The 44,111-nt window shown below is 71.6% G+C and carries 40 protein-coding genes (1 of these 40 cut by a window edge); 25 read left to right on the forward strand and 15 right to left on the reverse strand.

Going from position 1 to position 44,111, the window contains the following annotated elements; all coding sequences use genetic code 11:
* From AC2D9U_RS19565 to AC2D9U_RS19595, 7 genes are all read left to right on the forward strand, one after another.
* Positions 1-626, forward strand: the 3' portion of a protein-coding gene (locus AC2D9U_RS19565) for a DUF3604 domain-containing protein (protein ID WP_484752017.1). 1,693 nt of this gene lie to the left of the window's left edge; 626 of the gene's 2,319 nt are visible here — the last part of the coding sequence; its start codon lies beyond the left edge, outside the window; its stop codon occupies positions 624-626.
* Between the two features lie 3 nt (positions 627-629).
* Positions 630-1,604 carry a Bug family tripartite tricarboxylate transporter substrate binding protein gene (locus tag AC2D9U_RS19570; RefSeq protein ID WP_484752019.1) on the forward strand — a complete coding sequence of 325 codons (975 nt, stop codon included), beginning with the start codon at positions 630-632 and terminating at the stop codon, positions 1,602-1,604.
* A 72-nt stretch (positions 1,605-1,676) separates the two neighbouring features.
* Positions 1,677-2,264: a TetR/AcrR family transcriptional regulator gene (locus tag AC2D9U_RS19575; protein WP_484752020.1), complete on the forward strand. Its 588-nt coding sequence runs from the start codon at positions 1,677-1,679 to the stop codon at positions 2,262-2,264.
* Positions 2,261-3,298 (forward strand): hypothetical protein, encoded by a 1,038-nt coding sequence (locus AC2D9U_RS19580; RefSeq protein ID WP_484752022.1) that lies wholly within the window; start codon positions 2,261-2,263, stop codon positions 3,296-3,298. The genes AC2D9U_RS19575 and AC2D9U_RS19580 overlap by 4 nt, the downstream gene beginning before the upstream one ends.
* Positions 3,299-3,443: 145 nt before the next feature.
* The gene (devC, locus tag AC2D9U_RS19585) at positions 3,444-4,715 is read left to right on the forward strand and encodes an ABC transporter permease DevC (protein WP_484752023.1); all 1,272 of its coding nucleotides are present in this window, start codon (positions 3,444-3,446) and stop codon (positions 4,713-4,715) included.
* Positions 4,715-5,410, forward strand: a complete 696-nt coding sequence (locus AC2D9U_RS19590) for an ATP-binding cassette domain-containing protein (protein WP_484752025.1) — start codon at positions 4,715-4,717, stop codon at positions 5,408-5,410. Before devC ends, AC2D9U_RS19590 begins: the two co-directional genes overlap by 1 nt.
* A 99-nt stretch (positions 5,411-5,509) precedes the next feature.
* Positions 5,510-6,508, forward strand: coding sequence for an amino acid ABC transporter substrate-binding protein (locus AC2D9U_RS19595; RefSeq protein WP_484752026.1), 999 nt, complete (start codon positions 5,510-5,512; stop codon positions 6,506-6,508).
* Between the two features lie 101 nt (positions 6,509-6,609).
* Here the strand turns inward: AC2D9U_RS19595 and AC2D9U_RS19600 are convergent, their stop codons facing one another.
* Positions 6,610-9,333, reverse strand: coding sequence for a hypothetical protein (locus AC2D9U_RS19600; RefSeq protein ID WP_484752028.1), 2,724 nt, complete (start codon positions 9,331-9,333; stop codon positions 6,610-6,612).
* Between the two features lie 103 nt (positions 9,334-9,436).
* On the opposite strand from AC2D9U_RS19600, the gene AC2D9U_RS19605 reads away from it, so the two are divergent.
* Positions 9,437-10,633: an MFS transporter gene (locus AC2D9U_RS19605; protein WP_484752030.1), complete on the forward strand. Its 1,197-nt coding sequence runs from the start codon at positions 9,437-9,439 to the stop codon at positions 10,631-10,633.
* Positions 10,634-10,655: 22 nt separating this feature from the next.
* Here AC2D9U_RS19605 and AC2D9U_RS19610 read toward each other — a convergent pair whose 3' ends face one another.
* Entirely contained in the window at positions 10,656-11,597 is a 942-nt protein-coding gene (locus tag AC2D9U_RS19610; protein ID WP_484752031.1) for an SMP-30/gluconolactonase/LRE family protein, read from the reverse strand.
* 79 nt (positions 11,598-11,676) lie between these two features.
* On the opposite strand from AC2D9U_RS19610, the gene AC2D9U_RS19615 reads away from it, so the two are divergent.
* Genes AC2D9U_RS19615 through AC2D9U_RS19640 form a run of 6 tightly spaced genes read left to right on the forward strand, consistent with a single transcriptional unit; the run spans position 11,677 to position 17,561 of the window.
* Positions 11,677-12,702, forward strand: coding sequence for an NAD-dependent epimerase/dehydratase family protein (locus AC2D9U_RS19615; protein WP_484752033.1), 1,026 nt, complete (start codon positions 11,677-11,679; stop codon positions 12,700-12,702).
* Entirely contained in the window at positions 12,689-13,336 is a 648-nt protein-coding gene (locus AC2D9U_RS19620) for a TetR family transcriptional regulator (protein WP_484752035.1), read from the forward strand. The genes AC2D9U_RS19615 and AC2D9U_RS19620 overlap by 14 nt, the downstream gene beginning before the upstream one ends.
* A gap of 52 nt (positions 13,337-13,388) precedes the next feature.
* Complete coding sequence (locus tag AC2D9U_RS19625) at positions 13,389-14,441, forward strand: dihydrodipicolinate synthase family protein (protein ID WP_484752037.1); 1,053 nt, start codon at positions 13,389-13,391, stop codon at positions 14,439-14,441.
* An 11-nt stretch (positions 14,442-14,452) separates the two neighbouring features.
* Complete coding sequence (locus AC2D9U_RS19630; protein WP_484752039.1) at positions 14,453-15,607, forward strand: Gfo/Idh/MocA family protein; 1,155 nt, start codon at positions 14,453-14,455, stop codon at positions 15,605-15,607.
* A gap of 2 nt (positions 15,608-15,609) precedes the next feature.
* Entirely contained in the window at positions 15,610-16,755 is a 1,146-nt protein-coding gene (locus tag AC2D9U_RS19635; RefSeq protein WP_484752041.1) for a dihydrodipicolinate synthase family protein, read from the forward strand.
* Positions 16,755-17,561: a sugar phosphate isomerase/epimerase family protein gene (locus tag AC2D9U_RS19640; RefSeq protein ID WP_484752043.1), complete on the forward strand. Its 807-nt coding sequence runs from the start codon at positions 16,755-16,757 to the stop codon at positions 17,559-17,561. The genes AC2D9U_RS19635 and AC2D9U_RS19640 overlap by 1 nt, the downstream gene beginning before the upstream one ends.
* Here the strand turns inward: AC2D9U_RS19640 and AC2D9U_RS19645 are convergent.
* Positions 17,533-18,087, reverse strand: a complete 555-nt coding sequence (locus tag AC2D9U_RS19645; RefSeq protein WP_484752045.1) for a cytochrome b — start codon at positions 18,085-18,087, stop codon at positions 17,533-17,535. The two genes, AC2D9U_RS19640 and AC2D9U_RS19645, sit on opposite strands and share 29 nt — an antisense overlap.
* A gap of 123 nt (positions 18,088-18,210) precedes the next feature.
* Here AC2D9U_RS19645 and AC2D9U_RS19650 point away from each other — a divergent pair, with 123 nt between their 5' ends.
* Complete coding sequence (locus AC2D9U_RS19650) at positions 18,211-19,815, forward strand: ABC transporter substrate-binding protein (RefSeq protein WP_484752047.1); 1,605 nt, start codon at positions 18,211-18,213, stop codon at positions 19,813-19,815.
* Positions 19,816-19,910: 95 nt separating this feature from the next.
* Here AC2D9U_RS19650 and AC2D9U_RS19655 read toward each other — a convergent pair whose 3' ends face one another.
* A complete protein-coding gene (locus AC2D9U_RS19655; protein WP_484752048.1) occupies positions 19,911-21,008 on the reverse strand; it encodes an ABC transporter ATP-binding protein in 1,098 nt (365 codons plus the stop codon).
* Positions 21,009-21,108: 100 nt separating this feature from the next.
* Between AC2D9U_RS19655 and AC2D9U_RS19660 the strand changes: the two genes are divergently transcribed.
* Positions 21,109-22,098: an enoyl-CoA hydratase/isomerase family protein gene (locus tag AC2D9U_RS19660; RefSeq protein WP_484752050.1), complete on the forward strand. Its 990-nt coding sequence runs from the start codon at positions 21,109-21,111 to the stop codon at positions 22,096-22,098.
* Between the two features lie 39 nt (positions 22,099-22,137).
* Entirely contained in the window at positions 22,138-23,208 is a 1,071-nt protein-coding gene (locus AC2D9U_RS19665; protein ID WP_484752051.1) for an MBL fold metallo-hydrolase, read from the forward strand.
* 1 nt (position 23,209) lies between these two features.
* Here AC2D9U_RS19665 and AC2D9U_RS19670 read toward each other — a convergent pair whose 3' ends face one another.
* From AC2D9U_RS19670 to AC2D9U_RS19680, 3 genes are read right to left on the reverse strand one after another with little or no spacing between them, the layout of a single operon-like run.
* Positions 23,210-23,515 (reverse strand): AzlD family protein, encoded by a 306-nt coding sequence (locus tag AC2D9U_RS19670; protein WP_484752053.1) that lies wholly within the window; start codon positions 23,513-23,515, stop codon positions 23,210-23,212.
* On the reverse strand, positions 23,515-24,237 hold the full coding sequence (locus AC2D9U_RS19675; protein WP_484752055.1) for an AzlC family ABC transporter permease: 723 nt from the start codon (positions 24,235-24,237) through the stop codon (positions 23,515-23,517). The genes AC2D9U_RS19670 and AC2D9U_RS19675 overlap by 1 nt, the downstream gene beginning before the upstream one ends.
* Entirely contained in the window at positions 24,234-24,770 is a 537-nt protein-coding gene (locus AC2D9U_RS19680) for a RecX family transcriptional regulator (RefSeq protein WP_484752057.1), read from the reverse strand. The genes AC2D9U_RS19675 and AC2D9U_RS19680 overlap by 4 nt, the downstream gene beginning before the upstream one ends.
* A gap of 268 nt (positions 24,771-25,038) precedes the next feature.
* On the opposite strand from AC2D9U_RS19680, the gene AC2D9U_RS19685 reads away from it, so the two are divergent.
* Genes AC2D9U_RS19685 through AC2D9U_RS19695 form a run of 3 tightly spaced genes read left to right on the forward strand, consistent with a single transcriptional unit; the run spans position 25,039 to position 29,449 of the window.
* The gene (locus tag AC2D9U_RS19685) at positions 25,039-26,241 is read left to right on the forward strand and encodes an acetylornithine transaminase (RefSeq protein WP_484752059.1); all 1,203 of its coding nucleotides are present in this window, start codon (positions 25,039-25,041) and stop codon (positions 26,239-26,241) included.
* A gap of 53 nt (positions 26,242-26,294) precedes the next feature.
* On the forward strand, positions 26,295-27,191 hold the full coding sequence (gene argF, locus AC2D9U_RS19690; protein ID WP_484752061.1) for an ornithine carbamoyltransferase: 897 nt from the start codon (positions 26,295-26,297) through the stop codon (positions 27,189-27,191).
* 11 nt (positions 27,192-27,202) lie between these two features.
* The gene (locus tag AC2D9U_RS19695; protein ID WP_484752062.1) at positions 27,203-29,449 is read left to right on the forward strand and encodes a heavy metal translocating P-type ATPase; all 2,247 of its coding nucleotides are present in this window, start codon (positions 27,203-27,205) and stop codon (positions 29,447-29,449) included.
* Positions 29,450-29,461: 12 nt separating this feature from the next.
* Here AC2D9U_RS19695 and AC2D9U_RS19700 read toward each other — a convergent pair whose 3' ends face one another.
* From AC2D9U_RS19700 to AC2D9U_RS19710, 3 genes are all read right to left on the reverse strand, one after another.
* Positions 29,462-31,186, reverse strand: coding sequence for an ABC transporter ATP-binding protein (locus tag AC2D9U_RS19700; RefSeq protein ID WP_484752064.1), 1,725 nt, complete (start codon positions 31,184-31,186; stop codon positions 29,462-29,464).
* A gap of 112 nt (positions 31,187-31,298) precedes the next feature.
* Entirely contained in the window at positions 31,299-32,642 is a 1,344-nt protein-coding gene (locus AC2D9U_RS19705; RefSeq protein ID WP_484752066.1) for a glutamate--cysteine ligase, read from the reverse strand.
* A 24-nt stretch (positions 32,643-32,666) separates the two neighbouring features.
* The gene (locus AC2D9U_RS19710) at positions 32,667-33,398 is read right to left on the reverse strand and encodes a 16S rRNA (uracil(1498)-N(3))-methyltransferase (protein ID WP_484752068.1); all 732 of its coding nucleotides are present in this window, start codon (positions 33,396-33,398) and stop codon (positions 32,667-32,669) included.
* A gap of 29 nt (positions 33,399-33,427) precedes the next feature.
* On the opposite strand from AC2D9U_RS19710, the gene ubiA reads away from it, so the two are divergent.
* From ubiA to AC2D9U_RS19725, 3 genes are read left to right on the forward strand one after another with little or no spacing between them, the layout of a single operon-like run.
* Positions 33,428-34,327, forward strand: coding sequence for a 4-hydroxybenzoate octaprenyltransferase (ubiA, locus tag AC2D9U_RS19715; RefSeq protein ID WP_484752070.1), 900 nt, complete (start codon positions 33,428-33,430; stop codon positions 34,325-34,327).
* On the forward strand, positions 34,324-34,971 hold the full coding sequence (locus AC2D9U_RS19720) for a class I SAM-dependent methyltransferase (protein WP_484752072.1): 648 nt from the start codon (positions 34,324-34,326) through the stop codon (positions 34,969-34,971). The genes ubiA and AC2D9U_RS19720 overlap by 4 nt, the downstream gene beginning before the upstream one ends.
* A gap of 29 nt (positions 34,972-35,000) precedes the next feature.
* The gene (locus tag AC2D9U_RS19725) at positions 35,001-35,414 is read left to right on the forward strand and encodes a type IV secretion protein Rhs (RefSeq protein WP_484752074.1); all 414 of its coding nucleotides are present in this window, start codon (positions 35,001-35,003) and stop codon (positions 35,412-35,414) included.
* A gap of 52 nt (positions 35,415-35,466) precedes the next feature.
* Here the strand turns inward: AC2D9U_RS19725 and AC2D9U_RS19730 are convergent, their stop codons facing one another.
* From AC2D9U_RS19730 to AC2D9U_RS19750, 5 genes are all read right to left on the reverse strand, one after another.
* Positions 35,467-36,372 (reverse strand): EamA family transporter, encoded by a 906-nt coding sequence (locus tag AC2D9U_RS19730; RefSeq protein WP_484752076.1) that lies wholly within the window; start codon positions 36,370-36,372, stop codon positions 35,467-35,469.
* Between the two features lie 150 nt (positions 36,373-36,522).
* Positions 36,523-37,671 carry a mandelate racemase/muconate lactonizing enzyme family protein gene (locus AC2D9U_RS19735; RefSeq protein WP_484752077.1) on the reverse strand — a complete coding sequence of 383 codons (1,149 nt, stop codon included), beginning with the start codon at positions 37,669-37,671 and terminating at the stop codon, positions 36,523-36,525.
* 5 nt (positions 37,672-37,676) lie between these two features.
* Positions 37,677-38,648 carry a Bug family tripartite tricarboxylate transporter substrate binding protein gene (locus AC2D9U_RS19740; protein ID WP_484752079.1) on the reverse strand — a complete coding sequence of 324 codons (972 nt, stop codon included), beginning with the start codon at positions 38,646-38,648 and terminating at the stop codon, positions 37,677-37,679.
* 29 nt (positions 38,649-38,677) lie between these two features.
* Positions 38,678-40,093, reverse strand: a complete 1,416-nt coding sequence (locus tag AC2D9U_RS19745; RefSeq protein ID WP_484752081.1) for an amidohydrolase family protein — start codon at positions 40,091-40,093, stop codon at positions 38,678-38,680.
* A 169-nt stretch (positions 40,094-40,262) separates the two neighbouring features.
* The gene (locus AC2D9U_RS19750) at positions 40,263-41,837 is read right to left on the reverse strand and encodes an ABC transporter substrate-binding protein (protein WP_484752083.1); all 1,575 of its coding nucleotides are present in this window, start codon (positions 41,835-41,837) and stop codon (positions 40,263-40,265) included.
* Positions 41,838-41,981: 144 nt separating this feature from the next.
* Here AC2D9U_RS19750 and AC2D9U_RS19755 point away from each other — a divergent pair, with 144 nt between their 5' ends.
* Positions 41,982-42,680, forward strand: a complete 699-nt coding sequence (locus AC2D9U_RS19755) for an SIMPL domain-containing protein (protein WP_484752084.1) — start codon at positions 41,982-41,984, stop codon at positions 42,678-42,680.
* A gap of 4 nt (positions 42,681-42,684) precedes the next feature.
* On the forward strand, positions 42,685-43,941 hold the full coding sequence (locus tag AC2D9U_RS19760) for a hypothetical protein (protein ID WP_484752085.1): 1,257 nt from the start codon (positions 42,685-42,687) through the stop codon (positions 43,939-43,941).
* Positions 43,942-44,111 lie beyond the last annotated feature (170 nt).

The raw sequence follows: 44,111 nt of genomic DNA on the forward strand, positions 1-44,111 counted from the left end.
ATGTTGCGGACGCAACGGCGCTCTTCACGCTCGATCTCTCCTCGGCCGCGCCGGTGCAGCGGATCGAGTTGCGCAACCGCACCGAATTGCTGGAGGTATTCCGCCCCTATGCCGCCGCCGAGCTTGGTACGCGCCTCTGCGTGACCTGGGAGGGGTCGGAATATCGCGGCCGCGGGCGGGAGACGCTGTGGAAGGGTCATGTCGGCATCGCGGCCAACCGCTTCGGCGCGACGCGGCCGATCAATCGCTGGAACGTCGACAAGCCCTTCGCCGCCACGCCCGACAGGGTGGCCTTCGAGGCGGTGACCACGGGCGGCTTCGGCGGCTTCGAGACCATGCTGGAAGACCCCACCGCCGGCACGCTGGAGATCGCGACCAACCTGGTCACCGCCAGCATCCCCGTGGCCGAGATCGGGCTTGAGGACAGGATCTTCGAGGCCGGCGGCCTCGGGCGCCGGCTGCGCGTCTTCCGCCTGCCCGATGCCAACCCGCATCGCCGCGTCACGCTCACGCGGCGCATCCCGCTCAAGGCCGGCGAGGACAATGCGCTCTACCTCCGCGCGACGCTGGAAGACGGCGCGGTGGTCTGGTCCAGCCCCATCTACCTGATCCGCAAGGGAGCCTGATTGATGCGCCGCCGACACATCCTCGCTGCCGCCACCGGCGCGGCCCTGCTGCCCGGGTTTGCGCAAGCCCAGGCGCCCTGGCCGAGCCGGCCGATCACCATGATCGCCCCGCTCGCCGCCGGCAGTTCGGTGGACATCGTGGCCCGCGTCGTCGCCGAAGGCTGGTCCACGCGCCTCGGCCAGCCCGTGGTGGTGGAGAACCGCCCGGCGGCGAATGGCACCCTCGCCCTCGGCCAGGTCGCGCGCGCCGCACCCGATGGCTACACCGTGACCATCACCGGCCAGACCGCCATCGGCTTCAACCCCGCGCTCTATCCGAGCCTGCCCTATGACCCGCTGCGCGACTTCGCGCCGGTGACGCGCATCGTCTCGGTCAGCAACGCGCTGGTGGTGCACAAGAACTCGCCCTTCCGCTCGGTGGCGGACATCGTGGCGGCGGGCAAGGCGCAGCCCGGGCGGCTGACCTATTCCTCGGGCGGCGTGGGCTCCACCCACCACGTCTCCTCCGCCATGTTCGCGCAGATGACCGGCTTCCAGGCCGTGCACGTGCCCTATCGCGGCGCGCCGCAGGGCATCCTGGCCGCGCAGACCGGCGAGGTCGATTTCGCCTTCTTCAACATCTCCACCGTGCTGGCGCTGATCCGCTCGGGCGAGTTGCGCGCGCTCGCGGTCAGTTCCGCCGGGCGCTCGCCCTTCTTGCCGGACGTGCCCTCGATGCAGGAGGCGGGCGTGGCGGGCTATGAACTCAGCACCTGGATCGGCGTCTCCACCGTGGCGCGCACGCCCGAGGCGATCGTGCAGCGCATGTATGAGGCCACGGTCGCCATGCTGGCCGACCCGGCGATCCGCAACCGCCTGACCTCGATCGGCTTCGACATCACGCCGCAGACGCCCCCCGCCGAGATGGTGGCGCTGCACCGGGCCGAGTTCGAGAAATGGCCCCCCATCCTGCGGGCCGTCGGCGCCCGGATGGAGTAGCCCGCCGGGGGGCAGTGTACCGGCTGGACGGTTTACGCTTGACATACCGTCCAGCCGGTATAGTTAGCCGGCATGACCGATGGCCCTCCGCATCTCCCGCCGCCCCACCTTCCTGACGCGCGCACGCGCATCCTCGACGCCGCCGCCGCCATCGTGCAGGCGCGCGGCGTGGCCGGCCTGACGCTGGAGGCCGCGGCGCGCGACGCCGGCGTCTCCAAGGGCGGGCTGCTCTACCACTTCGCCTCGAAGGAGGCGCTGCTGGACGCGATGCTGCGCCGCCTGGCCGACTACATGGAGTCCGAGTACCGCGCCTGCGTCCAGGCGCAGCCGGAAGGCCCCGGCCGGGTCGCCCGGGCCAATCTCGACTGGGGCTTCGGCGAGGGCGAACTCGCCTGCAATGAGCGCCACGACATGGCCGGCGCCGTGTTCCGCGCCGCCTTCCACCACGACCCCGCGCTGCTCGACCCGATCCGCGCCGTGATCGCGCGCATGCGCGACGACATCGCCGCCGATGGCCTGCCGCCGGGCGCGGGCGATGCCATCTCCGCCGCCTGCGACGGCATGTTCATGGCGCGCATGTTCCGCCTCTACACCCCGACCGAGGAGCAGCGCCGCGCCATGCGCCGCGCCCTCGAACGCCTGATGGAACCGCCCGCATGAAGGCCCGCACCCTTCTCCTCGGCGCGGGGCTGATCGCGGCCGCCGGCGGCGCCTATTGGCTGCTCGGCACGCCGGAAGCCCCCCCCGTCGCCCCCGCCCCGGCCCGTGCCGCCACCGCCCCGGCCGGGGTCGGCGCACTCGGGCGCGTCGAGCCCGCTTCGCGCATCCGCCGCCTCGCCCCCGGCAGCGGGCAGGAAGGTGCCCGCATCGAACGCCTGCTGGTCACCGAGGGCGCGGTGGTCGAGGCCGGGCAGGTCGTGGCCGAGTTCCACGACGCGGCGCTGAAGGATTCCGCCCTGGCCCAGGCCGAGGCGCAGCGCGACCAGGCGGCCGCGCGCCTGGCCCGCACCCGCGCCGGTGGCCGCGCCAGCGAGATCGCCGCCCAGCGCGCGCGGATCGAGGCGCTGACCAATGCCGAGGCCTCGCTGCGCCGCGAGGCCGAGCGCGCCGAGCGGCTCGAGCGCACCGGCGCCGGGGCGGAGGCCACGGCCGAGCGCGCCCGCTTCGCCGCCAACCGCGCCCGCGCCGAGCGCGCCGAGGCGCTGGCCGTGCTCGACACGCTGCTCAGCCCGCGCGCCGAGGACCTCGCCTTGGCAGAGGCCGAACTCGCCGCCGCCGAGGCCGCCGTCGCCCGTGCGCGCGCCGAGGCCGCCATGGCCCGGCTGCGCGCCCCTATCGCCGGCACGGTGCTGCGCATCCTCGCCCGCGCGGGTGAGCGCGTGGGCAGCGACGGCGTGTTGGAGATCGCCGATCTCAACGCCATGGATGTGGTGGCCGAGGTCTATGAGACCGACCTGCCGCGCCTGCGCCTGGGTGCCACGGCCGAGATCCTGGTGCCGGGCGAGCCGCAGCGCCTGCCCGCCACACTGCGCGAGATCGGCTGGCAGGTGCGGCGCAGCGTGCAGGGCACGACCGATCCCGTCGCCGCCGTCGATGCGCGCACGGTGGAGGTGCGCCTGACGCTCACGCCCGAAGGTGCCGCGAAGCTGGCGCGGCGCTCCAACATGCAGGTCCAGGTGGCGATCCGCCCATGAAGGCCGATTCTGCGGATCGTGGCCGATCCGACCTCAGTCGCCGGCGCGCGCCTCCGCGCGCTTGGCTGCGCGCCACCGGGCGCGGCGGCCATTCGGCCGCTCGCCCGCCTGCGGCGGGCGCAGGTTGCGATGCCTGGGGGAACGCATGACCGAGTTGCGCCGCCTGCTGCCCTGGGCGCCGGAGCTGAACGCGAGCCCCGTGCCCGCGCCGCCCGCCCCAACGCCCGCGCCCGCGCAGCGCCGCGCGCCCGGCTTCGCCGCGGCCACGCTGCTCGCCATCCGCCTCGCCTGGCGGCAATTATGGAGCGAGAAGGCGCGGCTCGCCTCCGCCATCGCGGGCGTGATGTTCGCCTGCGTGCTGGTCTTCATGCAGCTCGGCTTCCGCGCCGCGCTGTTCGACAGCGCCACCGCGCTGATCGGCGCGATGCGCGGTGACCTCTTCCTGATGCACCCGACCACGACGGCGAGCTTCCGCCCGGAACTCATGCCGCGCGTGCGCGCCTATCAGGCGCTGGCCCTGCCGGAGGTCGAGCGCGCCGTGCCGGTCTACATGGCCCAGGCGACCTGGCGAAATCCGGAGGACGGCACGCGCCGCGCCATCCAACTCATCGGCGTGGATACCGAGGCCGGCGTGCTGGATTTCCCGGGCCTCGCCGCGATGCTCGAGGATCTCAAGCGGCCCGACACCATCGCCTTCGACCGCCGCTCCCGCCCCGAATTCGGCGCCATCGCCACGCTGCTCGAGCGCGGGCCCCTGACCGTGGAAGTCGGCCAGCGCGATGTCGAGGTGGTGGGGCTGATCGAGATCGGGCCGAGCTTCGGCGCCGATGGCAACATCGTGCTGTCCGACGTGAATTTCCGCCGCCTGGTGAAGGAACGCCAGGCGAATGCGATCGATCTCGTCGCCATCAAGCTGCGCCCCGGCAGCGATGTGCGCGCCGTGCAGGCGCAGCTGCGCGAGCTGCTGCCGCCCGACGTGATGGTGCTGACCCAGGCCGAGCTCTACGCGCATGAGCGCGGCTATTGGGAGAACGCGACGCCGATCGGCTTCATCTTCGCCTTCGGCAGCCTCATGGGCCTCGTCGTCGGCATGGTGATCGTCTACCAGATCCTGTTCTCGGACATCGCCGGCCATCTCAAGGAATACGCCACGCTGAAGGCGATGGGCTATTCCAACTTCTACCTCTCGCGCGTCGTGCTGGGGGCGGCGCTGATCCTGGCGCTGACGGGGTTCCTCCCCGGCCTCGTCGTCTCGACCTTCCTCTACGACGTGATCGGCGCGGCCACCTTCCTGCCGCTGTCGATGGACGTGGCGCGCGGCACCACGGTGTTCCTGATGATCTTCACCATGTGCGCCCTGGCCGGGCTGCTCGCGATGCGCAAGCTGCGCGATGCGAACCCGGCGGATATGTTCTGATGGACAATCCGGTTGTCCTGCGCGGCATCACCTATGCGTATGGGGAGGGCGAGTTGCGCCGCCCCGTGCTGCGGGAGGTCGATCTCACCGTCGAGCCGGGGGAGATCGTGCTGCTCACCGGCCCCTCCGGCAGCGGCAAGACCACGCTGCTGACGCTGATCGGCGCGCTGCGCGCCATGCAGGAAGGCTCCGCGCGCGTGCTCGGGGCGGAGCTGCTCGGCGCGAGTGAATCCACGCGCGTGCAGCTGCGCCGGCGCATCGGCTTCATCTTCCAGAACCACAACCTGCTGGGCTTCCTCACGGCGCGGCAGAATGTGGCGATGGCGCTGGAGCAGGACGGCACCACCAGCGAATCGCGCCGCCTTGCCCGCGCGGGCGAATTGCTCGCCGCCGTCGGGCTGGCCGACCATCTCGACAAGCTGCCCTCGCAGCTCTCCGGCGGGCAGCGCCAGCGCGTGTCGATCGCGCGCGCGCTGGCGGCGGATCCGGGCCTCGTGCTGGCCGATGAACCCACCGCCGCGCTCGACAAGGTCAGCGGGCATGAGGTGGTGCAACTGCTGCGCGAACTGGCCAAGTCGCGGGGCGTGCCGATCCTGCTGGTCACGCATGACCCGCGCATCCTCGATGTCGCGGACCGCATCGTGGCGATGGAGGATGGACGCATCATCGAGACCGTGGTGACCGCCAGCGGGTAACATTTGACTCGCGCCCCTCCCCGGCGCGAGCATCCTCTTGCTTCATCAGCAGGGGGACTTCAATCAATGTCTTGGGCACGGGGCCTCATGGCCGCGGCGATGGCGTTTGGCGCCACGCTTCTGAACACGCTGCCGGCCACTGCCGGCCCCACGCTGGACGCGGTGCGCGCACGCGGCCAGCTGGTCTGCGGCATCCACACCGGCGTCGCGGGCTTCGCCCTGCCGGACAGCCGCGGCGTCTGGCAGGGCTTCGACGTCGATCTCTGCCGCGGCCTGGCGGTGGCGATCTTCAATGATCCGACCAAGGTGCGCTTCGCGCCGATGTCCTCCTCCACCCGCTTCACCGCGCTGGGCTCGGGCGAGATCGACGTGCTGTTCCGCACCTCGACCCAGACCATGCTGCGCGACACCACGCTCGGCCTGCGCCACGTCACCACCTATTTCTACGACGGCCACGGCTTCATGGCGCGCGCCAATCTCGGCGTGACCAAGGTGGCGGAGCTGCGCGACGCCACCATCTGCCTGATCCAGGGAACGACAAATGAGCAGGTGACGGCGGATTATTTCCGCTCGATCAACGTGCCCTTCCGCCCCGTGCTCTATGAGCGCACCGACCAGGCGAGTGACGCGCTGCAGGCCGGGCGCTGCGACGCCTTCGGCACCGATGCCTCGCAGCTCGCGGGCGTGCGCTCCTCCATGCCGCGCGCCGCGGATTGGGTGATCTTCGACGAGCGTTTCTCGAAGGAACCCTATGGCGCCTACATCCGCCGCGGCGACGAGGAATGGTTCGACCTCGTGCGCTGGTACACCTATGCGGTGATCGAGGCCGAGGAACAGGGCGTGACCCAGGCCAATGCCGAGACGATGCGCCGCACCAGCGTGAACCCGAACACGCGCCGCCTGCTGGGCGTGACCCCGGAGCTGGGCCAGTCGCTGAAGCTCGACCCGCTCTGGGCCTACAATGTCGTGCGCGCGCTGGGCAATTACGGCGAGCTGTATGACCGCCATTTCGGCCCGCGCACCTCGGTGAACCTGCCGCGCGGCCCGAACCGGCTGTGGACCGAGGGCGGGCTGATCTACGCGCTGCCGCTGCGCTGATCCTGTCGCGGGGGATCCGGCCAAAAGGTCGGACCCCACGCTACAACAGGTCGAACCCGGTGAGGGTGGAGGCTGCTCGGCTCTGGGTCTCCCCCCCCCCGCTACACCAGGTCGAACTCGGTCAGGGTGAAGCCCCTGCCCGAATTGAAGGTGGGCACATCGCCATCGCCGATCGCGAGCAGCCGCAGGATGTCCGCGCTGTCGACCGTGGCGTTGTCGTCGCGATCCTCGAAGAAATAGACGCCGAAGGCGGTGTTGTCGGCGCCGCCGATCACCAGGATGATCCGTTCGTCGGCCAGTGGATCGTTGTTGGTCAGCCGCGCGCCGACCGCGTTGCGCACCGCGGTCAGCGAGCCGAAGGCATTGCCGGCGATTTCGTAGGTCGTCGGCAGCACCGCGGCCGAGAAGCCCAGGGAAATGTTCTGGCCATCGTTGATGAAGAAGGTGGTGCCACTGGAGAGGCCGAAGGCCAGCCGATCCACCGCGATCAGCTTGTTCACGAAGCTGGTGCCGAAGACGCGATCCGCCTGCGCGAGTTGGCCGGCGGAAAGCGTGCCGTTGATGTCCACCGTGCCGTCATTGAAGCCGCGCAACACCGCGAGGTCGCGGTCCGACGTGCTGCCGCTGAGTTGGACCGTGTCGCCCCCCGGGCCGCCGATCAGCCGGTCCTCACCGCTGCTGCCGTTCAGCGTATCCGCGCCACCGCCGCCGAACAGCGTGTCGTTGCCGACGCCGCCGCTCAGGCTGAAGCCCTGCGCCACGGCGCGCCCATCCACCACCATCCCGCCCTCGCCTGTCACATCGACGGCGACGCTGGCTTGCCCGCTCTGCGTCACCAGGCTGGAGGGCAGCCGGGCGGCGGAGCCCGCCGCGCCGTCGAGGAGGAGGGTGTCGATCCCGGTCACCTCGGCGAAGGCGGTGCTGGGCAGGGTCTGCCCCACCCCCACCGCGACCTCGAGCACATCGGAGGTGCCGGCGGTGCCGGCCTCCACCGTGTCGAGCCCGGTCAACTCATTCACCCCGAAGACCGCGCGATTCGTACCGCCGCCGAGCCTGATCTCGTCGATGCCGGCGCCGGCATGCACCGTGTCGTTGCCCGCCCCGCCCAGCAGCGTGTCGTCGCCATCGCCGAGTTCCACCAGGATGCGACGCCCCGTGGCCAGGGCGCTGATGTCGATCCGGTCATCGCCATCGCCGCCGCGCAGCGTGGCGCCGGTGACGCCGAGGCCCGCCACCAGCGCATCCGGTACCACCAGGGACTGGCCGCCATCCGCCAACTCCAGGATCTCCACCGCCGAGACCCCGGCCAGGGCAATCGCGGCGACCGGCGCATTGTCCAGGAAGCGCAGCGTGTCGTTGCCCGCGCCGCCATTGAGCAGCGTCAGCACCGAGAGGCCCTCGGCCGCCACCAGCAGCAAGTCGGCGCCCTCGGCCCCATTGAGGCTGTCGGCGCCGGACCCGCCCTCCAGCGTATCCGCACCGCGCCCGCCCGTGAGCACGTCATTGCCGTCGCCGCCCCGCAGCAGGAAGGCGAGCGGGGTGGTCAGGCGCAGCGCACCGGTCACGTCGAGCGTGTCGTTGCCCGCGCCCCCCTCCACCGTCACCGCATTGGCCCCGGCCGTATCGGCGAAGCCGGTCGCGGGCAGGAAGAAATCATTGCCGCTGGCGAGGAAGAGGCGCTCGATGCCGCGCAGCCGGCCGCTCGCCGTCAGCGCGATGGTCAGCCCCTGGCCGGCCGTGTCGAGGAACTGCACCGCATCGGCCGTGCCGGCCGAATCGACGATCAGGTCCGCGCTGGAGAAATCCGCGACCGCAATCCGGTAGAGGTCGTTGCCCGCCCCGCCATCGGCCCGATCAATGCCGGCGCCGAGGTCGAGCGTATCGGCGCCCGCCCCGCCCGAGAGCATGTCATTGCCCGCGCCGCCGATCAGCCAGTCATTGCCCGCGCCGCCGGTCAGCCGGTCATCGCCATCGGCGCCGTCCAGCACATCGGCCCCGTCCAACCCGCGCAGCGTGTCGTTGCCCGCACCGCCCGCGAGCGTGTCCGCAAAGGCGCCGCCGGTCAGCAGGTCCTGCCCGGCCTCGCCCCGGAGATGAGCGGCGAAGCCGGCATTCTGCGCGCTCAGCGTGTCGTCGCCGGCGGTACCCTGCACGGTCAGCGCGGCGCCGTCGATGGCGTAGGCGGCGGTGACGGAGAGGCGCAACGCCGGCCCCAGGGCCGCTGCCTCGATCCGCTCGAAGCCCGAGATGAGGCCGAACATCGCCTGGGTGAAGAAGCCGCTGTCGAGCAGTCGCAGCACATCCTCGCCCGCCCCGCCCTCCAGCCGGTCCCCGGTGCCGAGTTCGGCCAGCGCCGTCTCCACCGTGTCGTCGCCCGCACCGCCGCGCAGCGTGTCCGCACCCAGGCCTGGGCGCAGCAGGTCGGCCCCGCCGCCGCCCTCGAACAGGTCATCGCCTGCGCCGCCTTCCATTTGCATCGCCTGCGCCAGAACGGCACCGCCCAGCACCGTGTCCCCGCCCGCGGCGCCGAGCACCTCGAAGACCGGCAGATCGGCGCTGGCGACCATGGCGTCGTCGAGTTCCACCGAGGCCCCGGCCGGGGCGCTGATCTGCAGCCGCTCGAGCCCCCGCACATTGGCGAAGGCCGCCACGGTGAGAGAGAGGCTGGCGGCGATGCGCAGCGTGTCGATGACGGCGCCGGAGCCCCCCTGCACCGTATCGGTGCCCACCAGCCGGCCCGGCCCGGCGACGGTGAATACATCCGCCACCGCAGGCGCGCCGGAGAACTGATCGACCGGCGAAGCGGTCAGGTTGTAGTTCGCCATGGCGCTCTCCCCTGCCTGCGCGGCGCCCATCCTGGCGCTGCCGTGGCTTGAGGCAAAGCCCGCGCGCTGCTTCACTGGTCTCACAAGGTCGGGACGGAAACGGGTGGAAGCGCAGCGGGCGCTGTTCGGCATCGCCGATTTCAGGCGACTCTGGGCCATTGGCCTGACTGTGACGATCGGCCGGTGGCTGGAGATGCTGGTCATCGGCATCGTCGTCTGGCGCGAGAGCGAGAGCGCGCTGCTCGTCTCGGTCATGACGCTGCTGCGCATGCTGCCGATGGGCCTGTTCGGCGCCTTTGCCGGCGTGCTGGCGGACCGCGTGCAGCGGCGCGACGCGCTGATCGCGGTGCTGCTGATACAGGCCGGCAGTGCGGCGGCGCTGGCGCTGCTCGCCTTCGCCGGCACGCTCGCCATCTGGCAGATCGCGCTCGCCAGCTTCGTCAACGGCCTCTCCTGGGCGGCCGACAACCCGGTGCGCCGGATGATGCTGGGCGAGGTGGTGGGGGGGGCGCGCATGGGCCGGGCCATGTCGCTCGAGGTGATGGGCAACAATGCCAGCCGCATCGCCGGCCCGGCGATGGGGGGCGCGCTGCTCGCCTGGGTGGGGCTGGCCGCCCCCTTCCTGGCGGCGACCCTGCTCTACCTCTTCGGCACGCTGCTGGCGCTGCGCGTGGTGCATCGCACCGCCGTGGTGCGCGCCACCGGGCGTTCCGTGCTGCGCCAGAGCTTCGAGAGCTTCGCCGTGGTGCTGGCCGCGCCCGGCATGAAGGGCATCATGGCGGTGACCGTGGTGTTCAACATCTTCGCCTGGCCCTGCACCTCCATGGTCCCGGTGATCGCGGAGAGCCGGCTTGGCCTCGGCGCGGGCGCCACGGGGGTGCTGGCCAGCATGGACGGCCTCGGCGCGCTGATCGGCGCGGCGCTGGTCGGCGCGCTGGCCAACCCGGCGCTGTATCCCCGGCTCTATGTCGGCGGCACGGCGCTGTATCTCGCGATGCTGGTGGTCTTCGCGCTCGCGCCGAGCGCGGTGCCGGCGGGGCTGGCGCTGATCGCGATGGGCCTGGGCAGCGCCTGCTTCGCCGTCACCCAGGCGACGCTGGTCTACCTGGCCGCGCCGGGGGAGATGCGCTCCCGTGCCCTCGGCGTGCTCTCCTTCTGCATCGGGCTCGGCCTGCTCGGCTTTCTCCATGTCGGGCTGATGTCGGCCTGGCTCGGCGCGCCTGTCGCCACCGCGGTGATCGGGCTGGAGGGGCTGGCGGCGCTGCTGCTCGCGCGGCGGCTCTGGCCGCGCATCGCCTGACCCCTCCCGCCGCTTCCGCCTCTCAGCCGCCCGGCGCGCCCTGCGTGTTGACGTAGAGCGCGTAGAGCGAATGCGCCGCCGCCATGAACAGGCGGTTGCGGTGCCGCCCGCCGAAGCAGACATTGGCGCAGCGCTCGGGCAGCGCGATGTGGCCGATCGGCGCACCCGCCTTGTTGAAGACGCGCACGCCGTCGAATTCCGCCCGGCCCATGCCCCAGCCGCACCAGAGATTGCCCTCGACGTCCACGCGCAAGCCGTCCGGCGTCTCGCCCGGCTCGCAGCCGACGAAGATGCGGCGGTTCGCCAGCGTCGCGCCGCGCACGTCATAGGCGAGGATGTTGCGCGGCTCGCTGCGGCTCTCGATCACGTAGAGCAGGCTCTCATCCGGGCTGAACGCCAGGCCATTGGGGTGGTCCACGTCATCGGCCACCAGCGTGATCGCGCCCGTGGCGCCATCCACGCGATAGACATTGGTGTGCGGCAGCTCGGGCACATGCTTCTCGCCCTCGTAGAAGCCGCCGATGCCGAAAGGCGGGTCGGTGAACCAGATCGAGCCGTCGGACTTCACTACGACGTCGTTCGGGCTGTTGAGCCGCTTGCCCTGGAAGCTGTCGGCGATGACGGTGATGCTGCCGTCATATTCGTGGCGGATCACGCGCCGGCCGAGATGCTCGCAGGCGATGATGCGGCCCTGCCGGTCGCGCGTATGGCCATTGGCGTTGTTGGAGGGCTTGCGGAAATGCGTGACCGCGCCGGTCTCCTCATCCCAGCGCAGCACGCGGTTGTTGGGGATGTCGGACCAGAGCAGGCAGCGCTGGTCGCCGAGCCAGACCGGCCCCTCGCCCCAGCGGCTGCCGGTCCAGAGCCGCTCCACCGAACTCAGCGGCAGGTGCAGCTTCCTGAAGGAAGGGTCGAGCGCCTGGATCCGCGGGTCCGGGTAGCGCAGGCTTTCCTGCCAATCCATTGCTTTCCTCCTCGGGCCTGTCCTCTTGGCGGCGGCCGCTTCGCCGCCCATGCTGCCGCGAATGAGGCGGGAGGGGAACATGCCGGACGTGCCGGTCCGCATTGCCGATGAGGTGATGCTCGAGGAGGTGATGTCGCGTCCCGACCCGGCGCTGGTGGCGGAGCTCGCCACCTCGCCGGGCGACCTGCTGGTGCTGGGGGCCGCGGGCAAGATGGGCCCCACCCTCTGCCGGCTGGCGAAGCGCGCCGACCCCGCGCGGCGCGTCATCGCCGTGGCGCGCTGGAACGAGGCCGGGCTGCGCGCGCGCATGGAGGGCTGGGGGATCGAGTGCCTCAGCGCCGACCTGCTCGACGACGCCGCGCTGGCCGCCCTGCCCGAGGCGCCGAACGTGATCTTCATGGCGGCGCGCAAATTCGGCAGCACGGGGAACGAGGCCCTGACCTGGGCGATGAACGTGCTGCTGCCCGCGCGCGTCGCCGCCCGCTATGCGGGCTCGCGCATCGTCTTCTTCTCGACCGGCAATGTCCTGCCGATGTGGCCCGTGAACGGCCCCGCGCCGGATGAGGATACGCCCCCCGCGCCGCTCGGCGACTATGCGGCAAGCTGCCTGGGGCGCGAGCGCGCCTTCCAGCACGCCGCCGCCACGCGCGGCACGCCGTGCTTCGGCATCCGCCTGAACTACGCGATCGACCTGCGCTACGGCGTGATCCACGACGTGGCGACGAAGGTGCTGGCCGGCACGCCCGTGCCGCTCGCCATGGGCCATGCCAACGTCATCTGGCAGGGCGATGCGAATGCCTGGACGCTGCGCGCGCTCGCCCGCGCCGATGCGACCTGCCCGATCCTGAACGTGACGGGGCCGGAGACGGTCTCCATCCGCTGGTTGGCGCAGCAACTCGCGCAGCGGCTGGACCGCGCGCCCGAATTCGCCGGCGAGGAGGCGCCGAACGCGCTGCTCTCCAACGCCGCGCGGGCCTTCGCCACCTTCGGCTACCCCACCGTGCCGCTGCTGACGATGATCGACTGGGTGGCGGATTGGGTCGGGCGCGGCGGGCGCGCGCTCGGCAAGGCGACGAAGTTCGAGGTGCGGGATGGGCGGTTCTAGTCCCCGCCTCGCCGCGCCCCTGAGCAGCCGCGCGGCGGCGACGCGCCAGCGGATCCTGGATGCCGCGCTGGTGGAATTCGCGGAGAAGGGCCTGGCGGGCGCGCGGGTGGATGAGATCGCCGCCCGCGCGGACGCCAACAAGCGCATGCTCTACGCGCATTTCGGCAGCAAGGAGGAACTCTGGCTGACCGTGCTGGAACGCGCCTATGCCGCCAAGCGCGAGGAGGAACGGGCGCTGTCCGTGGACAGCCTGCCGCCCGCCGAGGCGATGGCGCGCCTCGTCGCCTTCAACCTGCGCTACACCAGCCGGCATCCGGAATTCGTCGCACTGCTGAACCAGGAAAACCTGCACCGCGCCGCCTATCTGCGCCGGTCGGAGGACGTGCCCACGCTCTACTCGCCGCTGCTCGAGGCGATCCGCACCGTGCTGGAGCGCGGCGCCGCATCGGGCGCGTTCCGCCGCGACGTGGACCCGATGCAGCTCTACATCTCGATGCTGGCGCTCGGCCATTTCTTCGTGGCGAACCGCCACACGCTCTCCACCATCTTCGGCACGCCCCTCGACACCGAGGCCGCGATCGCCGCGCGCGAGGCGCATATCGCGCAGGTGGTGCTGGGCTATCTGCGCCCTTGACCCCAGGGCCGCGCCCGCCTAGTAACCGGGTGGTTACTTCGGGAGGAAACGGGTGGGTCTGCGCTGGCAGGACTGGCCTGCGGGCCTGGTGGAAAGGCTGCGCGCCGGATGCGTGATTCCGGCGCATCCGCTGGCGCTGAACGCGGCGCGGCAGCTCGACCCGAGGCGGCAGAAGGCGCTCTCGCGCTACTATCTCGCGGCCGGCGCGGGGGGGCTGGCGGTGGGCGTGCACACCACGCAATTCGCCATCCGCGATGTCGGCCTCTATGAGCCCGTGCTGCGGATTTCCGCCGAGGCGGCTTCCGAGCAGCAGACCACGCCGCTGCTTGTCGCCGGCGCCATCGGGCGCACCGCGCAGGCGGTGGCGGAGGCGCGCATCGCGCGCGCGCTTGGCTACCACGCCGTGCTGCTCAGCCTCGCCGCCTGGAAAGGTGCCAGCGAGGATGAACTCATCGCGCATTGCATCGCCGTGGCGGATGAGATGCCGCTGTTCGGCTTCTACCTGCAGCCCGCGGTGGGCGGCATCGCGCTCGGGCCTTCCTTCTGGCGGCGCTTCGCGCTGATCCCCAACGTCGTCGCCATCAAGATCGCGCCTTTCAACCGCTACGCCACGCTCGACGTGCTGCGCGGCGTGCTGGAGGCCGGTGCGGCGGCGCGCATCGCACTCTACACCGGCAATGACGATCACATCGTCGCCGATCTGCTCACGCCCTTCGCGCTGAAGCTGGGGGGATGCGACGCCCCCTTGCGCATCGTGGGCGGGCTGCTCGGCCATTGGAGCGTGTGGACCGAGCGTGCCGTCTGGCTGCAGCATGAATGCCGTGCATCGCCCGAGGCGATCCCGCGCGACCTGCTCGCGCGCGACGCGCAGGTGACGGAGATGAACGCCGCGATCTTCGACGTGGCCAACAACTTCGCCGGCTGCATCCCCGGCTGCCACGAAGTGCTGCGCCGCCAGGGCCTGCTCGAGGGCATCTGGTGCCTCGACCCGCATGAGGATCTCTCGCCCGGCCAGGCGGAACTGATATCGGCGGCCTGCCTGCGCTACCCCGACCTCACCGACGACGCCTTCGTCGCGGCCAACCTCAACACCTGGCTCTCGTAAGGACAAGCAGCATGGCGGAACGCCGCATCGGCCTCATCATGAACGGCGTCACCGGGCGCATGGGCATGAACCAGCACCTGATCCGCTCCATCGCGGCGATCCGCAAGGATGGCGGCGTGATGCTGAAGAATGGCGATCGCATCATGCCCGACCCCATCCTGGTCGGCCGCAACAGGGAGAAGCTGGAGGCGCTGGCGCGCGCGAACGGCATTGCCCGGGTTTCCACCGACCTCGACGCGTGCCTCGCGGACCCGAACGACACGCTGTTCTTCGATGCGGCCACCACGTTGCTGCGCGCGGGGCTGCTGACCAAGGCGATCAACGCGGGCAAGGACATCTATTGCGAGAAGCCGACCTCCGACAATCTCGCCGATGCGATGGCCGTGGCACGTCTGGCGAAGGCGAAGGGCATCAAGGCCGGCGTGGTGCAGGACAAGCTGTTCCTGCCCGGGCTGCGCAAGCTGAAGATGGTGATCGATTCCGGCGCGCTGGGCCGCATCTGCTCGGTGAAGGGCGAGTTCGGCTACTGGGTCTTCGAAGGCGACCTGCAGCCCACGCAGCGGCCGTCCTGGAACTACAAGAAGGCCGAGGGCGGGGGCATGATTCTCGATATGCTCTGCCATTGGCGCTACGTTCTCGACAACCTCTTCGGCGCGGTGAAGAGCGTCTCCTGCCTGGGGGCCACGCATATCCCCACGCGCTGGGACGAGCAGGGCAATCCCTACACCGCCGACACCGATGACGCGGCCTACGCCACCTTCATGCTTGAGGGCGGGATCGTCGCGCACATCAATTCCTCCTGGGTCACGCGCGTGCGGCGCGACGACCTCGTCACCTTCCAGGTCGACGGCACGCATGGCAGCGCCATCGCGGGCCTGCAGAAATGCTGGACGCAGAGCCGCGTGAACACGCCCAAGCCGGTGTGGAATCCCGACATCCCGCAGCCGATCGATTTCTTCGCCGGCTGGCAGGAAGTGCCGGACACCCAGGCCTATCCGAACGGCTTCCGCGCGCAGTGGGAGCTGTTCTTCAAGTACCTGGCAGGCGAGATCGCGACCTATCCCTGGGACCTGCTGGCCGGGGCGAAGGGCGTGCAGCTGGCCGAGGCCGGGCTACAATCCTGGGCCGAGCGCCGCTGGATCGACCTGCCGACGCTGGAGGTGTGAGCATGCCGAAGATCAGGCTGCCGGAAGGCGAGTACACGCTCAGCGCCCCGCGCGACTTCCCGAAGGCGACGCCGCCCTTCCCGCGCGTCGCACTCGCCGCCGCGCATGTCGTGGCGGATACGCTGGCCGAGCAGGATCCCTGGCTGGATGCGAAGATCGACTGGGACCGCACCATCGCCTTCCGCAAGCATCTCTGGTCGCTCGGCCTCGGCGTGGCGGAGGCGATGGATACGGCGCAGCGCGGCATGGGCCTCGACTGGACCGCGGCGCAGGAACTCATCCGCCGCTCGCTCGATGCGATGCAGGACGTGCCCGGCGCGGTGATGGCAAGCGGGGCGGGCACGGATCACCTCACGCCCGGCCCCGATGTCACGGTCGATGACGTGATCCGCGCCTATGAGGCGCAATGCGAAGCCGTCGAGGCGATGGGCGGGCGTATCATCCTCATGGCCTCGCGCGCGCTGGCCAAGGCCGCGCGCAGCCCCGCGGATTACGAGCGCGTCTATGCGCGCATCCTCTCCCAGGTGAAGCAGCCGGTGATCATCCACTGGCTGGGCGAGATGTTCGACCCCGCGCTGGAAGGCTATTGGGGCAATCACGACCACATGGCGGCGATGGAGACCGCGCTGGCGGTGATCCACGCCCATGCGCACAAGGTCGATGGCGTGAAGATCTCACTGCTGGACGACCAGAAGGAGATCGCGATGCGTCGGCGCCTGCCGAAAGGCGTGCGCATGTACACGGGCGACGACTTCAACTACGCCGAGCTCATCGCCGGCGACGCGCAGGGCTATTCCGACGCGCTGCTCGGCATCTTCGACCCCATCGCCCCGGCGGTGGGCGGCGCGCTGGCGAGCCTCGCGCGCAACGACCTCGCCACCTTCCACGACATCCTCGCGCCGACGGTGCCGCTCAGCCGCCACATCTTCAAGGCGCCGACGCGCTTCTACAAGACGGGCGTGGTCTTCATGGCCTGGCTGAACGGCCACCAGGACCATTTCGTGATGGTCGGCGGGCAGCAGAGCACGCGCTCCATCCGGCATTTCTCCGAGTTGTTCCGCCTCGCCGACAAGGCCGGTCTGCTGCGCGACCCGGACATGGCGGTGGCGCGCATGCGGAACCTTCTGGCCCTGCACGGCGTCGCGTGATGGAACTCAGCCTCAACACCGTCACGGTGAAAGAGAAGTGGGGCCTCGCGCAGTGTATCGAAGGCTGCGCGCGGCACGGCATCACCGGCATCTCGCCCTGGCGCGACGTGCTGCAGGCGATGGGCGTTGCAGCGGCGGCGCAGCACATCCGTGACGCGGGCCTCACCGTGACCGGTCTGTGCCGCGGCGGGATGTTTCCCGCCGCCGACGCCGCCGGCCGCGCCGCCGCGATCGAGGATAATCGCCGGGCCATCGCGGAAGCGCACGCGATCGGCGCCGCCTGCCTCGTGATGGTCTGCGGCGGCCTGCCGCCGGGTTCGAAGGACCTGCCCGGCGCCCGCGCCATGGTGCGCGACGGGCTGCACGCCATCATGGATGAGGCCCGCGCCGCCGGTGTCACCATCGCGCTCGAGCCGCTGCACCCGATGACCTGCGCGGACCGCTCCGTGCTCTCCACCCTCGCGCAGGCGCTCGACCTGTGCGACGAGCTCGGCGCGGGCAGCGGCGTGGCGCTCGATGTCTATCACGTCTGGTGGGACCCCGACCTCGCCGCGCAGATCGCGCGCGCCGGCCCGCGCATCGCCGCCTTCCATGTCTGCGACTGGAAAGTGCCCACCACCGACACGGTCTTCGACCGCGGCCTGCCGGGCGAGGGCGTGATCGACATTCCGGGCATCCGCGCGATGGTCGCGGCGCAGGGCTATCGCGGCTACGCCGAGGTCGAGATCCTCTCCAAGCGGTGGTGGGCCGAGGATCCCGATTCGGTGCTGCGCGAGATCAAGCGCCGGCACCCGATAGCCGTGTGAGCGGCAGCATCCGCCGCAGCACGCCGTCACGCAGCACGAGGTGATGCCACAGCGCCGCGGCGACATGCACGGCGACCAGCGCCACCAGGCCCCAGGCCAGCACCTCGTGCATCTCCTCCCACAGCTTGCCGCCGGGGATGGCGAAGGGCGGGGGGATCACGATGTCGCCGAAGATAGCCAGCCGCCGGCCGCGCGCCCAGCGATCGAGCACGCCTGTCATCGGCAGGGCGATCATCATCAGGTAGAGCGCGACATGCATGGCCCGGGCCGCCCAGGCCGCCGGGCCGGACTCGCCCGTCGCGGGCGGCGGGAAGATCAGGCGACGCAGCAGGCGCAGCGTCACCACCGCCAGCACCAGCGTGCCGAGGCTGTAATGCACCATCCGCGCGAAGTCGCGCGGCGCGCCCCGCGCGAAATCGTCCATCACGAGGCCCAGCGCGAAGGCGCCAAGCAGGATGAGGGCCGCACCCCAATGCAGCAGCAGCGTCATGGCCGAGTGGCGCGCGGGAATCGCACGATCTGGCATGGTGGATACTCCGTTCTTCGATGCGCCCTTCCTCGCACAGGGCGATGACGCCAGGCTGACGCACGCCTTGCATGGCGATGATCCGGGCGTTACAGAAATTGCATCCGCACGGGAGCGCGCGCCATGATCCGTTGCCTGTCCAGGCTGGCTTCCCTGATGGCGCTCGGCGCCATGCTGTTCGGCGGGGCGGCGCAGGCGCAGACCATCTCGCCCGATCGCGTGCTGCGCATCGTGCCGAATGCGGATCTGCAGACGCTCGATCCCATCAACACCACCGCCGGCGTCGTGCAGAGCCACGCGCACATGGTCTACGACCAGCTCTTCGGCCGCGACGCCGAGCAGCGGCCGCAGCCGCAGATGGTAAGCACCTACAGCGTCTCGCCCGATGCGCTGTCCTGGCGCTTCACGCTGCGCGAGGGCCTCGCCTTCCATGACGGCGCGCCGGTCACGGCGGCCGATGTCGTGGCTTCGCTGCGCCGCTGGGGGGCGCGCGATCCGCATGGGCGGCAGATCCTTGCCATCACCGTCAGCCTGACCGCCGAGGCCGATGGCAGGACCATCGCCTGGACGCTCAACCGCCCCTATGGGCTGATGCTCGATGCGCTGTCCAAGCCGGCCGGCAACATGCCCGCCATCATGCCCGCGCGCATCGCCGCGACCGATCCCTTCACCGCCATCCGCGACCCGATCGGCAGCGGGCCCTTCATCTTCGTGCGCGAGGAATGGGTGCCCGGCTCGCGCGTGGTGTATCGCCGCAACGAGGCCTATGTGCCGCGCGCCGAGCCGGCCTCCGGCACCGCGGGCGGCAAGCGCGTGCATGTCGATCGCGTCGAGTGGCTGAACATCGCCAATGCGCAGACCGCCGTGCTGGCGCTGATCCAGGGCGAGCTCGACTACATCGAGAGCCCCGGCGTGGATTTCCTGCCGATGCTTCAGCGGCGCGGCATGCGCATCATCCGCACCAACACGCTCGGCGCGCCGGGCATGATCCGCATGAACCACATCCACCCGCCCTTCAACGACGTGCGGGCACGCCAGGCGCTGCTGCTGCTGGTGAACCAGGAGGAGATCCTGCAGGGGATGTTCCCCGACCCCGCGCTCTACCAGGTCTGCCACGCCTTCTTCGTCTGCGGCTCGCCGCAGGAGACGAATGCGGGCGTGCCGGCCGGGCTGGGCAGCCCGGCGGCGCGGGAGCGGGCGCGGCAATTGCTGCGCGAGAGCGGCTATGATGGGTCGCCCATCGTCATCATGGACCCGACCGACAACCCCTTCGTCCACGCCGCAACACTGGTGCTGGCGCAGCAGATGCAATCGGTGGGCTTCCGCACCGATGTCCAGGCGACCGACTTCGCCTCCATGGCCGGCCGCCGCGCCAATCGGCGCCCGCCGAGCGAGGGGGGCTGGCATATCGGCCTGACCTTCTGGAACGGCCTCGGGGCCTCGGACCCGGTCGGCAACGTGCCGATGCAGGCAAGCTGCGAGCGCGCCTGGCCCGGCTGGCCCTGCGATGCCGAGCATCAGGCGCTGATCGACGCCTTCCCCTATGCGGCGACGCCGGAGGAGCGCAAGCGCCTGCTCGATGCGCTGCACATCAGCGCCTATCGCCTGGTGCCCTATGTGCCGCATGGGCAATGGTACCTGCCCTCCGCCGTCAGCCCGCGCCTGTCGGGCGTGCTGGCGATGCCGGGCATCATCGTGCCCTGGAACATCCAGAAGGCAGCCAGATAGGAGCCCTCAGGCGCCGGGCGCCGCCTCCGGCGGCTTGGCTCGCCGCATAAGCGGCGGGCGCCGTTCGGCGCCTCGGCCGCCAGTGGCGGCCGCGATCATGGCGTATCCCGGAAGGCGCGCGCCGCGCCCTCGGGCCAGGCGATCGCCGCCTCCTCGCCCGGCGCGGGCAGGGCGGCGCCGCCGATGGGGCGCTTGGCCACCACCTCCGCCCCGCCCGGCAGCGCGAGGCGCAGGCGGATATGGTCGCCCTGGAAGAGCGATTCCGTCAGCCGCGCCGCCAGCACGCCCTCCGTGCCCAGATCCAGCGCCGCGACCGGCGCCACCGCGATCCGCTCGGGCCGGACCATCACCACGCAGCGCGTGCCCACACCGCCGCAATCCACCGGCGTCGCCTCCACCTCCGTGCCGCCTTCCAGCCGCACGCGGCACAGGCCATCCGCCACCGCCACGATGCTGCCGGGCAGGCGGTTGTTCTCGCCCACGAAGCCGCTGACGAAGGCATCGGCCGGGCTGTCGTAGAGCGCGCGCGGCGTTGCGATCTGGCGCAGCCGCCCGCCGGCGAAGACCGCGATGCGGTCGGAGAGCGTCAGCGCCTCGGCCTGGTCATGCGTCACATACATCATGGTCAGCCCGAGCCGGCCATGCAGCGCGCGCAGCTCGAACTGCATCTCCTCGCGCAGCGCCTTGTCGAGCGCGCCGAGCGGCTCATCGAGCAGCACGATGGGCGGTTCGAACACCATCGCCCGCGCCAAGGCCACGCGCTGCTGCTGGCCGCCGGAAAGCTGCGCGGGGCGGCGATCGCCGAAGCCCGCAAGCCGCACCATCTCCAGCGCCCGGGCGACGCGCGCGGCGCAGTCCGCGCGGCCGATGTTGCGTGCCTGCAACGGGAAGGCGATGTTCTCCGCCACGCTCATATGCGGGAACAGCGCATAGGATTGGAACACCACGCCGATGCCGCGCTTGTGCGGGGCAAGGCGCGCGATGTCGCGCCCCTCCAGCAGGATGCGCCCCGTGGTCGGTTCCTCGAACCCCGCCAGCATCATCAGCGTGGTCGTCTTGCCCGAGCCCGAGGGCCCGAGCAGCGTCAGGAACTCGCCCCGGGCGATGTCGAGGTCGAGCTGCTGCACCGCCGCCGCCTGGCCGGCGCCATAGGATTTCGAGACGGCGTCGAAGCGCACGAGCGGCTGGGTCATCGGCGCCGAGACTCGGCCGGCCGCCCCCGCCCTGTCAACGCGGGCTTCCCGAAGCGCGATGGGCGCGGCAGGGTGCGGCGCGAGCGAGGGGACCAAGACCATGGAAGAGCCGACCATCATCCTGGGGCGCGAGGGCGCGGCCGGCACGCTGCTGATGAACCGCCCGCGCGCGCTGAACGCGCTCGACCTCGGCATGATCCACGGCCTGGACGGCGCGCTGCGGGCGCTGCGCGACGACCCGTCGGTGCGGCTGGTGATCCTGGAAGGGGCGGGCGGCCGCGCCTTCTGCGCCGGGGGCGATGTGCGGCGGATGCGCGAGCTGGTGCTGGCCGGCGACGCGGCGGGGGTCGAGGCCTTCTTCGCCGCCGAATACGCGGTCAACGGCGCCATCGCCACCTTCGGCAAGCCCTGGATCAGCCTGATCGACGGCGTGTGCATGGGGGGCGGCATCGGCGTTTCCGTGCATGGCAGCCACCGCATCGTCACCGAGCACGCGCTGCTCGCCATGCCCGAGACCGCCATCGCGCTCTTCCCCGATGTCGGCACCAGCTACGTTCTGCCCCGCCTGCCCGGCGCGCTGGGCAAATGGCTCGCCCTCACCGGCGCCCGGCTGAAGGGGGCGGAGGCGGTGGAGGCCGGGCTCGCCACCCATTACGTGCCGCGCGCCCGGCTGGCCGAGCTGCGCGCCGCGCTGCTGGCCGGCGATGCGCGAGTCGTGGCGGATTTCGCCGCGCCCGTCCCGCCCGGCACCATCGCCGCGCAGCGCCCGGCGATCGATCGCTGCTTCGCCGGGGCGAGCATCGGCGCCATCCGCGCGGCGCTGGCCGCCGAGGGCAGCGACTGGGCGGCGGCGCAGCTGGCCGTGCTCGACCGCGTCTCGCCCACCAGCCTCGCCGTCACGCTGGAACTGCTCAAGCGCGGCGCGACGCGCACGCTGGAACAATGCCTGGCGATGGAACTCGCCTTGACCCGCACCGTCACCCGCCATCCGGATTTCGCCGAGGGCGTGCGCGCGGTGCTGGTGGACAAGGACAACACGCCGCGCTGGGCGCCGGAATCGCCGCTCACGGATCTGTTCGGCCCCGGCTGAGGCTTGGCGCGCGGCGGGGGCGCCGCCATCTATCCCTCGATGTCAGAGCTTTCCTCCCGCCGTTCGCTGCTCGGCCTGCTCGCCAGCCTGCCCTTCCTCGGCGCCTGCATCGGCCCCCGCGCGGCCCCGGCGCCGCGCGCGCTGAGCGACCATTTCGACGGCACGCGCTTCTTCAACCCGGGGGGCGAGGCGCCGCGCAGCTTCTGGCAGGTGGCGCAATGGCAGCTCACCGAGCGCGCCACCCCCTGGCCGGACAGCGTTCCGAGCCCCTTCGCGCCGGATCGCCCCCCCGCGCGGGTGGAGGGCGCGGCGCTGCGCGTCAGCTTCGCCGGCCATGCGAGTTTCCTGTTGCAGGGCCAGGGCCTCAACATCCTCACCGACCCGGTCTGGTCCGAGCGCGCCAGCCCCTTCCGCTTCACCGGGCCGCGCCGGCGCAACCCACCGGGCATCGGCTTCGCGGATCTGCCGAAGATCGACGCGGTGCTGCTCTCGCACGGCCATTACGACCATCTCGATGTGGAAACACTCGCCCGTCTCTGGGACCGCGACCGGCCGCTGATCCTTGCCCCGCTCGGCCAGGACGCCACGATCCAGGCGCATCGCGCCGACATCGCCGTGACGGTGGCGGATTGGGGCGATGTCCGCCCGCTCGGCGCGGGGGTCACCGCCACGCTGGAGCCCGTGCATCACTGGAGCGCGCGCGGCGTGTTCGACCGCAACCACGCGCTCTGGACCGGCTTCGTGGTGAAGGGGCTCGGCGCCTCGGTCTTCTTCGCCGGCGATACCGGCTTCGATGGCGGCCGGCCCTTCCGCAACGTCGCGGCGAAGCATGGGGCGGTGGACCTCGCCCTGCTGCCGATCGGCGCCTATGCGCCGCGCTGGTTCATGGCCGCGCAGCACATGGACCCGGCCGAGGCGGTGGCCGGCTTCGGCCTGCTCGGCGCGCGCCAGGCGCTGGGCTACCATTGGGGCACCTTCCCGCTGACCAATGAGGGCGCGGAGGAACCGGCCACGGAGCTTGCCACCGCGCTCGCCGCCACCGGCATCGCGCCCGGGCGGTTTCTCGCGATGCGGCCGGGTCAGGTCTGGCAGGCGCAATCCGGCGCCTGAGCTACGCCAACACCCATTGGCCGAGCCACACGGCCGCCACCCCGGCGCAGATCGCCACGCCGATGTTGCGCAGATAGACCTGCACTAGCACCACCGCCAGCGCGCCGAACCAGGCCGGCAGCGCGCCCGCCAGCAAGGGCGGCGCGCAATAGGCGACAAAAAGACAGCCCGGCAGATGCCGCAGCATCGCCTCCACGAAGGCGGGCGGGCGCACGGCGCGCAGCACCGCATAGCCGCCCGCGCGGCAGGCATAGGTCACCAGCGCCATGCCCAGGATCGCCAGCAGCACATCGCCGCGGATCTCCATCAGCGCGGCACCCCGCGCCCGCGCAGCTCGAGCCAGGCCCCCAGCGCCGCGCCCGCGAAGGTGCCGGCCAGGAGGGGCAGCGGCATGGGCAGCCCGGCGCGCTGCGCCGCGATGGCCACGCAGCCCGCCACCACCCAGGGCGCGAGGTCCACCCGCGGCCCGCGCCAGAGCGGCACCAGGATGGAGACGAAGGCCGCGACCGAGGCGAAGAACAGCGGATGCCCCGGCGGCACGCGCACCAGCGACCCGCCCAGATGCCCCAGCCCGACGCAGATCACCCAGGCGACCCAGAGCCCCACCCCCACGCCGAGCAGATAGCCCGCATCGCGCCCGCCCTGCCGTTGCTCGGCCACGGCCAGGGCGAAGGAGTGATCCACCAGCGTGGCCAGCGTGCCCCAGAGTTTCCAGCCGCGCAGCCGGTCGAGCCAGGGCGCCATGGCCGCGCCCATCGGCGCCATGCGGATGTTCACCACGAAGGCGGCGATGGTGGCGGCCAGGATCGGCGCCGGGTCGGTCCAGAGTTCCAGCGCCAGCAGCTGCGCCGCGCCGGCATAGACGATGGCGCTCATCAGCACGGCCTCGAGGAAGGTGAGGCCCTTGGCGTCGGCGAGCACGCCGATGACCAGGCCGAAGGGCACCATGCCGATCCACAGCGGCAGGCTTGCCCGCGCGCCGCGCAGCACGCCGTGGCGCGTGAAGGTGATCCTGGCGCGGTCGCTCATCCCTGACGCAGCGCGATCAGCCGGTCCTCGGCGGTTGCGGGGTCCAGGCGCAGGGCCTGCACGGCCACGCTTTGGGCGAAGCCGGCGCGGGCGAGCGCGGCCAGCGCCTTGCGCTGCGCCTCCGCCTCCATCTCGGCGCGGGCGAAGGGGCCGATGCGCCGGCGCCGGCAAAAGGCCAGGGCGGCGTCCAGCTCGCTCTCCGGCCCCTCGGGCAGGGCGGCGGCGGCGGTCTCGGCATCCACGCCCTTCTGCGCCAGATGCGCGAGGGTGGCGCGGCGCGAGCGCCCGCTGCGCTGCAGCCGCCGCGCGCGGCTTTCGGCGAAGGCGGCGTCATCCACCGTGCCGGCGGCGGCCAGCCGGCGCGCGATCTCGGCGATGGCGGATCGGGCGGCGGCGGCGCGGGGCGCGACATCGGCCTCCCCTGCCTGCTCCGCCGCGCGCGCCCAGCGATCGACGCGCCGGCCCAGCACGCGCCGCAGCCCCGCCTCGGTGGCGGCGAAGCGGGCGAGATGCGCCAGCGCCGCTTCCTGCAACTTCGCGGCACTCGGCGCCGGACCTGGGGGGGCCCCACGGGGACCTGCTTTGGCGCGCGGTTCGGACATGGCGGCAGAGTGCCATGCGGGGCGGGGCGCTGGCGACCGTCGCGCGGCGCGCGCGGCGATCAATCCGGTGCAGCCCAGCCGCGCTCGCCACGCATGGCCGCGTTTTTTGACCCTGCGCGGATTTTCAGGCATTTTCCGACGCTTCCGTGCCCGCCTGGCGAAAGGCGCCCGGCCGCGCGGAATGACGGAGGACGATCCCGTGATCCCCGCCCTGATGCCGACCTACAACCGCGCCGACCTCGCCTTCGAGCGGGGCGAGGGTGCTTGGCTGTGGACGGCGGAGGGCCGACGATACCTGGATTTCGGCGCCGGCATCGCGACCTCCAGCCTCGGCCACGGCCACCCGCACCTGACCCGCGCCATCGCGGAGCAGGCGGCGCGCGTGATGCATGTGTCGAACCTCTATCGCGTGCCGCAGGCCGAGACACTCGCCGCGCGGCATGTCGCGGCCTCCTTCGCCGACAGCGTCTTCTTCTGCAATTCGGGCGCCGAGGCGAACGAGGGCATGGTCAAGGCGGTGCGCAAGTACCACGCCGAGACCGGCCACCCCGAGCGCTTCCACATGATCTGCTTCGAGGGCGCCTTCCACGGCCGCACCCTGGCCATGCTGAGTGCGACGGGCAACGAGAAATACCTCGCCGGCTTCGGCCCGCCCGTGACCGGCTTCGACCATGTGCCCTTCGGCAACATGAACGCGGTGCGCGACGCGATCGGGCCCCAGACCGCGGGCATCATGATCGAGCCCGTGCAGGGCGAGGGCGGCGTGCGCCCGGCGGATCTGCGCTTCCTGCGCGACCTCCGCGCCGTCTGCGACGAGTTCGGGCTGCTGCTCGCCCTCGATGAGGTGCAGACCGGCATGGGCCGCTCGGGCAAGCTCTGGGCGCATCAATGGGCCGGCATCGAGCCCGACGTGATGAGCAGCGCCAAGGGCATCGGCGGCGGCTTCCCCCTCGGCGCCATTCTCGCCAAGGAGAAAGTCGCGAAATACCTCAAGCCCGGCACGCATGGCACGACCTATGGCGGCGGCCCGCTGGCCTGCGCGGCCGGCAATGCCGTGCTGGACGTGGTGCTCGCGCCGGGCTTCCTCGACCAGGTGGATCGCGTCGCGCGCCTGCTCTGGCGCGGGCTGCTCGACCTCGCGGCGCGCCATCCGCAGGTGATCGACGGCGTGCAGGGCGCGGGGCTGCTGCTCGGCCTCAAGCTGCGCGCCGAGGTGACGAACGGGGAGATGCAGGCCGCCGCCGTGGCGGAAGGCCTGCTGACCGTGGCCGCGGGGATGAACGTGCTCCGCCTCGCCCCGCCGCTCATCATCACCGAGGCCGAGGTGGAGGAGGCGCTGCGCCTGCTCGACCGCACCTGCCTGCGCATGACGCCGGCAGCGGTGGCGGCGGCCGCCAAGTGAGTGCGGCGCTGAAGCGTGACTCCGGGGGCCCCGCGCCGGGCCCCCGGCACTTCATGGAACTGATGGACCTCGATTCCGCCAGCCTGCGCCACATGCTCGATCTCGGCGTGAAGGCGAAGCGCGGCGAGATCACGGGCAAGCCGCTGGCCGGCAAGACCGTGGCGCTGATCTTCGAGATCCCGAGCACCCGCACGCGCGTGAGCTTCGAGGTCGGCATCCGCCAGCTCGGCGGCGACCCGCTGGTGCTCACCGCGCGCGAGATGCAGCTCGGCCGCGGCGAAAGTGCCGCCGACACCGCGCGCGTGCTCTCCCGCTACGTGGACGCGATCATGCTGCGCACCACCGATGTCGCGCGCATCCGCGAACTCGCGGAACATGCGACGGTGCCGGTGATCAACGGCCTGACGAATGTCAGCCATCCCTGCCAGCTCATGGCCGACATCATGACCTTCGAGGAGCATCGCGGCCCGATCGCCGGGCAGGTGGTGGCCTGGACGGGCGATGGCAACAATGTCGCGCAGAGCTTCATCCAGGCGGCGGCGCGCTTCCGGTTCACGCTGCGCATCGCCACCCCGCCCGAACTCGCCCCGCCGGCAGAGCTTCTCGCCTGGGCGCGGCGCGAGGGCGCGGACATCCAGCTCACTTCCGACCCGCAGGAAGCCGCGCGTGGCGCGCGCTGCCTCGTCACCGACACCTGGGTCAGCATGAATGACGAGGTGTCGGAGGCGAAGATCAACCGTCACAACATGCTCGCCCCCTACCAGCTCAACGCGGCCTTGCTGAAACATGCCGCGCCGGACGCCATCGTCATGCATTGCCTGCCCGCGCATCGCGGCGAGGAGATCACCGACGAGGTGATGGACGGGCCGCAAAGCGTGGTCTTCGACGAGGCCGAGAACCGCCTGCATGCCCAGAAGGGCGTGCTGCTCTGGGCGCTGGGGCTGGCGTGAGCGCAGCGGGCATGGCGCGCCATGCCCTGCTGATCTGGGTCGTCCTGCTGCTCGGCACGGGCGGCGCCCTGGTCCTGGCCGGCGCGCCCGGCCTCGCCTCCTTCGCCTTCGCCGCCGCCGCCCTGCCGGTGGCCGCGCATGTCGCGTTCTCCGTCATCCGCACGCTGATGGGCGGGCGGCTGGGTGTGGATGTCATCGCGCTCGCCGCCATCCTGGCCGCGCTCAGCCTGGGCGAAAGCGCGGCCGCGGCGGTGATCGCGCTGATGGTCGCGGGCGGGGAGGCGCTGGAAGCCTGGGCCGAAGGCCGCGCCACCAGCGCGCTCAGCGAATTGATGGCCCGCGCGCCGCGCCGCGCCGCGCGGGTGACGCCCGACGGGGTCGAGGAGATCGATGTCGCCGCCATCGCGCCGGGCGACACGCTGCTGGTCCGCCCCGGGGAGACGGTGCCCGCCGACGGCACGCTGCTCGAGCCCGCCGCCACGCTGGATGAGAGCGCGCTGACGGGCGAGCCCCTGCCGGCCACGCTGCACCAGGGGGCGGCGCTGCGCAGCGGCGCGGTGAATGCCGGCGATGCCTTCCGCCTGCGCGCCAGCCAGGGGGCCGAGGCCAGCACCTATGCCGCCATCATCCGCCTGACCCGCGACGCGGCGGATTCCCGCGCGCCGATGACGCGCTTGGCCGATGCCTGGGCGGTCGGCTTCGTGGCCTTCACGGCGCTGGTCTGCGGCCTCGCCTGGTGGTTCACCGGCGATCCGCGCCGGGCGCTGGCGGTGCTGGTGGTGGCCACGCCCTGCCCGCTGATCCTGGCCGCGCCGATCGCGCTGATGGCCGGCATCGGCCGGGCGGCGCGGCGCGGCATCGTCATCAAGGGCGGCGGCGCGCTGGAGCGCCTGGCGCGCGTGCGGACCGTGCTGTTCGACAAGACCGGCACCCTCACCCCCGGCCGGCCGCGCCTCGCCCTCATCGAGACGCTGGCGGAACTGCCCCGCACGGAAGCGCTGCGCCTGGCCGCCGCGCTGGCGCAGGGCTCCACCCACCCGGTCTCGGCGGCGCTGGTCGCCGCGCAGCGCGGCGCGCTGCCGGTGCCCGAGACGCTGGAGGAGATCGCCGGTGGCGGGCTGGCCGGGGTGGTCGAGGGCCAGCGCCTGATGCTGGGCAGCGAGGCCTTCCTGCGCGCGGCCGGGCTGCCGCCCCCGGCGGGATTCGGCGTCGCCGTCGTCGCCGCGGCCGGGGCCGTCGCCTGGCTGGCGCGGGAGGGGCGGATCGTCGCCGCCTTCGTCATGGCCGACGGGATGCGTGAGGACGCGCCGCGCACCATCCGCCGCCTGCGCGCGCTCGGCGTCACGCGCATGGTCATGGTCAGCGGCGACCGCGCGGCGGCGGCCACGCCGATCGGCGCCGCGCTGCGGCTGGACGCCGTGCTCGCCGAGCGCGCCCCCGCCCAGAAGATCGAGACGGTGCGCGCGGAATCGGCGCGCGCCCCCACCGCCATGGTCGGCGATGGCGTGAACGACGCCCCGGCCCTGGCCGCGGCCGATGTCGGCATCGCCATGGGCGCGCAGGGCACCGCCGCCGCCGCCGAGGCTGGCGACGTGGTGCTGCTGGTGGACCGCGTGGACCGCGTGGCGGATGCGCTGGCCATCGCGCAGCACGCGCGGCGCGTGGCGCTGCAGGCGATCTGGCTCGGCATGGCCGCCTCGGCCGTGGCGATGGGCTTTGCCGCCTTCGGGCTGCTCGCGCCGCTCGCCGGCGCGCTGGTGCAGGAGGGCATCGACGTCGCCGCCATCCTCTTCGCCCTCACCGCGCTGCGCCCCGGCCCGGGCGAATCGCAGGCCGCCGCGCTGCCCGAGGCCGCCGGCCTCGCCGCGCGCCACGCCGAGCATGCCGGGCTGCGCGACCTGGTCGAGGGGCTGCGCACGGCCGGGGAGGCCATCGGCCCGGAGCCCGATTCCCTGCCCGTGATCGAGGCGCTGGAGGCGCGCATCACCGCCGAATTGCTGCCGCACCAGCGTGCCGAGGAGGCCGCGCTCTACCCGATGGCGGCGCGGCGCCTGGGCGGGTCGGATCCGCTGGCGGCGCTGATCCGCATGCACACGGAGATCGAGGCGCTGGCCGCGCGCCTGACCACGCTGCGCGCCCTGGCGGTGCAGGACTGGCCCGCGACCGCGCCGGAACTGCGCCGCGCGCTCTTCGCGCTGGAAGCCCTGCTCAGCCTGCATCTGGCCGCCGAGGAAGAGGTGCTGGCGGGGCTGGCCTGAGCGGCCCCGGCGTCAGGCGGCGGAACTGCCGAACTGGGCCTCATGCAGCGCGCGATACAGCCCGCCCGCGGCGAGCAGCGCGGCATGGGTGCCGCTCTCCACGATGCCGGAGTCGGTCAGCACCAGGATGCGGTCGGCATCGCGGATGGTCGCCAGGCGATGCGCGATGATCAGCGTGGTGCGGCCCTCCGACAGCTCGGCCAGCGATTGCTGGATGGCGCGCTCCGTCTCGGAATCCAGCGCCGAGGTCGCCTCGTCCAGGATCAGGATCGGCGGGTCCTTGAGGAAGATGCGCGCGATGGCGAGGCGCTGCTTCTGGCCGCCGGAGAGCTTCACGCCACGCTCGCCGATGAGGGTGTCGAGCCCCTGGGGCAGGCCCGCGATGACATCGTCGAGGCGCGCGCGATGCGCCGCCGCGCGGATCGCGGATTCAGGCGCATCGAGCCGGCCATAGGCGATGTTCTCGCGCAGCGTGCCGGCAAAGAGGAAGATGTCCTGCTGCACGATGCCGATCTGCCGGCGCAGCGAGGCGCGCGTCAGGTCGCGGATGTCGATTCCGTCCACCGTGATGCGCCCCGCCGTCACGTCGTAGAAGCGCGGCAGCAGCGAACACAGCGTGGTCTTGCCCGCGCCCGAGGGGCCGACCAGCGCCACCGTCTCCCCCGGCGCGATGGCGAGGTCGATGCCGCGCAGCACGGGGCGATCCGCGCTGTAGCCGAAGCCCACGCCCTCATAGCGCACGGCCCCCTGCAGCGCGGGCGCCGCGATGGCGCCGGGCCGGTCCTGCACATCCGGCGCGATGGCGAGCAATTCCTCATAGCGGCGGAAGCCGGCGATGCCCTTCGGATAGGTCTCGATCACCGCGTTGATCTTGTCGAGCGGGCGGTAGAAGACCGCGACCAGCAGCAGGAAGGCGACGAAATCGCCGATGCTGAGCGAGCCCCTGAGGATGAACCAGGTGCCGGCCAGCATCACCACCACCTGCACCATCCGCATGCCGAGGTAGTTCAGCGTCGTGCTGACCGCCATGGTGCGATAGGCTTCGAGCTTGGTGTCGCGGTAGCGCGCATTGTCGGCGGCGAAGAGGCGGCGTTCGTGGTCCTCATTGGCGAAGGCCTGGACCACGCGCATGCCGCCCACATTCTCCTCGATCCGCGCATTGAAGGCGCCGACGCGCCGGAATTGCTGTTGCCAGTTGCGCGTCATCCGCCCGCCATAGCGGCCCACCACCAGGGCGGCGATGGGCACGACCAAGGCGGCGATCAGCGCGAGCTCGACATGCACCAGCAGCATCAGCGTGAAGGCGCCGATGAAGGTCAGCAATGCAACGAGCAGATCCTCCGGCCCGTGATGCGCGACCTCGCCGATCTCCTCGAGATCCTTGGTGACGCGCGCGACGAGATGGCCGGTCTTCTGCTCGTCATAGAAGCGGAAGGAGAGTTTCTGCAGATGGTCGAAGGCGCGGCGGCGCAGTTCCGTCTCGATGGCGATGCCCAGCACATGGCCCCAATAGGTGACGATGGCGTTGAGCGCGCCGGAGGCGAGGTAGAGCGCCATCAGCACGCCGATGGCGAGGATGATGAGGGCGATGTCCTGGCTCGGCAGCAGGTGGTCGATGAAGGCGCGCACCGCCATCGGGAAGCCGAGTTCCAGCGTGCCGAGCAGCGCCGCGCAGCCGAAGTCCAGCGCCAGCAGGCGCTTGTGCGGCGCGTAGTAGGCGAGGAAGCGCCTCAGCATAGAGCAAGAATGGCGGATCGCATCGCGATCCGAGGCCGCGAATGCGGCCCGCCGCCTATGCGGCGAGCCAAGCCGCCGGAGGCGGCGCCCGGCGCCTGAGGGCGCAAAAAAGTCAAATCGCCGCCTCGGCGAAGATGCGCGAGGCATCGCCGGCCCAGGCGCCGTGGTAGCGCGCGAGCCATTGCTCGGCCTGGGTCGCGCCGCTGGCGACGATGGAATCGAGCGGGTCGAGGTAGCGCTGCTCGCCCTTGCCGCGCGCGCGCAGCCCATCGCGGGCGATGGCCAGCGCATCCCGCGCGATGTCGCGCAGCAGCCGGCCCTGGATGCGCGCGCCCAGCGCGAGCTTGGGCACTTCCGTGCGCAGCGCACGGATCTCGGCCACGCTCCAGCCCTTCACCAGCGCGCTCGCGGCCTTCTGCGCCGCGTCGTCATAGATCAGCCCGGTCCAGAAGGCGGGCTTGGCCATCAGCATCGCCGGGCTGCCGGCATCGGCGCCGCGCATCTCCAGGAAGCGCTTCAGCCGCACATCGGTGAAGACCGTGGTCACATGGTCCGCCCAATCGCCCATCGTCGCGCTGTGGCCCTGGAGCTTCTCGGCGCGGCCCTCGAGGAAGGCGCGGAAGGGTACGCCGGCGGCGTCGATCCAGCGCCCCTCGCGCATGATGAAATACATCGGCACGTCGAGCACGAAATCGGCGAAGCGCTCGAAGCCGAAGCCCTGTTCGAAGGCGACCGCCGGGATGCCCGTGCGGTCGGGGTCGGTGTCGGTCCAGACCTTGCCGCGCAGCGTGAGGAAGCCGCTCGGCTTGCCCTCCAGGAAGGGCGAATTGGCGAAGAGCGCGGTGGCCAGCGGCTGCAGCGCGAGCGAGACGCGCAGCTTCTCGACCATGTCGGCCTCGTCGCCGAAGTCGAGATTCACCTGCACCGTGCAGGTGCGCAGCATCATGTCGAGCCCCATGCCGCCGACGCGGGGCATGTAGTTGCGCATGATCGCGTAGCGCCCCTTCGGCATCCAGGGCATGGCCTCGCGCGTGGCGATCGGATGGAAGCCCAAGGGGGCGAAGCCGAGGTCGAGCGGCCCGGCCACGGCGCGCACCTCCTCCAGATGCGAATCGAGCTCCGCCTGGGTCGCGTGCAGATCGGCCATCGGCGCGCCGGAGAGTTCGAACTGCCCGCCGGGCTCGAGGCTGACCGAGCCCTCCCCCTTCTTCAGGCCGATGACGTTGGCGCCATCCAGGATCGGCGACCAGCCCCGGGCCTGCAGCCCTTCCAGCATTGCCTTGATGCCCTGGGGTTCGTAGGCGGGTGCCTGGTATCCCTGGCGGCGGAAGCCGAACTTCTCGTGCTCCGTGCCGATGCGCCAGGCATCGCGCGGCTTCGAGCCGGCGGCGAACCACGCGGCCAATTGGCGCGTGCTGGTGATCGGCGTGAGATCGGCCTCGCCCGGATTCGACATGATCTGCGTTCTCTATCCTGGCGTTCAGACGCGCGGACGCGCCCAATCGCCGAAGCGCGCCTGGATCGCGGCGAGCCCGGCGATGGCGGCCGTCTCGGCCCGGAGGATCCGGGGGCCGAGCGCCACCGCCCCTACAAAGGGCCGCCGCAGCGCGTCGTCAAGCTCAGCCCTGTCGAAGCCCCCCTCGGGGCCGACCAGCAAGGCGGGCAGGGCGGCGGTTTTCATGGCGATGTCATGCAGCGCGGGCGCGGCGCCGCGCTCGGTGGCGACCAGCAGGGGCGTGCCCTCCCAGGCGTCGAGCACGCGGTGCAGCGGCGCGGGCTCGGCGATGTCGGGGATGGACAGGCGCTCGCATTGCTCGGCCGCGGCGCGGGCGATCTGGCGCAGGCGGTCGATGTTGCTGCGCTCGGTGATGGTGCGCCGCGTGACGACGGGCAGCAGGCGCGCCACGCCCAACTCGGTCGCCTTCTCCACCAGCCAGTCCATCGGCTCGCGCTTCAGCAGGGCGATGAGCAGCGCGGGGCCGGGCTCCGGCGCGGGGGGGCGCTGCAGGGTGGCGATGCGGAAGCTCGCGCGGTCCTTGCGCAGGGTTGCGATCTCACCTTCCCAGGCGCCGTCGCGCGCGTTGAACAGCACCACCGCATCGCCGGGGCAGCGGCGCAGCACGGTGCCGAGGTGGTGCGCCTGGCCGGGCGCGGCCTCGACCAGCGCGCCCGGCGCGAGCGGTGCCTCCAGATGCAGGCGTGGGATGGACATGCGGCACCTCCGGCGACACCTATAGCGCCATGACGGGATTCACCGACATCCGGGCCGAGGGCTGGGTCGCGCGCCTGCCGCGGGGCTGGCAGCCCTATGCGCTGCTCGGCCGCTTCGACCGGCCGATCGGCGCCTGGCTGCTGGTGCTGCCCGGCTTCTGGGCCTTCGCCCTGGCCGCGCCGACGGTGCCGGAGGGGGTGCGGCTGACCCTGCTGTTCCTGATCGGCGCCTTCGCCATGCGCGCGGCGGGCTGCGTGGTGAACGACCTCTGGGACCGCGAGCTGGACCGGCAGGTGGAGCGCACGCGCGGCCGCCCGCTTGCCGCCGGCACGGTGCAGCCCTGGCAGGCGCTGGCCTTCGTGGCGGCCCTCGGGCTGGTGGGCCTCGCCGTGCTGGTGCAGCTGAGCTGGAGCGCGATCCTGATCGGGCTGTGCTCGCTGGTGCCCATCGCGCTCTACCCGCTCGCCAAGCGCGTGACGGATTACCCGCAGGCGGTGCTCGGCTTCGTGTTCTCCTGGGCGGCGCCGACGGGCTATGCGGCCGCCACGGGCGGGCTGGATGGCGCGGCGCTGGCGCTGTGGGGCGCGGGCTTCTTCTGGATCCTCGGCTACGACACGATCTACGCGCATCAGGACCGCGCGGATGACGCGGCCGTGGGCATCCGCAGCACGGCGCGGCGCTTCGAGCACAGTTCGCGACGCTTCATCGGCGCCTGCTATGCGGCCTGCGTGGCGCTGCTGGCACTGAGCGGATGGCTCGCCGGGCTCTCCTGGTGGTTCCTGGCGGCGCTGGCGGCGCCGGCGGCGATGCTCGCCTGGCAGGTGAAGCGGCTCGACATCCACGACCCGGCGGGCTGCCTGCGCCTGTTCAAGGCGAATCGCGAGGTCGGGCTGGCCATCGCACTGGCCTTCCTGGTCGGGCGGCTGTGAGGGCGCCGGCGGATTTCATCCGCGCGCATACCGCGATCGCCCGCGCCCCCCTGGTGCCGGAGATCGCGCTGCATCTCGCCACGGAGATCACGCCGATCTGGCAGGCCACCGAGGAGTGGCTGGCCCAGGCCAATATCGAGCCGCCCTTCTGGGCCTTCGCCTGGCCGGGCGGGCAGGCGCTGGCGCGGGCGGTGCTGGACCGGCCCGACTCCGTCGCCGGCCAGCGCGTGCTGGATTTCGCCGCCGGCTGCGGCATCGGCGCCATCGCCGCCGCGCAGGCCGGCGCTTCCCGCGTGGAGGTGGCGGAGATCGACCCCCTCGCCCTCGCCGCCTGCACGCTGAACGCGGCGCTGAACGGCGTCACGCTCGAGGTGATCGAGGGCGATGTCGTCGGCGCGCCCTGTCGCTGGGATGTGATCCTGGCCGGCGATGTCTGCTACGAGGCGCCGATGACGGCGCATATCCTGCCCTGGCTGCGGGCCATGGCGGCGGCGGGCGCCGAGGTCTGGATCGCCGATCCGGGCCGCGCCTACCTGCCGCGCGCGGGGCTGCAGCCCCTCTCGACCCATGCCGTGCCGACCAGCCTGGAGCTGGAGGACCGGACCGAGCGCCTGGTCACCATCGCCCGATTGCTGCCCTGCTGACGCCACGCCGCACCGCCATCCTGCCCGCCATGCGCCGCCTGATCCTGCTGCTGCTCCTCCTCGCCCTGCCCGCCGCGGCGCAGACCAGGCGCGACTATGATGCGCTGGGCCGCAACACCGGCCGGACCGAGACGCGGGGCGAGACGGAGCGGCACTATGATTCGCTGGGGCGCGCCCAGGGCCGCACCGAGACGCGCGGCGACACGCAGCGCCACTACGATGCCCAGGGCCGCACCCTCGGCCGCAGCGAGACGCGCGGCGATACGCAGCGCCACTACGATTCGCAGGGCCGCGCCACCGGGCGTTCGGAGACACGCGGCGGCACCACGCGCCACTATGACGCGCAGGGCCGCAGCACCGGACGGTCGGAGGTCTCCAACGGCACGGTGCGGCATTATGACGCGCAGGGCCGCCAGATCGGGCGCAGCGAGCAGCGGCGTTAGAGCGTGATGACTTGAGGTGGAATCACCGAAAAGTCTGAATCACGCGATCAAGCTAACGCGCCCCGATCAGCACCAGCACCACGCCCGACACGACGACAAGCGCGCCGATGACATCGCTGCGCTTCGCGGCCTCGCGCAGATAGAAGCGGCTGAAGGCGAGGGTGAAGAGGATCTCCACCTGCCCCACCGCGCGCACCATCGCCACCGGCGCCAGGGCGAAGGCCGAGAACCAGCAGGCCGAGCCCAGCGCGGAGAGCGCGCCCACCTGCGCGCTGTCGCGCCAGGTGGTGAAGATGGCGCGGAACTGCGCGGGCTCGGTGCGCGCGAGCCACCCGCCCTGCATCAGCGTCTGCAGCGTGTTGATCAGCACCAGGATCAGCAGCGCCTTGAACACCACATCCTCACCGGGCATGGCCTGGTTCGCCGCCTTGATGAGCACGCCGGTGAAGCCGAAGCAGAAGCCCGCGCCGATGCCGCACAGCGCCGCCGGCTGGAACAGCCCGCGCAGCGCCTCGCCCAGGCTCGCCACGCGCCCGGCCAGCGAGAGATACAGCACGCCCCCCACGCCGATCGCGATGCCAAGCCAGGCGAGCAGCGCGAGATGCTCGCCGAGCAGCAGGGCGGCAACCACGGCCGTCTGCATCGCCTCGGTCTTCGCATAGGCCGTGCCGACGGCGAAGTTGCGATGGCCGAAGGCCATGATGAGCAGGTTGGTGCCGATGATCTGCCCCAGCCCCGCCACGGCACAGAGCCCGAAGACCACGAGGCTCAGCGCCGGGATCTGACCGCCGATGCCGAACATGTAGAGCAGCACGAGCAGGATCCCGACCGGCACGCCGTAGAGGTAGCGCACCACGCCCGCCGCATTCACCGAAAGCTGCCCACGCAGCTTCTGCTGCATGGCAGTGCGCCAGCACTGGAACAGCGCGGCGGTGACGCTGAAGCCGATCCAGCCCATCAGACCGGTGCGCGCGGATCGTTGCCGATCCGCCCCTCAGTCGCCGGGCGGCCGCATCCGCGGCCTTGGCTACGCGGCACGTGCCGCGGCGGCCCTTCGGCCGCTCGCCCGCCTTCGGCGGGCGCTGGCGAGACCAGCATCGCTCCGGCCTCAACCAAGGCGCGGATCAAGCCAGGGCCGGTCCATCCGCTGCCACGGCGCGTGGGGCCCCGGGCCGAGGCGCAGGCCGAGCCCGGGCGCCTGGGGCAGGGCGGCGTGGCCCGCCTCGAAGCGCAGGCTCTCGCCCTCGACCATGTCGAAGAAGGCCTCCGTCTCGCCGAACTGCACTTCCAGCATCAGGAAGTTGGCGATGGTGGCGCAGAGATGGACGGAATGCGCGTGGCAGACCGGCCCCGTCGGGTTGTGCGGCGCGATCTCGATGCCCGCCGTCTGCGCGAGCGCGGCAATGCGCTGGATCTCCACCAGCCCGCCGGCATGTTTCGCATCGGGCATCAGCACGTCGTAGCAGCCGGCCTCGATCACCGCGCGATAGGCGCCGAGCCCGCTGAGCGATTCCGCGCCGGCGAGGCGCATGCCGCGTTCATTCGCCAGGCCGCGCAGCCGCGCGATCTCGCGCCGATTCGCCTCGGCAATCGGGCATTCCAGCCAGAACAGGTCGAAGGGCGCGACGTCGCGGATCAGCGCCGCCGCGCCGCCGGGGGAGAAACGCCAATGCGCATCGACCATCAGGTCGATGTCGGACCCGATCGCCGCGCGCACCGCGGCGATGCGCGCGAGGCCCTGGGCATAGGCGGCACGGTTCTCCGCGCTCGCCCCATCCTCCCACATCAGCGGCTCGAAGGGCGCGAGCTTGAGACTGGCGAATCCCTCCGCCACGGCGCGCCGCGCGGCGGCGGCGAAGCCCTCGGGCGTGCGGGGATTCGTGCCGCGGTTGATGTTGGCATAGAGCCGCACCGGCGCGCGCAGCGCCCCGCCGAGCAGCGCATGGATCGGCTCGCCATGGCGCTGCCCGGCCAGGTCGCACAGCGCCTGTTCCAGCGCCGAGAGCGCGGTGGCCGCGACCAGCCCCCCCGGCGCCTGCGGCACCAGCCGCGCGAGGCGGTTGCGCGCGGCGGCATCTTCGCCGCGCAGCGTCGCGTCAAGCCGCGCGACCTCCGCCGCCACCAGCGCTTCCTGGTTCGCGAGGGTGCATTCGCCCAGGCCCGTCAGCCCGTCCTCGGTGTGCACTTCCAGGAAGCACCAATTCGTCTTGGGCGTGACGCTGATGCCGCGAAAGCGGATGGCCGAGATCTTCGGCACCCGCGCTACTCCGCCCGGATGTTGGCGCGCTGGGCGAGATCGCGCCACTTCGCGATGTCGCTGCGCACGCGCTCGGCCAGCACCTCGGGCGAGCTGGCGACGACCTGCCCGCCGATCAGCTTCACGCGCTCCACCACCTCGGGCAGCCGGCCGATCCGCTGCAATTCGGGCACCAGCCGATCCACGATGGGGCGCGGCAGGCCCGGCGGGCCGAACAGCGCGTTCCAGGCGATGGTCTCGAAGCCGGGCAGGCCGCTTTCATGCAGAGTCGGCACATCCGGCAGGTCGGGCCAGCGCTCCATGCTGGTCACCGCGAGCATCCGCGCCTCGCCGCGCGTGACGAAGGGCAGGATGTTGACGAGGTTCGCGATCACGAAGGGCGCATCGCCCGTCACCACCGCCTGGCCGAATTGCGCGGCGCCGCGATAGGGGATGTGCTCCAGTTGCACGCCGGCCATCTGCTTGAACAGCTCGGCCGAGAGATGCGCCGAGGAACCCACGCCGCCGCTGCCGTAGTTGAAGGTGTTGGGCGGGCGCGCCTTGATCATCGCGATCAGCTCGGCGACCGAGTTCACCGGGAAGATCCGCGGGTTGACCACCAGCGCGTTCGGCCCGGTGACGAGCAGCGAGATGGGCGTGAAATCGGTCTCGAGGTTGTAGGGCAGGTCGCGATAGAGCGCGGCGTTGATGCCGTTCGACCCGGCATTGCCCAGCAGCAGCGTCGTGCCGTCGGGGGCGGCGCGGAACACCGTCTCGACACCGAGCCGCCCGCCCGCCCCGGCGCGGTTCTCCACCACGAAGGGCTGGCCGAGCGCGCGTTCGAGGAAGGGGCCGAAGAGGCGGATGGTGACGTCGTTGCCGCCACCGGGCAGGCCGGGCTCCACCACGCGCACCGGGCGCGTGGGCCAGGCCTGGGCGCGGGCCAGGCCGGGCAGGGCAAGGGCGCCCCCCGCGGCCAGCAGCATGCGTCTTTTCATCTCGTGCGTCCTTCCTCTCCGCGCGGCGTTCAGCGCCGCGTCCTGCCCCAGCCCGGGTCTTCCACAATCATGTGGCCGAGCTTCGATCGCGTGAGCATCGCGCTCGCCTCGCGCCAGGCGGCGGTGGCGATTTCCGTGGAATCGAGATGCGGCGTCACGCGGTCGCGCATCATCACGCGCCCGCCCACCACCACATCCATCACGTCATGCCCATTGGCGAAGTAGACCACGCGCGCCACCGGCATGTTGGCCGGCGCCATGTGCGGCGCGCTGAGATCCACCGTGATCATGTCTGCAAGCTTGCCGACCTCGAGGCTGCCGATCTCATGCGCCATGCCAAGGCCCCTGGCCGCGTCGATCGTCACCATCTCCAGCGCCTTGCCCGGCGGGATCATGGTCTCGTCGCGGAAATGACGCTGGTGGTAGCGGATGCACTGGAACATGTGGCGGAACATGTCGCCGCTGCGATCGGGCGCGGTGGCGTCGGAGCCGATCATCACCGTCACGCCCGCCTCCATCATCTTCGGCGCCGGGCAATAGCCGCGCACCGCCGCGATGGCCGAGGGGTTGTGCACCACCGAAGTGCCCGTGCGCACCAGCGTGTCGATGTCGGCATCCGTCAGGTCGGTGCAGTGGCTCAGCCAGGCATCGGGGCCGAGCAGGCCGAACATGCGGTCCGCAAGCTCGATGCTGCCCTGGCGGTGGCCATCCTGGTGGAACAGCGCGCCATGCTTGCGCCCGGCCTCCCGCACCGCCGTGCCCTGGCGCTCGATCTGCGCGACCAGCGCGGGGTCGTGCTTCGCCTCCCGATAGACGGGCATCAGGGTGGCGATGTGCATGCCATCCTTGCCGTGCCACGTCTCGAGTCCGGCGACGATGGTCTCGAGCTGCTGCGCGAATTCCACCGGCCTTTCCGTGCCGTCCGGGCCGACATAGGGGCGCGGGAAGGGCGGGCGAGTCGGGCCAAGCACAAGGATCGAGCGGATGCCGACCTCGCGCACCGCTTCGCAATGCACATCGGTGAAGATGGGGTGATCCACGCGCCCGATGCTGTCGCCGCCACCCAGCAGCGACACGCCGGTGGTGACACCGAAGCGCAGGCGTTCGAAGGCGGCGAGCTTGGCCTCCGCGCGCCAGAATTCGGGCGGCGAGGCCAGGGTGTAGATGATGCGGCAGGCCTCGGTCCAAGCGGCGCCGTCATTGTTGCCCATGGTCTTCACCAGCCCGTGGCCGGCATGGGCGTGGCCGTCGATCAGGCCGGGCAGGATGGCGCGGCCGCGCGCCTCGATCACCTGCTTCGCCTCGCCATGCTTGGCGACCACCTCCTTGGTCGGGCCGACAGCGGTGATGCGGCCATCCTTGATGGCGACGGCGCCGTCATCGAGCACCCGGCGCGTCTCATCCATGGTGATGACGACGCCGCCGCGAATCAGAAGATCGGTCATGCTACCCAAAGCTCCCTTTCAACACGCGGTCCGCGCTCTTTGCGCGGCCCGCGGCTAGTTCGTCACGCCTCGTGCGTGCCTTTGGCACGACGAAGCCAAGCCGGCGGATGCCGACGCCCGTCACGCCGAAGGCTTGCCTTCGGCACGACGTCTCAGGGCACGCGAAACCTCAATCCACTTTCACCAGCCAGAGGCGCAGGCGATTATCCGGCGCCTGGCGCAGGTCGATGCCCCGGCGCGCCGCCCAGGCGATGGGCTGCTGGAACAGCGGCACATGCGCGATCTCGGCGCGTTCGATGGCCAGCGCCTCCCGGATGAAACCGCGGCGCGAGGTCTCGTCGGGCGCCTCGGCGGCCTGGTTCACCAGCGCGTCGAAGGCCGCATTGGTCCAGCGGCCATAGTTCAGACCGCCCGTCGTGGGCGAGGCCGTGCGCAGTACCTCGTTCAGCGTCGAGTAGCTGTCCGCCAGCGGCAGGCCGGCATGGCCGAGCATGAACATCGAGAAATCGCGATTCGCTGTGCGACGCGACCACACGGCCGTCGGCTCGCTCTGCAGCTGCAGCCGCACGCCGACGCGCGCCAGCATCGCCGCCACCGCCTGGCAGGTGCGTTCGTCATTCACGTAGCGGTCATTCGGGCAGACGATGCCGACCGAGAAGCCGTTCGGGTAGCCGGCCTCGGCCAGCAGGCGGCGCGAAGCCTCCGGGTCGAAGGGCAGGCGCGCATTGAGGTCCTGCGGCGCGCCCGTCAGGAAGGGGCTCACCATCATGCCTGCCGGCCAGGCCTTGCCGCGCATCACGGTGCGCACCAGCGCGTCCACGTCGATGGCGCGGTAGATCGCCTCGCGCACCCGGCGGTCCTTCAGCGGGTTGCGGCCCTGCACGTCGCTGTAGAGCAGCTGGTCGCGTTCATGGTCGAAGCCGAGATAGATGGTGCGCAGCTCCGGCCCCTCGATCACCTGCACGCGGTTGTCCTGCAGCAGGCGGGGAATGTCCTGAAGCGGCACCTCGACGCTGGCGTCAATGGCGCCCGAGAGCAGGCTGGCCGTGCGCGTCGCCGCCGAGCGGATCGGCTGGAAGGTGACGCGGGTGAGGTTGTGCACCGGCGTGTCCCACCAGCCGGCATGGGGCTCGAGCACCGTGCGCTCATCGGGGCTGCGCGCGGTGATGCGGAAGGGGCCCGTGCCGTTCGCCGCGCGCGTCGCCCCGCTCTCCTGCTGCTGGGAGAGGTTGGCGGCCTGCGTCGCGTTGTTCGCACGGGACCAGCCCTCATCCATGATAAAGAACTGCGTGATGGAGGCGAGGAGGATCGGGAAGGGGCGATGCGTCTCGATCTCGATCGTGTGGCTGTCGATCTTGCGGATTTCCTTGATCGCGCCGAGCAGCCCGCGCGCCATGGAGCCGGGGCCGTTCACGCGCGTCCAGGTAAAGAGCACGTCGTCCGCGTCGAAGCTCTCGCCATTATGGAACACGACGTTCCGGCGGAGGTTGAAGCGCCAGACGGTGGGCGTCGTGCGCTCCCAGCTGGTGGCGAGCGCGGGTTCGATCTCGATGCGGTCATTGTGCCGCACCAGGGCCTCATAGACGTTGCCCATGAAGGTATTGGTGAAGGTGTTGTTGGAGGAATGCGGATCAAGCGTCAGCACATCCGCATTGAACGCCCAGGTGAAGTTCTTGGCCTGGGCGGCGGGGGTGACAGCGAGCAGGCCGAGGGCGGCGGTCGCGGCGAGCAGCAGGTGGCGCATGGCGGATCTCCAGCGAGGATGCGGTAGCGTCCGTCCGCATCGCGCACACGTCAACCGCCTTGCGAAAAGCTGACACGCCGGCGCCGTGATCCCGCCATGGCTTCTGCGCTACAAAGAGGCTGTCCTTGCTCCGGAGTCCGCCCGATGCGCCGCGCCCTGTTGATGCTGCCCCTCGCCTTGCTCGCCACGCCACTGGCCGCGCAGCCGGCCCCTGCGCCCTCTGGCCTGGCGGAGACGCTGCTGCATATCGGCGAGACCGCTGAGGTCACGCGCGCGCCGGACGAGGTGACCGCCACGCTGCGCGCCGAGGCCCGCGCCGGCACCGCCGCCGCGGTGCAGGAGGCGGTGAACCGGACCATTGCCGCCGCTGTGGCGCGCGCCCAAGCCACGCCAGGCATCCGCGTCTCGACGGGGGGCTACTGGACCTCGCGCGTCGATGAGGGGCGGAGCTGGCAGGCGACGCAGAGCCTGACCCTGCGCGGGGCTGACCCGACAAAGCTGCTGGAGCTGGCCGGCGCCCTGCAGGGCCAGGGCTTGGCCCTGGGTGGCTTGAGCTTCGGCCTGACGCGCGAGGCGCATCGCGCCGCCCGGCAGGAGGCCTCGGCCCAGGCGCTGGAGGCGCTTCAGAAGCGCGCCGAGGCGGTGGCCGCGCAGCTCGGCCTGCAATTGGTGGGGCTGCGCGAAGTGCGGATCGACGCGGCGGAGCGCCACACGCCCCGCCCGATGCCCGCCCCCATGGTCCGCGCCACCGCCAGCCCCGCCGCCGCACCACCCGTCGCGGTGGCCGAGGATGTGGTGGTCGGCGCGGGGGTTGAGGCGGTGGCGGTGCTCCGGCCAAGGTAAGGGCATGCGCGCTTTCCTTCTTGGCCTGATTCTCCTTTTCCCCTCGATCGTTCCGGCCCAGGAGGCCGTGCATGGCGGCCCCGTGCGGGCACTCGCCGTGGCAATGGATGGCACCCTGGCCTCGGCCGGGTTCGACCAGTCGATGATCCTCTGGGACCCTGCCAGCGGCCGGGCGCGCGCCGTGGTGCGCTGGCATGCGGGGGCGGTGAACGCGCTCGCCGCCTTGCCCGGCGGCTTCTTCGCCAGCAGCGGGGAGGACCGGCGCATCGCGCTCTGGCCCCCGCGCCCGGGCGCGCAGCCACTGCGTGTGCTGGAAGGACATGAGGCGCAGATCGTCGCCCTCGCCGCCCAGGGCGAGCGCCTGGCTTCCGCCTCCTGGGACGGCACGGCACGCGTGTGGGACCTCACCGGCCGCGCGCCGGTGCGGGTGCTGTCGGGCCATCAGGGCAACGTCAACGCCGTGGCCTTCCGCCCCGATGGCGTGGTCGCCACCGCTGGCTTCGATGGAACGGTACGGCTCTGGCCGGAGGGCGAGGCGCCGCAGACGCTGGCCGAGTTCGGCCTGCCCCGCAACGCGCTGACCGCGCTGCCGGATGGCACGCTGGCGGTGGGCGGGGTGGATGGGCTGGTGCACCTGATCAGCCCCGAGGGCGCGCTGCGCGAGATCGCCGCCGGGGCGCGGCCCATCGTCGCACTCGCGGCGAGCCCGGATGGCAGCCTGCTCGCGGCTGGCTCGCTGGGCGGCAGCGTCACGATCTGGGATGTGGCGAGCACGCGTCTGCGTCACACGCTGGAAGGACCCGGCCTGCCGGTCTGGTCCGCGGCGTTCGGCACCGATGGGCGCAGCCTCTGGACCGGTGGGACGGATCGGCGTGTCCGGCGCTGGGACGCCGCGACCGGGCGCCCCGTCGGCCCGCTTGGCGGCGAGCCGGAGTCGACAACGGCGGCGGGGCTCGACCCGCATGGGGCGCGGGTCTTCCGCGCATGCGCCGCCTGCCATGCCCTCACCGCGGAGGGCGGGAACATGGCCGGGCCGCATCTGCACCGCCTCTTCGGCCGGCGCATGGGCAGCGTCCCTGGCTATGAGTACTCCGAACGCCTCGCGCGTGGGGATATCACCTGGACGGTGGAGACGGTGGCGGACCTTTTCACCCGAGGGCCGGACGAGGTGACGCCCGGCACCAAGATGCCGATCCAGACGGTGGGCAATGCCGAGGATCTCGCGGCGCTGCTACGCTTTCTGCAGGCCGCAACGCGTTAGGTGGCGTCGCGATGGAGTTTGCCGCTCTGGGGCTGTGTTGGTTGTGTGGCTGCGTGGCCAACACCCAGAAAAACGGAGCCCTGGATAGACAGTGACGTGCTCCCCGGAAACGGCGCCATTTTTCGGTAGAGTCCGATCCAGCGAAGGACGGACGAATGAAGCGCAGTAGG

It is taken from the genome of Roseomonas sp. TF40 (assembly GCF_057219975.1).

Excerpts from the sequence above, each read along its gene's own strand:
- AC2D9U_RS19725 (WP_484752074.1), top strand. The coding sequence starts at position 35,001 with ATGCGCCGCCTGATCCTGCTGCTGCTCCTCCTCGCCCTGCCCGCCGCG.
- AC2D9U_RS19655 (WP_484752048.1), bottom strand. The coding sequence starts at position 21,008 with ATGACCCAGCCGCTCGTGCGCTTCGACGCCGTCTCGAAATCCTATGGC.
- AC2D9U_RS19580 (WP_484752022.1), top strand. The coding sequence starts at position 2,261 with ATGAAGGCCCGCACCCTTCTCCTCGGCGCGGGGCTGATCGCGGCCGCC.
- ubiA (WP_484752070.1), top strand. The coding sequence starts at position 33,428 with ATGACGGGATTCACCGACATCCGGGCCGAGGGCTGGGTCGCGCGCCTG.
- AC2D9U_RS19590 (WP_484752025.1), top strand. The coding sequence starts at position 4,715 with ATGGACAATCCGGTTGTCCTGCGCGGCATCACCTATGCGTATGGGGAG.
- AC2D9U_RS19650 (WP_484752047.1), top strand. The coding sequence starts at position 18,211 with ATGATCCGTTGCCTGTCCAGGCTGGCTTCCCTGATGGCGCTCGGCGCC.
- AC2D9U_RS19705 (WP_484752066.1), bottom strand. The coding sequence starts at position 32,642 with ATGTCGAATCCGGGCGAGGCCGATCTCACGCCGATCACCAGCACGCGC.
- AC2D9U_RS19660 (WP_484752050.1), top strand. The coding sequence starts at position 21,109 with ATGGAAGAGCCGACCATCATCCTGGGGCGCGAGGGCGCGGCCGGCACG.
- AC2D9U_RS19610 (WP_484752031.1), bottom strand. The coding sequence starts at position 11,597 with ATGGATTGGCAGGAAAGCCTGCGCTACCCGGACCCGCGGATCCAGGCG.
- argF (WP_484752061.1), top strand. The coding sequence starts at position 26,295 with ATGGAACTGATGGACCTCGATTCCGCCAGCCTGCGCCACATGCTCGAT.
- AC2D9U_RS19665 (WP_484752051.1), top strand. The coding sequence starts at position 22,138 with ATGTCAGAGCTTTCCTCCCGCCGTTCGCTGCTCGGCCTGCTCGCCAGC.
- AC2D9U_RS19750 (WP_484752083.1), bottom strand. The coding sequence starts at position 41,837 with ATGCGCCACCTGCTGCTCGCCGCGACCGCCGCCCTCGGCCTGCTCGCT.
- AC2D9U_RS19645 (WP_484752045.1), bottom strand. The coding sequence starts at position 18,087 with ATGCCAGATCGTGCGATTCCCGCGCGCCACTCGGCCATGACGCTGCTG.
- AC2D9U_RS19620 (WP_484752035.1), top strand. The coding sequence starts at position 12,689 with ATGGGCGGTTCTAGTCCCCGCCTCGCCGCGCCCCTGAGCAGCCGCGCG.
- AC2D9U_RS19630 (WP_484752039.1), top strand. The coding sequence starts at position 14,453 with ATGGCGGAACGCCGCATCGGCCTCATCATGAACGGCGTCACCGGGCGC.
- AC2D9U_RS19700 (WP_484752064.1), bottom strand. The coding sequence starts at position 31,186 with ATGCTGAGGCGCTTCCTCGCCTACTACGCGCCGCACAAGCGCCTGCTG.
- AC2D9U_RS19740 (WP_484752079.1), bottom strand. The coding sequence starts at position 38,648 with ATGAAAAGACGCATGCTGCTGGCCGCGGGGGGCGCCCTTGCCCTGCCC.
- AC2D9U_RS19600 (WP_484752028.1), bottom strand. The coding sequence starts at position 9,333 with ATGGCGAACTACAACCTGACCGCTTCGCCGGTCGATCAGTTCTCCGGC.
- AC2D9U_RS19730 (WP_484752076.1), bottom strand. The coding sequence starts at position 36,372 with ATGGGCTGGATCGGCTTCAGCGTCACCGCCGCGCTGTTCCAGTGCTGG.
- AC2D9U_RS19670 (WP_484752053.1), bottom strand. The coding sequence starts at position 23,515 with ATGGAGATCCGCGGCGATGTGCTGCTGGCGATCCTGGGCATGGCGCTG.
- AC2D9U_RS19695 (WP_484752062.1), top strand. The coding sequence starts at position 27,203 with ATGGCGCGCCATGCCCTGCTGATCTGGGTCGTCCTGCTGCTCGGCACG.
- AC2D9U_RS19760 (WP_484752085.1), top strand. The coding sequence starts at position 42,685 with ATGCGCGCTTTCCTTCTTGGCCTGATTCTCCTTTTCCCCTCGATCGTT.
- AC2D9U_RS19635 (WP_484752041.1), top strand. The coding sequence starts at position 15,610 with ATGCCGAAGATCAGGCTGCCGGAAGGCGAGTACACGCTCAGCGCCCCG.
- AC2D9U_RS19745 (WP_484752081.1), bottom strand. The coding sequence starts at position 40,093 with ATGACCGATCTTCTGATTCGCGGCGGCGTCGTCATCACCATGGATGAG.
- devC (WP_484752023.1), top strand. The coding sequence starts at position 3,444 with ATGACCGAGTTGCGCCGCCTGCTGCCCTGGGCGCCGGAGCTGAACGCG.
- AC2D9U_RS19755 (WP_484752084.1), top strand. The coding sequence starts at position 41,982 with ATGCGCCGCGCCCTGTTGATGCTGCCCCTCGCCTTGCTCGCCACGCCA.
- AC2D9U_RS19570 (WP_484752019.1), top strand. The coding sequence starts at position 630 with ATGCGCCGCCGACACATCCTCGCTGCCGCCACCGGCGCGGCCCTGCTG.
- AC2D9U_RS19575 (WP_484752020.1), top strand. The coding sequence starts at position 1,677 with ATGACCGATGGCCCTCCGCATCTCCCGCCGCCCCACCTTCCTGACGCG.
- AC2D9U_RS19615 (WP_484752033.1), top strand. The coding sequence starts at position 11,677 with ATGCCGGACGTGCCGGTCCGCATTGCCGATGAGGTGATGCTCGAGGAG.
- AC2D9U_RS19710 (WP_484752068.1), bottom strand. The coding sequence starts at position 33,398 with ATGTCCATCCCACGCCTGCATCTGGAGGCACCGCTCGCGCCGGGCGCG.
- AC2D9U_RS19675 (WP_484752055.1), bottom strand. The coding sequence starts at position 24,237 with ATGAGCGACCGCGCCAGGATCACCTTCACGCGCCACGGCGTGCTGCGC.
- AC2D9U_RS19595 (WP_484752026.1), top strand. The coding sequence starts at position 5,510 with ATGGCGTTTGGCGCCACGCTTCTGAACACGCTGCCGGCCACTGCCGGC.
- AC2D9U_RS19640 (WP_484752043.1), top strand. The coding sequence starts at position 16,755 with ATGGAACTCAGCCTCAACACCGTCACGGTGAAAGAGAAGTGGGGCCTC.